Annotated in this window: 41 protein-coding genes, 3 tRNA genes and 1 riboswitch (1 of these 45 only partly in view); of the genes, 10 read left to right on the top strand and 34 right to left on the bottom strand. The window is 65.9% G+C overall.

Features of this window, described 5'->3' with window-relative positions:
- Positions 1–60: 60 nt before the first annotated feature.
- The 4 genes from CYJ22_RS02725 to CYJ22_RS02740 all read right to left on the bottom strand — a co-directional run bounded on the left by CYJ22_RS02725 (position 61) and on the right by CYJ22_RS02740 (position 9,465).
- On the bottom strand, positions 61–1,509 hold the full coding sequence (locus CYJ22_RS02725) for an LPXTG cell wall anchor domain-containing protein (RefSeq protein WP_101600881.1): 1,449 nt from the start codon (positions 1,507–1,509) through the stop codon (positions 61–63).
- A gap of 230 nt (positions 1,510–1,739) precedes the next feature.
- Positions 1,740–5,642, bottom strand: a complete 3,903-nt coding sequence (locus tag CYJ22_RS02730) for a DNA-directed RNA polymerase subunit beta' (RefSeq protein ID WP_009054724.1) — start codon at positions 5,640–5,642, stop codon at positions 1,740–1,742.
- A 15-nt stretch (positions 5,643–5,657) separates the two neighbouring features.
- On the bottom strand, positions 5,658–9,134 hold the full coding sequence (rpoB, locus tag CYJ22_RS02735; RefSeq protein ID WP_101600883.1) for a DNA-directed RNA polymerase subunit beta: 3,477 nt from the start codon (positions 9,132–9,134) through the stop codon (positions 5,658–5,660).
- Positions 9,135–9,388: 254 nt separating this feature from the next.
- Positions 9,389–9,465: transfer RNA gene (locus CYJ22_RS02740), tRNA-Ile, on the bottom strand.
- A 141-nt stretch (positions 9,466–9,606) separates the two neighbouring features.
- Between CYJ22_RS02740 and CYJ22_RS02745 the strand changes: the two genes are divergently transcribed.
- On the top strand, positions 9,607–11,349 hold the full coding sequence (locus CYJ22_RS02745; protein WP_101600885.1) for a pyruvate dehydrogenase: 1,743 nt from the start codon (positions 9,607–9,609) through the stop codon (positions 11,347–11,349).
- 260 nt (positions 11,350–11,609) lie between these two features.
- The gene (locus tag CYJ22_RS02750; protein WP_101600887.1) at positions 11,610–13,175 is read left to right on the top strand and encodes a molybdopterin-dependent oxidoreductase; all 1,566 of its coding nucleotides are present in this window, start codon (positions 11,610–11,612) and stop codon (positions 13,173–13,175) included.
- Positions 13,176–13,255: 80 nt separating this feature from the next.
- On the opposite strand, the gene CYJ22_RS02755 is transcribed toward CYJ22_RS02750, so the two are convergent.
- From CYJ22_RS02755 to CYJ22_RS02780, 6 genes are all read right to left on the bottom strand, one after another.
- Entirely contained in the window at positions 13,256–14,068 is an 813-nt protein-coding gene (locus CYJ22_RS02755) for a fructosamine kinase family protein (protein ID WP_101600889.1), read from the bottom strand.
- A 1,337-nt stretch (positions 14,069–15,405) separates the two neighbouring features.
- Positions 15,406–15,481 (bottom strand) — tRNA-Ala (locus CYJ22_RS02760).
- Positions 15,482–15,622: 141 nt separating this feature from the next.
- Positions 15,623–16,594, bottom strand: a complete 972-nt coding sequence (locus CYJ22_RS02765) for a hypothetical protein (protein WP_101600891.1) — start codon at positions 16,592–16,594, stop codon at positions 15,623–15,625.
- Between the two features lie 155 nt (positions 16,595–16,749).
- A complete protein-coding gene (locus CYJ22_RS02770; RefSeq protein WP_101600893.1) occupies positions 16,750–17,448 on the bottom strand; it encodes a GNAT family N-acetyltransferase in 699 nt (232 codons plus the stop codon).
- The gene (locus tag CYJ22_RS02775) at positions 17,445–18,671 is read right to left on the bottom strand and encodes a molybdopterin molybdotransferase MoeA (RefSeq protein WP_101600895.1); all 1,227 of its coding nucleotides are present in this window, start codon (positions 18,669–18,671) and stop codon (positions 17,445–17,447) included. Before CYJ22_RS02775 ends, CYJ22_RS02770 begins: the two co-directional genes overlap by 4 nt.
- A gap of 5 nt (positions 18,672–18,676) precedes the next feature.
- Positions 18,677–19,600: a UTP--glucose-1-phosphate uridylyltransferase gene (locus CYJ22_RS02780; protein WP_016460371.1), complete on the bottom strand. Its 924-nt coding sequence runs from the start codon at positions 19,598–19,600 to the stop codon at positions 18,677–18,679.
- 40 nt (positions 19,601–19,640) lie between these two features.
- Between CYJ22_RS02780 and CYJ22_RS02785 the strand changes: the two genes are divergently transcribed.
- Both CYJ22_RS02785 and mscL read left to right on the top strand, forming a co-directional pair.
- Entirely contained in the window at positions 19,641–20,312 is a 672-nt protein-coding gene (locus tag CYJ22_RS02785) for a 5-formyltetrahydrofolate cyclo-ligase (RefSeq protein ID WP_034496654.1), read from the top strand.
- Between the two features lie 266 nt (positions 20,313–20,578).
- Positions 20,579–20,977, top strand: coding sequence for a large conductance mechanosensitive channel protein MscL (mscL, locus tag CYJ22_RS02790; RefSeq protein WP_007588999.1), 399 nt, complete (start codon positions 20,579–20,581; stop codon positions 20,975–20,977).
- A 498-nt stretch (positions 20,978–21,475) separates the two neighbouring features.
- Here the strand turns inward: mscL and CYJ22_RS02795 are convergent, their stop codons facing one another.
- From CYJ22_RS02795 to CYJ22_RS02825, 7 genes are all read right to left on the bottom strand, one after another.
- Positions 21,476–21,697 carry a toxin gene (locus CYJ22_RS02795; RefSeq protein ID WP_070835923.1) on the bottom strand — a complete coding sequence of 74 codons (222 nt, stop codon included), beginning with the start codon at positions 21,695–21,697 and terminating at the stop codon, positions 21,476–21,478.
- On the bottom strand, positions 21,690–25,898 hold the full coding sequence (locus tag CYJ22_RS02800) for a prevent-host-death family protein (RefSeq protein WP_101600897.1): 4,209 nt from the start codon (positions 25,896–25,898) through the stop codon (positions 21,690–21,692). The genes CYJ22_RS02795 and CYJ22_RS02800 overlap by 8 nt, the downstream gene beginning before the upstream one ends.
- Positions 25,899–25,926: 28 nt before the next feature.
- Complete coding sequence (locus CYJ22_RS02805; RefSeq protein WP_101600900.1) at positions 25,927–26,841, bottom strand: DMT family transporter; 915 nt, start codon at positions 26,839–26,841, stop codon at positions 25,927–25,929.
- A 15-nt stretch (positions 26,842–26,856) separates the two neighbouring features.
- Positions 26,857–26,929 (bottom strand) — tRNA-Arg (locus CYJ22_RS02810).
- Between the two features lie 156 nt (positions 26,930–27,085).
- Entirely contained in the window at positions 27,086–28,018 is a 933-nt protein-coding gene (locus tag CYJ22_RS02815) for a universal stress protein (RefSeq protein ID WP_101600902.1), read from the bottom strand.
- Between the two features lie 133 nt (positions 28,019–28,151).
- Positions 28,152–28,904 (bottom strand): C40 family peptidase, encoded by a 753-nt coding sequence (locus tag CYJ22_RS02820; protein WP_243390440.1) that lies wholly within the window; start codon positions 28,902–28,904, stop codon positions 28,152–28,154.
- Positions 28,905–28,906: 2 nt separating this feature from the next.
- A riboswitch (cyclic di-AMP (ydaO/yuaA leader) is annotated at positions 28,907–29,032 on the bottom strand.
- 250 nt (positions 29,033–29,282) lie between these two features.
- A complete protein-coding gene (locus CYJ22_RS02825; protein WP_101601022.1) occupies positions 29,283–29,960 on the bottom strand; it encodes a metal-dependent transcriptional regulator in 678 nt (225 codons plus the stop codon).
- A 173-nt stretch (positions 29,961–30,133) separates the two neighbouring features.
- Here CYJ22_RS02825 and serC point away from each other — a divergent pair, with 173 nt between their 5' ends.
- On the top strand, positions 30,134–31,261 hold the full coding sequence (gene serC, locus CYJ22_RS02830) for a phosphoserine transaminase (RefSeq protein WP_101600904.1): 1,128 nt from the start codon (positions 30,134–30,136) through the stop codon (positions 31,259–31,261).
- Between the two features lie 19 nt (positions 31,262–31,280).
- Here serC and CYJ22_RS02835 read toward each other — a convergent pair whose 3' ends face one another.
- The 4 genes from CYJ22_RS02835 to CYJ22_RS02850 all read right to left on the bottom strand — a co-directional run bounded on the left by CYJ22_RS02835 (position 31,281) and on the right by CYJ22_RS02850 (position 35,507).
- A complete protein-coding gene (locus CYJ22_RS02835) occupies positions 31,281–32,570 on the bottom strand; it encodes an MFS transporter (RefSeq protein WP_101600906.1) in 1,290 nt (429 codons plus the stop codon).
- 145 nt (positions 32,571–32,715) lie between these two features.
- Positions 32,716–34,167 (bottom strand): NCS2 family permease, encoded by a 1,452-nt coding sequence (locus tag CYJ22_RS02840; protein ID WP_101600909.1) that lies wholly within the window; start codon positions 34,165–34,167, stop codon positions 32,716–32,718.
- A 121-nt stretch (positions 34,168–34,288) separates the two neighbouring features.
- Positions 34,289–35,137, bottom strand: a complete 849-nt coding sequence (locus tag CYJ22_RS02845; protein ID WP_101600911.1) for a DUF3027 domain-containing protein — start codon at positions 35,135–35,137, stop codon at positions 34,289–34,291.
- Positions 35,130–35,507 (bottom strand): cold-shock protein, encoded by a 378-nt coding sequence (locus tag CYJ22_RS02850; protein WP_034496650.1) that lies wholly within the window; start codon positions 35,505–35,507, stop codon positions 35,130–35,132. Before CYJ22_RS02850 ends, CYJ22_RS02845 begins: the two co-directional genes overlap by 8 nt.
- A 246-nt stretch (positions 35,508–35,753) precedes the next feature.
- Here CYJ22_RS02850 and CYJ22_RS02855 point away from each other — a divergent pair, with 246 nt between their 5' ends.
- From CYJ22_RS02855 to CYJ22_RS02865, 3 genes are all read left to right on the top strand, one after another.
- Complete coding sequence (locus CYJ22_RS02855; protein ID WP_207760496.1) at positions 35,754–37,835, top strand: TPM domain-containing protein; 2,082 nt, start codon at positions 35,754–35,756, stop codon at positions 37,833–37,835.
- 52 nt (positions 37,836–37,887) lie between these two features.
- Positions 37,888–39,762: a TPM domain-containing protein gene (locus tag CYJ22_RS02860; protein ID WP_007588998.1), complete on the top strand. Its 1,875-nt coding sequence runs from the start codon at positions 37,888–37,890 to the stop codon at positions 39,760–39,762.
- Between the two features lie 498 nt (positions 39,763–40,260).
- Positions 40,261–40,986, top strand: coding sequence for a PspA/IM30 family protein (locus CYJ22_RS02865; RefSeq protein WP_101600916.1), 726 nt, complete (start codon positions 40,261–40,263; stop codon positions 40,984–40,986).
- Positions 40,987–41,095: 109 nt separating this feature from the next.
- Here CYJ22_RS02865 and CYJ22_RS02870 read toward each other — a convergent pair whose 3' ends face one another.
- The 3 genes from CYJ22_RS02870 to CYJ22_RS02880 all read right to left on the bottom strand — a co-directional run bounded on the left by CYJ22_RS02870 (position 41,096) and on the right by CYJ22_RS02880 (position 44,249).
- Positions 41,096–41,668 carry an NYN domain-containing protein gene (locus CYJ22_RS02870; RefSeq protein WP_101600919.1) on the bottom strand — a complete coding sequence of 191 codons (573 nt, stop codon included), beginning with the start codon at positions 41,666–41,668 and terminating at the stop codon, positions 41,096–41,098.
- A 122-nt stretch (positions 41,669–41,790) separates the two neighbouring features.
- On the bottom strand, positions 41,791–43,311 hold the full coding sequence (gene glpK, locus CYJ22_RS02875; RefSeq protein WP_101600922.1) for a glycerol kinase GlpK: 1,521 nt from the start codon (positions 43,309–43,311) through the stop codon (positions 41,791–41,793).
- 152 nt (positions 43,312–43,463) lie between these two features.
- Positions 43,464–44,249, bottom strand: a complete 786-nt coding sequence (locus CYJ22_RS02880) for an MIP/aquaporin family protein (protein ID WP_007589703.1) — start codon at positions 44,247–44,249, stop codon at positions 43,464–43,466.
- 313 nt (positions 44,250–44,562) lie between these two features.
- Here CYJ22_RS02880 and CYJ22_RS02885 point away from each other — a divergent pair, with 313 nt between their 5' ends.
- Positions 44,563–45,504 (top strand): sugar-binding transcriptional regulator, encoded by a 942-nt coding sequence (locus tag CYJ22_RS02885; protein ID WP_101600925.1) that lies wholly within the window; start codon positions 44,563–44,565, stop codon positions 45,502–45,504.
- A gap of 83 nt (positions 45,505–45,587) precedes the next feature.
- Here CYJ22_RS02885 and CYJ22_RS02890 read toward each other — a convergent pair whose 3' ends face one another.
- Positions 45,588–47,207 (bottom strand): lysine--tRNA ligase, encoded by a 1,620-nt coding sequence (locus tag CYJ22_RS02890; protein WP_101600928.1) that lies wholly within the window; start codon positions 47,205–47,207, stop codon positions 45,588–45,590.
- 56 nt (positions 47,208–47,263) lie between these two features.
- The gene (locus tag CYJ22_RS02895) at positions 47,264–48,151 is read right to left on the bottom strand and encodes a carbohydrate kinase family protein (RefSeq protein WP_101600931.1); all 888 of its coding nucleotides are present in this window, start codon (positions 48,149–48,151) and stop codon (positions 47,264–47,266) included.
- Between the two features lie 76 nt (positions 48,152–48,227).
- On the opposite strand from CYJ22_RS02895, the gene CYJ22_RS02900 reads away from it, so the two are divergent.
- Positions 48,228–49,601, top strand: coding sequence for a 6-phospho-beta-glucosidase (locus CYJ22_RS02900; protein WP_207760497.1), 1,374 nt, complete (start codon positions 48,228–48,230; stop codon positions 49,599–49,601).
- 116 nt (positions 49,602–49,717) lie between these two features.
- On the opposite strand, the gene CYJ22_RS02905 is transcribed toward CYJ22_RS02900, so the two are convergent.
- From CYJ22_RS02905 to CYJ22_RS02940, 8 genes are all read right to left on the bottom strand, one after another.
- A complete protein-coding gene (locus tag CYJ22_RS02905; protein WP_101600937.1) occupies positions 49,718–50,413 on the bottom strand; it encodes a PIG-L deacetylase family protein in 696 nt (231 codons plus the stop codon).
- Positions 50,414–50,481: 68 nt separating this feature from the next.
- On the bottom strand, positions 50,482–51,804 hold the full coding sequence (locus tag CYJ22_RS02910) for an ABC transporter substrate-binding protein (protein WP_101600939.1): 1,323 nt from the start codon (positions 51,802–51,804) through the stop codon (positions 50,482–50,484).
- 30 nt (positions 51,805–51,834) lie between these two features.
- On the bottom strand, positions 51,835–52,680 hold the full coding sequence (locus CYJ22_RS02915) for a carbohydrate ABC transporter permease (RefSeq protein WP_101600942.1): 846 nt from the start codon (positions 52,678–52,680) through the stop codon (positions 51,835–51,837).
- Positions 52,667–53,545 (bottom strand): carbohydrate ABC transporter permease, encoded by an 879-nt coding sequence (locus tag CYJ22_RS02920; RefSeq protein WP_101600944.1) that lies wholly within the window; start codon positions 53,543–53,545, stop codon positions 52,667–52,669. Before CYJ22_RS02920 ends, CYJ22_RS02915 begins: the two co-directional genes overlap by 14 nt.
- A gap of 183 nt (positions 53,546–53,728) precedes the next feature.
- Positions 53,729–54,163 carry an aspartate 1-decarboxylase gene (gene panD / locus CYJ22_RS02925; protein WP_101600947.1) on the bottom strand — a complete coding sequence of 145 codons (435 nt, stop codon included), beginning with the start codon at positions 54,161–54,163 and terminating at the stop codon, positions 53,729–53,731.
- On the bottom strand, positions 54,160–55,113 hold the full coding sequence (gene panC, locus CYJ22_RS02930) for a pantoate--beta-alanine ligase (RefSeq protein ID WP_101600949.1): 954 nt from the start codon (positions 55,111–55,113) through the stop codon (positions 54,160–54,162). Before panC ends, panD begins: the two co-directional genes overlap by 4 nt.
- Positions 55,114–55,245: 132 nt before the next feature.
- Entirely contained in the window at positions 55,246–56,133 is an 888-nt protein-coding gene (locus tag CYJ22_RS02935) for a Rossmann-like and DUF2520 domain-containing protein (protein WP_101600951.1), read from the bottom strand.
- Between the two features lie 25 nt (positions 56,134–56,158).
- Positions 56,159–57,671, bottom strand: partial view of a PH domain-containing protein gene (locus tag CYJ22_RS02940; RefSeq protein WP_101600953.1) — the 3' portion only. It continues 50 nt past the right edge of the window; 1,513 of the gene's 1,563 nt are visible here — the last part of the coding sequence; its start codon lies beyond the right edge, outside the window — the gene reads right to left on this strand; its stop codon occupies positions 56,159–56,161.

Genomic DNA, 57,671 nt, shown 5'->3' on the forward strand with positions numbered 1-57,671 from the left:
GCGAGGGCCCGGCCCCCTCGCGGGGACCGGGCCCAATGACGTTGTCGACCGGATCTGCGATCAGCGTGCGCGGCGCCTCGCCACGACGAGGCCGACGCCGGCGACGCCGAGCAGGCCAACGAGCGCGATGGCAACGCCGGTGTTCGCGCCGGTGCTGGCCAGCTTGTTACCTTCAGTGCTCGTGCCACCCGCAGGTTGGGGCTGCTCGGCAGTCGGCTGCGGCTGCTCAGCGGTGGGCTGCGGCTGCTCGACAGTCGGCTGCGACTGCTCGGGAGTCGGCTGGGTCTCATCGGGCTTCGGAAGCTCGGGGAAATCGCATGTCGAAGACGCCGAGGTATCGGACTCAGCGATGGCTGCACCGCTCGTCGTCGTCCCCGAGATCTTCACGAGCGGAGTAACCTCAGCGCTGCCGGTGATAAGGAACGAGAACTTCACCGACCCGTTGGCGGGAAGCTCCAGATCCTTGAAGGTAAGAACCTTGCCCGCGACCGTCGGCTCGGGGGCACCACTGGCCGACTGGGGAACGTAGGTGGCGTCGTCCGACAGTGTCGCAATGACCGTCTGAACCGACTTGACATCACGGTTCGGGTTCGTGATCGTCACGCCGATGGTGCGCGTCGCGGTGGAGTCGGCGCCCGGCTGGGCGACGGCGCATGTCGCGGAGGACAGCGCGACCTGGCCCTTCGGCGAGAAGGAGGTGATGAGAGAGTAGTCGGCGGTCGTATTCGGCTCGAGCGTACGAGTCCAGCTCAGCGCCATGCCGTTATCCCGGTTGGAATCTGCTCCCTCAAGCATGTTGGGCAGCGGTGCACGATCCTTGAGCTTACCCCAGACCTCGTAGAAGCCACCGTAGTAGTAGCTCGAACCGGCGGTCGTCGGGACGAACTGCTCGACTCGACCACGATCCGTATGCGTGCCGGTTTCCGAATCCTTCGCTCGGCAGATGACCGTCCCCGTGTTCGCGTCGTACTCGCCGAAGCCGTAATCGTCGTCCTGGAGGTAGCAATCCGCCGCGTGGTAAAGAGTAAAGTCCCGAGCAGCATCCGAGATGTTCTTCACCGACGAGGTCGTCGCGTAGAAGTCATTGCCCGTGGAGTAGGTGTCCGTCTGCGTGATCTCGAATCCACCGCCGCGAACGACAGTCGTGAGGACCCACGGATCGGCTTGAGTGCCCGTTCCTGACTTCGTTTGCGAGACCGGCGTCCAGGCGATCGCACTCATAGACCGTGCCTGACGCGAATTTAACTCCCCCGGACCGAACAGCTCAGATCCCACAGCGAGGAACGTTCCACAGTCGGCTGGATCCGTAGTGGAGTTAGCGTTGTAGAACTCGTTATACCTATCGCCCTTGTAGTTGATCGAGCAGTTGAGCGTGTCGGAGATGGCAATCCGAACGAGCGGTCCGTCCGTATCCTCAATCGTGGGACCAGCCGCAAGGGCCGCCAACGGGTTGAGAACGAGGGTCGCGGAGCCGAGCGCAGCAATGACCAGTTTCTTGGACAGGCGCATGAGGAGACATCCTTAAGCGTTGATGGATATTGTGCAACCAATCTAGCATCCGTATGACAGCTTTCCAAATGGTTGAACTTTCATGTTTGACCGTCGCAGCTGGCACTCAATCTGCGTCACCGTTAGACATCCCCGGCGCGCTCAGGGCGAGCAAGCAGACACGACAAGGGGCCCCGGCCTTGTCACGTTCTCACGGACAAGGCCGGGGCCCCAAGCGGTCACGAACCGGATTACTCGCGGAAGTTCATGCCAAAGTCGATGGCGCCCAGTGCGTCGAGGAAGTCCTCGGACACAGAGCCGTCACCGAAGTCGGCCTCGGAGTAGTTCGAGTTCGCCATGGCTTCAGCCGTCGGCTCGACGATGACGTCGTTGTAGCGCGACAGGCCGGTGCCAGCCGGGATGAGCTTACCGAGGATGACGTTCTCCTTGAGGCCCACCAGGGAGTCCGACTTGCCGTTCATGGCGGCCTCGGTCAGGACCTTGGTGGTCTCCTGGAAGGACGCGGCCGACAGCCACGAATCCGTGGCCAGCGACGCCTTCGTGATGCCCATCAGCATCTGGCGACCGGAGGCGGGCTGGCCGCCCTCGGCTGCAACGCGACGGTTCTGCGTCAGGTACGCCATGCGGTCGACGAGCTCGCCGGGCATGAACGTCGTGTCGCCAGGCTCCAGGATGGTGACGCGGCGCAGCATCTGACGGACGATGACCTCGATGTGCTTGGCGTGAATGCCCACGCCCTGGTCGCGGTACACCTTCTGGACCTCATCCACGAGCATCTTCTGGGACACGTTGCGGCCCATGATGCGCAGGATTTCCTTGGGGTCCAGCTGGCCCTCGGTCAGCGGGGTGCCGGCCTCGATGTGCTGGCCCTCGGAGACGAGGAGCTTCTGGCGACGCGAGACCTCGATGACCAGGTCTTCCTTGCCGTCGTCACGGGTGATGACGACCTTACGCGCGCTCGGGTCTTCGTCGTCGATGTGAACGCGGCCGGCGGCCTCGTTCATCTTCGCCTCGACCTTCGGGCTGCGGGCCTCGAAGAGTTCCTGAACACGGGGTAGACCCTGCGTAATATCCGCAGCGGAGGCGGCGCCACCGGTGTGGAACGTACGCATCGTGAGCTGCGTGCCGGGCTCACCAATCGACTGGGCGGCGATAATGCCGACGGCCTCGCCGATGTCGACCTGCTTGCCGGTGGCCAGCGAGCGACCGTAGCAGGCCGCACAGGTGCCGACCTGCGACTCACAGGTGAGGACGGAACGGCAGACGATCTGCGCAACGCCGGCTGCGACGAGCTCGGCAAGCTGGTCGTCACCCAGGTCGGTGCCCGCGGGCATGACGACCTCTCCGGCCTCGTTCACCGCGTCACGGGCGAGGTTACGGGCGTAGGCGGTCGTCTCGATGGTCTCGGACGCCTCCCACTCACCGAACTCGTTCTTGTGAGCGATGTCGATCTTCAGGCCGGCGCGGGTGCCACAGTCAGCCTCGCGGACGATGACGTCCTGCGAGACGTCGACCAGACGACGGGTCAGGTAGCCCGACTCGGCGGTACGCAGAGCCGTATCGACCAGACCCTTACGGGCGCCGTGCGTGGCGATGAAGTACTCGAGAACCGTCAGGCCCTCGCGGTAGTTCGCCTTAATGGGCTGCTCGATCAGCTTCTGCTTCGGGTCGGACACGAGGCCACGCATACCGGCGATCTGCTGAACCTGCGACCAGTTACCACGAGCACCGGAGTTCACCATGCGGTACACGGTGTTGCGCTCGGAGAAGTTCGCGCGCATGTCCTCGGCGACCTCTTCGGTGCACTGCAGCCACAGCTTCACGAGCTCCTCGTAACGGGTCTCCTCGAGGATGATACCCGTCTCGAACTGCTCGACGATCTCGGCGGCCTTGGCCTCGTAGCGGGCCAGGATCTCGCGCTTACGCGGCGAGGCCTGAATGTCGGAGAACGCAATCGTGATGCCCGACCAGGTCGACCAGTGGAAGCCGGCCGACTTCAGCGCGTCGAGGCAGTCCGCCACGAGCACGTTCGGGTAACGCTGGGTCAGCGTGTTCACGATGTTACCGAGCTGCTTCTTGCCGACGACCTCGTTGACGAACGGGTAGTCGGTGGGCAGCTGCTCGTTGAAGATCGCGCGGCCGAGGCTGGTCTCGAGGATCAGCTCATCGCCGGGCTCCCAGCCCTCGGGGGCTTCCCAGCCCTCGGGCGGCACGGTGCCGTCGGCGAAGCGGATGCGCGCGGTCGCGTTCAGGTGCAGGTTGCCGGCGTCGTACGCCATCTGGGCTTCCGCCTGGCTGGAGAAGTACGGAATCACGGGGTTTCCGTCTTCGTCCTTCTCGACGGGCACCGACGGGTCGGGCGTCGAGGTCAGGTGGAACAGACCGATGATCATGTCCTGCGACGGCATGGCCACGGGGCGGCCGTCGGAGGGCTTGAGGATGTTGTTCGTCGACAGCATGAGGATGCGGGCCTCGGCCTGCGCCTCAGCGCCCAGCGGCAGGTGGACAGCCATCTGGTCGCCGTCGAAGTCGGCGTTGAAGGCGCCACAGGCGAGGGGGTGCAGCTGGATAGCCTTACCCTCAATCAGCTGGGGCTCGAACGCCTGGATGCCGAGGCGGTGCAGCGTAGGTGCACGGTTCAGCAGCACGGGGTGCTCGCGGATGACGTCGTCGAGGACGTCCCACACCTCGGGGCGCTGACGCTCGACCTTGCGCTTGGCGGCCTTGACGTTCTGCGCGTAGTTCTTCTCAACCAGGCGCTTCATGACGAAGGGCTTGAACAGCTCCAGGGCCATCTGCTTGGGCAGACCACACTGGTGCAGCTGCAGCTGCGGGCCGACGACGATAACGGAACGACCCGAGTAGTCGACGCGCTTACCGAGCAGGTTCTGACGGAAACGACCCTGCTTACCCTTGAGCATGTCCGAGATCGACTTCAGCGGACGGTTGCCCGGGCCCGCGACGGGGCGGCCACGGCGGCCGTTGTCGAAGAGGGCGTCAACGGACTCCTGAAGCATGCGCTTCTCGTTGTTGACGATGATCTCCGGGGCGCCCAGCTCGAGCAGACGCTTGAGTCGGGTGTTGCGGTTGATGACGCGACGGTACAGGTCGTTGAGGTCGGAGGTCGCGAAGCGGCCGCCGTCCAGCTGAACCATCGGGCGCAGGTCCGGCGGGATCACGGGGATCTTGGTGAGGACCATCGAGGCCGGCGAGTTGCCGGTCGCAACGAAGGCGTTGATGACCTTCAGGCGCTTGATGGCGCGGGCCTTGCGCGGGCCGGAGTCAGAGGCGATGGTCTGACGCAGCGCGGCGACCTCGGTCTCCAGGTCGAAGGTTTCCAGGCGCTTCTGGATGGCGGCAGCGCCCATGTCACCCTTGAAGTAGGTGCCGTAGCGGGCCACCATCGCACGGTAGAGGCGCTCGTCGCCCTCAAGGTCGCCGACCTTGAGGTCCTTGAAGCGCTCCCACACGGCCTCGAGGCCTTCGATGTCGCCGTCGAAGCGGCGGCGAATCTTGGCCATCTCGCGTTCACCCTGCTTGCGAGCGCGCTCGCGCTCGGCCTGCGAGGCGCCGTCCTTTTCCAGGGCGGCCATGTCGGACTCGAGCTGCTCCGCGAAGTCGTTGATCGTCGCGTCGCGGTTGTTCTCCATCTGCTTCTTCTGCACCTCGAGTTCGGCGCGCAGTTCAGCCAGATCCTCGTGGCGACCCTTTTCGTCGACCTCGGTGATCATGTAGGCAGCGAAGTAGATGACCTTCTCGAGGTCCTTGGGCGCGAGGTTGAGCACGTAGCCCAGGCGCGAGGGAACACCCTTGAAGTACCAGATGTGCGTGACAGGGGCGGCCAGGTCGATGTGGCCCATGCGCTCACGGCGGACGCGGGAGCGAGTGACCTCAACTCCACACTTCTCGCAGATGATGCCCTTGTAACGCACGCGCTTGTACTTGCCACACGCGCACTCCCAGTCGCGGGTGGGGCCGAAGATCTGCTCACCGAACAGACCGTCGCGCTCGGGCTTGAGCGTACGGTAGTTGATGGTCTCCGGCTTCTTAACCTCACCGTGGCTCCAGACGGCGATATCGTCGCCGGTGGCCAGGGTGATCTTCAGGCTGTCGAACGTTTTGGCGTCCAGCAAAGTTATCTCTCCCTATCAGATCGCATCGATGGTCGCCGCAGCGTTCGGACGAGCATCAAGGGTGATGCCCAGGTCCTCACGCGCATTGAAGTCTTCGTCCTGCTCACGCAGGTCAATGACGTTGCCGGCCGCGTCGAGAGCTTCGACGTTCAGGCACAGCGAGCGCATTTCCTGGATGAGGACTCGGAAGGACTCGGGGATGCCGGGCTCGGGGATGTCCTCGCCCTTAACGATGGCCTCGTACACCTTGACGCGGCCGGTGGTGTCGTCCGACTTGATGGTCAGCAGCTCCTGGAGGGCGTAGGCGGCGCCGTAAGCTTCCAGGGCCCACACCTCCATCTCGCCGAAGCGCTGGCCGCCGAACTGGGCCTTACCGCCCAGCGGCTGCTGCGTGATCATCGAGTACGGGCCCGTGGAGCGGGCGTGGATCTTGTCGTCGACCAGGTGGTGGAGCTTGAGCATGTAGGTGTAGCCCACCGAGATCGGGTACGGGAACGGCTCACCGGAGCGGCCGTCGAACAGGCGCGCCTTGCCCTCGTAGTTGGTGAGGACGTCGCCGTCGCGGTTCGGGTTCACGTTGCGCAGCAGGCCCGCGAGCTCGTCGGCCTCGAGGCCGTCGAACACGGGGGTAGCAACGGGCGTGCCGGGCTCGGTCTTGATGCCGTCGGCGGGCAGGTGCGCCGCCCACTCTTCGCCGGCCTCGACAGCGGCCGAGGCATCCCAGCCCTGGTGGGCGAGCCAACCGAGGTGGTACTCGAGCACCTGACCGACGTTCATTCGGCCGGGGACACCCAGCGGGTTGAGGATGATGTCGACGGGCGTGCCGTCGGCAAGGAAGGGCATGTCCTCAACCGGGAGGATCTTGGACACGACGCCCTTGTTACCGTGGCGGCCGGCCATCTTGTCGCCGATCGTGATCTTGCGTCGCTGGGCGACGTAGACGCGCACGGTCTGGCGGACGCCGGGGTTGAGGTCGTCTTCGTCGTCGTTGAATTCGCGGACGCCGATGACGATGCCCTCTTCACCGTGGGGGACGCGCAGGGAGGTGTCGCGCACCTCGCGGGCCTTCTCACCGAAGATGGCGCGCAGCAGGCGCTCTTCGGAGGTCAGCTCGGTCTCACCCTTCGGGGTGACCTTACCGACGAGGATGTCGCCGGCGGTGACCTCGGCGCCGATGCGGATGATGCCGCGCTCGTCCAGGTCAGCGAGGGATTCCTCGGAGACGTTGGGGATATCGCGGGTGATCTCTTCTTCACCGAGCTTGGTCTCGCGGGCGTCGACCTCGTACTCCTCGATGTGGATCGAGGTGAGGATGTCCTCTTCCACGACGCGACGGCTCAAGATGATGGCGTCCTCGTAGTTGAGGCCTTCCCACGACATGTAGGCGACGAGGAGGTTCTTGCCGAGCGCGACCTCACCATTGGAGGTGGCGGGGCCGTCGGCCAGGACGTCGCCGACCTCGACGCGGTCGCCCTCGTCCACGATAACGCGCTGGTTGGTGCAGTTACCGGGGTTGGAGCGCTCGAACTTCTCGAGGCGGTAGGAGTCGCGGCCGCCCTCGTCCGTGGAGACGACGATCAGGTCCGCGGAGACCTCGGAGACGACGCCGGAGTGCGCGGCGAGGATCATTTCGCCGGAGTCATGCGCGGCGCGCATCTCCATGCCGGTGCCGACCAGCGGGGCTTCCGTGGTGAGCAGCGGCACGGCCTGACGCTGCATGTTCGCGCCCATGAGGGCTCGGTTAGCGTCGTCGTGCTCGAGGAAGGGAATGAACGCCGCGGCAACGGACACCATCTGACGTGCGGAGACGTCCATGTAGTCGACGCGATCGCGGGCGATCAGGGTCGGGTCGTCGCCGGCAACACGGCACAGGACGTCGTGCTCGGCGAAGGAGCCGTCGGCCTCGAGGGGCGACGAGGCCTGGGCGATGTAGTGGCCCTTCTCGTCGTCCGCGGTGAGGTAGCGGATTTCGTCGGTGACCTTGCCGTCCTTGACGACGCGGTAGGGCGTCTCAATGAAACCGAAGGGGTTGATGCGCGCGAAGGTCGCGAGCGAGCCGATGAGGCCGATGTTCGGGCCTTCAGGGGACTCGATCGGGCACATACGACCGTAGTGCGAGGGGTGGACGTCTCGAACTTCCATGCCCGCGCGGTCACGCGACAGACCGCCGGGACCCAGGGCCGACAGACGGCGCTTGTGGGTCAGGCCGGCGAGGGGGTTGTTCTGGTCCATGAACTGCGAGAGCTGGGAGGTTCCGAAGAACTCCTTGATCGCGGCCACGACGGGGCGGATGTTGATCAGCGTCTGGGGCGTGATCGAGTCCGTCTCCTGGGTGGTCATGCGCTCGCGCACGGTGCGCTCCATGCGGGCGAGGCCGGTGCGGACCTGACCCTGGATGAGCTCGCCGACGGCGCGGATGCGACGGTTGGCGAAGTTGTCGATGTCGTCGACCTCAACGCGGACCTCGACGGCCTCGCCATTGCGGGTGCCGGCGAAGGTCTTGTCGCCCTGGTGCAGGGCGAGGAGGTACTTGACGGTCGCGACGATGTCCTCGAGGGACAGGGTCGAGGCCTTGGGGTCGGCTTCGATGGCCAGCTTCTTGTTGATCTTGTAGCGGCCGACCTTGGCGAGGTCGTAGCGACGAGAGTCGAAGTAGAAGTTGTTGAGCAGCGTCTGGGCGGCGTCGACGTTCGCGGGCTCGCCGGGGCGCAGCTTGCGGTAGATGTCGAGCAGGGCTTCTTCCTGCGTGGCGACCGTGTCCTTCTCGAGGGTCTCGAGGAGGACCGGGTAGTCGGCGAAGGTGTCGCGAATCTCGGATTCGGTCATGCCGATGGCCTTGAGGAAGTGGGTCACCGACTGCTTACGCTTGCGGTCGATGCGCACGCCGACGGCGTCGCGCTTGTCGATCTCGAACTCGAGCCATGCGCCGCGCGAGGGGATGATCTTCGCGCCGAAGGTTTCCTTGTCCGACGAGCGGTCCGAGAGCTTCTCGAAGTACACGCCGGGGGAACGCACGAGCTGGGAGACGACGACACGCTCGGTGCCGTTGATGATGAAGGTACCGCGGGGGGTCATGAGCGGGAAGTCGCCCATGAACACGGTCTGGGACTTGATTTCGCCGGTTTCGTAGTTCATGAACTCGGCGGTCACGTACATCGGTGCGGAGTACGTGTAGTCCTTCGCCTTGGCTTCCTCCATGGAGTACTTGGGGGATTCGAGGCGGTGGTCGTGGAACGACAGGCTCATGGTGCCTGCGACGTCCTCAATGGGGGAAATCTCGTGGAAGATTTCTTCGAGGCCGGAGACGTCGGGGACGTCGCCTTGGCCAGATGCCTGTGCGGCTTCGACGCGGGCCTTCCACGCGTCGTTGCCCAGCAGCCAGTCGAAGCTTTCGACCTGCAGGCCCAGCAGATTGGGGGCCTGGAGGGGTTCACGAAGCTTGGCGAACGAGATGCGGTGCTTGGGCTGTTTGGCGGTGCTGTTGGCAGCCAAAGGGGATCCTTCCCTGCATGAACGGTGCGCACGCTGCCTTATCACCCATTATCTGACGCGTCCTGGTCCGTCAAGCGCCTGTTACGACGGCTGGATACGGGTCACCTCGGGCATGATAAGGCGCAAATACTCAGGCTACCGTGAGTCGCATCGCGAGTCAAGGCAGCGTGTGATATGTGCAGGGTTTCACGGAAACGAGGCCGTGGCCAGCTTGTTCGTCAGGTGCGACGCTGGCAGTACCCGGGCTTGGGTGGTGGTGCCCCAAGTCGGGCTTGAACCGACGACCCACGGATTATGAGTCCGCTGCTCTGACCGACTGAGCTATTGGGGCGGTGCCATCCTATCGGAGGAACGCGAGCCTCTTCCACCGACACTTCGCCTTGATCTGTCGATCACGCTACAGCGACATAGGACCTTAGTCGAGCCTAAGGTGGTTTTACAAGGCCGCAGCCAATCAATTTAAGGAGATGGCATGAACGTAGCGGAACAGATCGTGAACCAGCTTGTTGATGCAGGGGTACACCGGATCTACGGCATTGTCGGCGATTCGCTGAACCCCATCGTCGACGCCGTGCGCAAAACCGGCGGCTCGAAGAAGGGCGGCATCGACTGGATCCACGTGCGCCACGAGGAGGCGGCGGCGTTCGCAGCGTCGGCCGAAGCTCAGCTGACGGGCAAGCTCGCCGTGTGCGCAGGTTCGTGCGGCCCAGGCAACCTGCACCTCATCAACGGCCTGTACGACGCGAACCGCACGGGCGCGCCCGTCCTGGCCATTGCCTCGCACATCCCGAGCGTGCAGATCGGCACGACGTACTTCCAGGAGACCCACCCGGACCGCATTTTCGAGGAATGCTCGGTCTACAACGAACTCATCTCCTCCGCGGCGCAGTCGCCGCGCACGGTGAACTCGGCGATCCGTCACGCGGTCGGCCTGGGCGGCGTCTCGGTCATCACTCTGCCCGGCGACGTCTCCGACCTCAAGGCCGTCGATCACATTCCCACCTACGCGCCCGCGCGCCCCGCGACGCTGGCTCCCAACGCCGCCGACATCGAAGAGGCCGCAGCCCTCCTGAACAAGGCCGACAAGGTCGCGATCTTCGCCGGCGCGGGCGTCGAGGGTGCCCACGACGAGGTCATCGCCCTGGCGGATGCACTCAAGGCACCGATCGGCCACTCGCTGCGCGGCAAGCACTTCATCCAGTATGACAACCCCTTCGACGTGGGTATGACGGGCCTACTGGGCTACGGTGCGGCCGCTGAGGGCATGAACGACGCCGACGTGCTGATTCTGCTGGGCACTGACTTCCCCTACGACCAGTTCCTGCCGTCCACACCGACCATTCAGGTGGACACGCACGCCGAGAAGCTGGGCCGCCGCACGGACGTTGGCCTCGCGATTCACGCACAGGTCAAGCCCTTCATCGAGGCGCTCCTCCCCCACCTGCGCACAAACCGTTCCGACTCCTTCCTGAAGTCCAAGATCAAGAAGCACTCGGAGATCATGCACGCTCCCGTGGGCGCCTACACGCGCAACGTGGAGAAGATGCGTCCGATCCACCCCGAGTACGCCGCCCACCTCCTCAACGAGACGGCCGCGAAGGATGCGATTTTCACCGCTGACACAGGCATGTGCAACGTGTGGACCGCCCGCTACATCGATCCCCTCGGCACGCGCCGCCTCATCGGTTCACTGCTGCACGGTTCGATGGCAAACGCCCTGCCGATGGCACTGGGCGCTCAGGTTGCCTACCCGGATCGTCAGGTCGTGTCTGTGTCGGGTGACGGCGGCCTCTCGATGCTGCTCGGCGAGCTCATCACCGCGAAGATGTACGACCTGCCGGTCAAGGTGGTCGTCTTCAACAATTCGACGCTGGGCATGGTGAAGTTGGAGATGCTGGTCAACGGCCTGCCTGACTTCCAGACAGATGTCCCTGATACGAATTACGCGGAGATCGCCCGCGCAATTGGTTTCCACGCGGAGCGCGTCGAGGACGCGTCACGTCTGGAGGATGCGTACCGCGAGGCGTTCGCAGCGCCCGGCCCCGCCCTCGTTGAGGTCATCACGGATCCGAACGCGCTCTCGCTTCCGCCGGCCATCACGGGTGGCCAGGTCGTCGGTTTCGCGACCGCAATGAGCAAGATTGTCCTCAACCGCGGCATCGCTGAGGCCTTCTCGATGGCCACCTCCAACATGCGCAACATCCCGCGCCTGTAGGTCATTCACATCTACGGAGACGAGGCCGGGGCCGGGTCACCGCACGACCTGGCCCCGGCCTCGTTTTTCATGACTAAAACCCGCATTTTAACAACATTCTTTTTTCTAAAAAAATGGTTTTTGCCCTCTCAAAGAGAGCTAGACAAGCTCATAACTTGTAGTCACTTGCAACACTTTACGTTTTGACAGCTATTTTTGCGCGCATTTCCCCTCTAATCTACGAAGCGTTCTATCGTTCACGCCACACAGGAGGAACCGCAATGCACGCGCTCGCAGCAATGGCTAGCGCAGCCGGTGCCGTCGACCTCGATACTTTTCCCGCTTGGCTGAGGATCACCCACTTCATCAACTTCATCATGATGGGCTTCCTCATCCGCTCCGGCTGGGAGGTCCTCGCATCGCACCCACGTCTGTACTGGAACAATCACTGCACGCCCGGATCCGAGTGGCTCAAGTTCACGAAGGACAAGGTGTCGACCGTCCCCGGCGAGTTCACGGCGCGCGACGACCAGCGCAACCTCCACCCGCTGATCTCCCTGCCTGGACGCGGACAGATCGGCCTGGGCCGCGCGTGGCATGCGCTCGTCACGGCCATCTGGCTCGTCAACGGCTTCGTCTACGTTGCCCTCCTCTTCGGGACAGGCCAGTGGCGACGCATCGTCCCCACCTCGTGGTCTATCTTCCCCGAGGCCTGGGAGAGCGCGAAAATCTACATGGGCCTGCAGATTCCCTCTATCGAGCACTTCCAGCCCTATGACGCCCTCCAGAAGCTCATGTACTTCACGGTTGTCTTCATCGTCGCGCCCCTCATGATCGCGACCGGACCCATCATGTCCCCCACGTTCGCGGGACGCTTCCCCGGGTATGTCAAGATCTTCCGCAACCGCCAGACTGCTCGTTCCATCCACTTCCTCGGCATGGCGTTCTACTGCTTCTTCGTTGTCATGCATGTCGCGCTCGTCTTCATCGTGCACCCGACGTACAACATCGCGCACATGATGCTCGGCGAAAACTACGACGACATCTCGGCAGCGCAATTCGCTCAGGCTGTCACCATGCTGATTATCGGCATCGTCGTGGCCATCGCCCTGTGGATCGGAGCCTCCTACTGGTCCCTGTCGAACCTGCGCCGCACCCAGCGCTGGATCTGGGGTGCCACGCAGCCGATTCGAGCCCTCACGCTCGACCGCCTGAAGTCGCGTCAGGTCGCGAAGAAGACCTTCACCGAGGACGACATTTCCCCGTTCCACTGGGTCAACACGCGCCCGCCGACACAGGAGCAGTCCGAGGAGTACATCGCCCTGCGCGAAGACGACTTCAAAGACTTCCGACTCGAAATCGGAGGCCTGGTCGAGGAGGAAAAGTCTTTCTCCATCGATGAGCTGAAGGCCCTGGGTAAAGTCACGAACATTACGATGCACACCTGCATGCAGGGATGGACGGGCATCGCGAAGTGGGAGGGCATCCGCCTCAAGGACCTCCTCGAGCAGGTCACGCCCACGGAAGGCGCGCACTACCTGATGGCCACCTCATTCGGACACGTCGGACACACCTACGACGGGCGCCCGACCGAGCCCTACTACGAGTGCATCGACCCGTCGATGATCGACGACGACGAGTGCATCCTCGCCTGGGGCATGAACGACGAGCCTCTGCCCGAGGTCTACGGCGGCCCTCTACGCCTGCGCGCCGATTCCCAGCACGGCTACAAGATGGTCAAGTGGGTGCGCCGCCTGGAGTGGATCCACGACTACCACGACGTGGGCGACGGCCAGGGCGGCTCACGAGAGGATTCGGGCCTGCAGCACTACGACGCTCGCGCCTGATTCCCCCGCCTTCGAGCGGTACCACGCCTCCCTCCTCGTCTCCACGCATGCGAATGCGGGCGCGAGGTGAGAGGCGCGGTCTATGCGTACCTGCGGGCGATCGCCATGGCCTCGGGCACGTAGGAGCGCCCGAAGACGGCGCAGTGGATCATGATGATGTGCATCTGGTGGAGGGCGATGCGCTCTCGCCAGCCGTCCTCCAGGGGTGAGGCCTCGTTGTAGGCGGCGAGGATCCGCTCGTAGTGCGGGCAGCCGAAGACGGCGAGGGCCGCGAGGTCCTCCTCGGCGTGGCCGCCCTGCGCGGCGGGGTCGATGAGAACGGCGCCGCCCGGGGTCCACATGACGTTGCCGCTCCACAGGTCGCCGTGGGTGCGGGCGGCGCCGATGTTGTTGTGGCGGTTTTTCGCGTCTTCTACGAGGCACGGCTGGCCGTGGTCCAGCGCCCCCGATTCGAGGCGCTCGCAGAGTTTTTCGATGCGCGCGCGTTCTGTGGCCGTGAAGGTGCGGTCGTCGGCGTAGGGGGCGATGCGCTCGCGCGCGTAGAAGGCACCCCAGGATTTACCGTGGGACGAGGCCGGGGCCGGGCTCGGGTGGGCGGGTAGCGACAGGTGGGCCTCCCCCATCCAGCCATCCCCCTCGAAGCCGGGCGGCGGCGCACCCAGGTGGCTGGCGCCGGCGGCATGCGTGTGGGCGAGGGCGCGGCCGAAGTCTTCGGCCGCCTTGGGAGTTGGGGCGACGGAGACCAAGCGGTGCTCCTCGAGCCACGTCACGCCGTAATCGAGCACGGGCACGACGGCGGCCCCGGGGTCCGAGGCCTCGGCGAGCCACGCGAGCCCAGCCACCTCGTAGGCGATTCGCCCGCGGCGGCTATCCGCTTTCCTGATGGTGTCCATCGTGTGTGGCCTCCTGTCCACGTGGAAGCTGCGGCGCTCCCCCTGTTTGTGGCGCATCAGCGCGAGACGGCTCAACGATATCAAGGGTCGTTCGGGGCAGAGGCAACTCCTCCGACACGCAGCGTCGTTGCAGGTCGGCCAGCCAACAGCGCAGGTTAACGCTCGGAATAGCGGGTTCACGCGCAAACAACGCGCCCCATCAGCAGCCGATTTGCCCAAAACGCAGACCACCTCACCTACAAGAGCCCATTTTCAACGTATTTCACCGAGGTGGTCTGCGTTTTGGGCACCAACCCTCGTGAGTCATGGCTTGCACACCATTGATCGGGGGGAATTGCATCATTAGAGATCCGACACGCCGGCGACACGCCGATAGCCGCCTTCTAATGCTGCAAAACCCCCACGGCCGACGGCGCGGCAAGCACGCGAGGACAGACCTGGGCCCATGCGGATAGGTTGGCTGGATGCCTATAACCTATCCGCGTACGCAGCAGGTTTCGCCGATCTGGAGGGCAGCGGCACACGGGACGGCCTGGCCTCAGTGCCTGTGGAGGGGTTCGGGGCCTGATGACGGTGCCGGAGGGCGCGACAAAATTCGCCCTGCACGAGCCATACGTCCCCGCTTCCGGTACAAAAATCGCCCTGCACACCCCTCCTCATTGCATGTGCGGTATAAAACTCGCCCTGCTCGCTCGAAATGGCCCGTTTTGGCGAGTTTCGTGCGTGCAGGGCGAACTTTGTACCGCTTTGGCCACCAACAACCCGAGCAGGGCGAACTTTGTACCGCATACAAGGTGGATGCGGAGCCAGTCGACACAACCGCACACCAAGTGCCGCCGGTATGGAGGGTGCCGGAGGGACCGAAGGGCCAGACCGCGGTGCCCGTGAGCGGTGGCAGGGCCAGACCGCGGTCCCGGTGGGCGGTGGCGGGGCCTGGCCGGTCTTCGAGCCGACGCGCAACACCATCAGTACACCAGGTACCGCCGGTGTGAAGGGCGCCGGAGGGTCCGGAGGGCCAGGCTGCGGTGCCCATGGGCGGCGGCTGTGCCTGGCCTGGCTTCGAGACACCAGCTGCCGCCGGTGTGGAGGGCGCCGGATAGCCTGGCCGCGGTGCCGGTGGGTGGCGGCAGGGCCAGGGCGGGCCTCGAGATCGACCACTCCGAGCCGAAGGCTCGCGTGTGGCGATCTCGCGGGCGGGCCGCCGCCCACCGGCACATACAGCGGCCGGGCCCGACGGCGCCCGGAACACCAGCGGCGCCACGAGCAACACAACAACCCGGCACCGCACCAGCGCCCAGGCATACAAAAAACCGACATCCGGATCGGATGTCGGCCTGTGGTGGAGCTAGGGGGATTCGAACCCCCGACCTTCTCATTGCGAACGAGACGCGCTACCAACTGCGCCATAGCCCCAAGGACTCGAACAGCTTAGCACCATCACAATCAGCCATGCAAGCCGACCACCGCCGCGTGCGGCATGACACGGAGCCCACGCATACGACCGGGCCGCGAGCCCGGAGGCCCGCGGCGCGGCATCAGCAGCTGAGAGGTCCCCTACTGGGCGCGTCGCGCGTCCAGGACGGCATCCAGGTCGAGGGCGACGGCCTGGTCAGCAACGACCTCGGCGGTGGAGCGGGCACCCACCTGGGCGGTCTGGGCGATCGGGCGAGCTGGGACGGCGGCGGCGATGCGCGGGATGCCGCGCAGGTCGGTGTCGGCGTGGACGATACGGCCGCGGACGCGCTCACGCGACGCGTAGGTCGGGGCGGGGACGGGGACGACGGTCCAGGCGCGGGCCGGGGTGTCGGCCACCTCGACGACCTCGGGGACGTCGACGTTGAAAACGAGGGAGGGAACGGAGCCGGTCTGGGGTTCCGTGGCCTCGGCCACCTCGGTGACCTCTTCCGAGGAGGAGGAAGACGAAGCCTGAGGCTCCGCAGGGGCAGCGGCGGTGGCGCGGCCGGCACCGCGCACGTCGCCGCGCAGCTTGGTAAGGAGCTCGAGCTCGCGCTCGGATGCTTGCTGAGAGCGGACAGCCGCGACGCGGGAGGCCGCGAGGGAAGCCACGAGGGCGGCGGCGGGAATCGCGATCCACGCCCACGCGATGGAGGTCGCGGTGATGACGATGCCGAGAGCAACGGTTGCAAGGGCGCAGATGCCGGTGACGACCATGCGGCGACGTCCGGCTGCGCTTTCGGCGGCGAGGCGGGCGGCGCGGCGGGCGCGCAGCTTTGCGATGTCGCGAACCGCTTTGTTGTTGCGTCGGTCGATAACGGGGCGGCTACGTCCCGTGGTGCCCTGGTACATGCTGCCTCCGCTCGTCAATGCTCCCCGCGCCAGGATGGTTCCGCTGGCGTGGTCGCATGTGTCTAATTCTGTCTTATTCGTGTGGATGATGCGCAGTTTCGGCGAAAAACGGTCGATTTCACGAGACTGGACAATCGCTCGACGGCGTGCGACGAGTGACGGTACGGTCGCAAAAAGCGCGACGAATACCGCGACGATGACGAGTCCACCGATCTCCACCCCCTCAACGTACGGGCGTTTGGGGTGTCGGGCTTTGCGCGTTGGACGCGTGTCGGACTCTCAAACCTTTCGGTAAAAAGAGAAGATTCCCCAGGTGTCACACGTGTAACATCTGCCCCACGCGCAACGCCCAGCAGCCATAGAAACCGACTGACTCAGTCGATCGCCGAACTCCCCCAGCGGCGTCGCACGAGGCCACCCTCAGGCAGGGACTCAGCATCAATAAAGAACGCAACATGGTCCGCCCACTGGCCGCCGATGTGCATGAAGCGGGGGCGCAGGCCCTCCTCGACGAGACCGAGGCCTCGGCACACGCCCAAAGACCGCTCGTTCTCGGGACGCACGCACACCTCGACGCGATGCAGGCCCAGCTCGCCGACGACGAGGTCGAGGACAAGAGCAGCCACGAGGGACCCCAGGCCTCGTCCAGCCCACTCTGAGACGATCCAGTAGCCGAGCATGCCCGAGGACATCGCGCCCCAGTGCACGTTCGAGATGGAGAACTGACCCACGTAGCGATCATCGATCTGCACGCCAAAAATCAGAGCGTTGCCGTTCCGCTGATCGCGGTCTGCGCGGCGCACGTACTGGGAGAACGTCGGAATATGCTCGAGGGACTCCGGGGGCAGCGTTGCCTCCCAGGGGCGCAGCCAGTGCCCGTCGGCGCGACGCACGGCGTCCAGCGCACGATGCTCTTCGCCGTGAACGGGACGCACGACGAGCTCACGCGGATTCTCGCTTCCCTCCGGTCCGGGACGCAGGAAACCCCGGCCCACCGGATCAGCCACGCGCAGCGTGACCATCTCGATGTCGCGCCCCCACACGCACGTGCGCCGGCGGAAGAAACACCTCATTCGAGGACCAGGCACTGGAGGCTATCTCCCGCACGCACGGTGGTCACGTCCTCAGGCACGACCGCGAGGGCGTTGGAGTCCGCGAGCGCGGACAGCAGCAACGAGGCCGGGGTGCCCATGACGGCAGCGTTGTAGCCGGAGCGAGGGGAGCCGGTCAGGCGCACGCGCACGAACTCGCGGCGACCACGCGGGGAGTACCAGGAGCGGTCGATGGCGGCGCGCACGACGGGACGGTTGACGGCGGTCCAGCCCTGCATGTGGCGCAGCGCGGGGCGAACGAACACCTCGAAGCACACCTGGGCGGAGACGGGGTCACCGGGCAGGCAAACGATGGGAGTGCCGGGCTGACCGTCCTCGGCGCCGACGGTGCCCACACCCATGATGTGACCGGGCCATGCGGCGACGTTGTCGAAGCGAACCGTGCCGAGAGCACCGAGAACCTCGCGCACAGTGTCGCCGCTGCCGTAGGAGATGCCGCCGGTCGTCAGGATCAGGTCCGCGCGCACCAGCTGGTCCTCGATGGTTTCGCGCAGGCGGGCGCGTTCGTCCGGGACGGCGGCGACACGGAAGGTCTGTGCGCCGGCGTCAGCAACGGCCGTCGACAGGGCGTGACCGTTCGCGTCGAAGACGGTGCCGGGGCGGGCCTCACCACCGGGCTCGACGATCTCGTCGCCGATCGAGATGATGACGACGCGCGGGCGCGGGTGGACCAGCACGCGGTCGCGGCCCACGCCGGCGAGGAGAGCCATCTGGCGGGCACCGATACGCGTGCCGGAGCGCAGCACCGTGTCACCCTGCGCAACGTCCTCCGCGCGGCGGCGAATGTTCTCGCCGTTGGCGGGGGCCGTACGCAGGGCAACCTGGGCGATGCCGTGGTCCGTGAACTCGAGGGAGACCACGGCCTCGGCGCCCGAAGGCATGGGCGCACCGGACGCGATGCGGATCGCGGTGCCGGGCACGAGGGCCGCCGGGTCGACGGCGCCGGCGCGGATCTCCTCGGTGACGGGAAGCGTCACCGGCGACTCCAGGGTGGCTCCCTCACAGTCACGGATGCGAACGGCGTATCCGTCGCACGCCGACAGGTCGGCGACCGGGAGGTTAAAGGGGGCCTGCACGTCCTCTGCGAGCACACAGCTGACCGCGTCAGCGAGCTGAACGTCGAGCGGCGGCAGCGCGTGGGCAACGGCCATGCAGTCCTGGTAGAAGTCGGCAACGCTTCGCATAGTTGTTAGTCCTCGAGCTTGGAGCGCAGGAACTCCTTGAGTTCCGCTCCAAGCGCCGGGTCCTCAAGGGCGAGCGTGACGTTAGCTTCGAGGTAGCCGAGTTTGTCCCCGGTATCGAAGCGTCGCTCGTCGATGACTACACCGTACAACCCCCCACCCTCTTCTTCGGGGAGGTCGATCATGCGCGCGTACCCATCTGTGAGCTGATACTCACCGCCGGCGCCCGGTTCGATGTTCTCGAGGGCCGTGAACACAGCCGGGTCGAGCAGGTAGCGGCCGACGACCGCGTACTCGGACTTGACCTCTTCGAGCGGGGGCTTCTCGGTGACGTCGGTGATGCGCATGAGCTGACCTTCTTCGAGGTCGACACCCTCGGGGATCGGCAGGACCTCGACGGCGGTCGAGGCGTAGGCCGTGGCCTGCTCGGGGGTGACCTTCAGCAGGGCGACGACGGTGCCGCCCAGGGCACCTCGCACCTGGATCATCTTGCGCAGCAGCTGCGAGCCGGGCTCCATGAGGTCGTCGGGCAGCAGGACCGCGCAGGGGGCGTCGCCCACGTGGGACTTGGCCTGCAGGATCGCGTGGCCGAGGCCGAGGGGGTGGCCCTGGCGCACGGAATGGACGCGCGCGTACTTCTTGTACTCGTTGACGTACTCGAGGGCCTTTTCCTTGCCGGCCTTCTCGAGGTCGGCCTCGAGGCCGGGTTCGGCGTCGAAGTAGTCTTCGATCGACTGCTTGCCGGCGCGGGTCACGAAGAGAATGTCTTCGATGCCGGCATCCGTGGCCTCGCGCACGATGTACTCGATCGAGGGCCGGTCGACGACGGGCAACATTTCCTTGGGCACGGACTTCGTGATGGGCAGGAAGCGGGTTCCGCGACCGGCCGAGGGAACGACAGCGTGCACTACTGGCTGGTTTTTATCTGACATACTTCACAGAGTAGCGAAGAAACCGCCCAAGAGGGAGACGATGGCCACAAAAACAACTCTCCGCGCGGAGGTGCGTGGCAGGCGCCGCGCCCGGCGCGCTGGCATGCCCGCACTCGAGGCCCCTGTCACCTCGGAATTCAGTCCCTCCCCTATTCCCGTGCGCGACCGCGCCGAAGCAGAGGGAATCGCTCGCCAGATCCGCGCCCTAGCCTCGTCGATGGGCGGAGTCACCCTGCCCGCGCTCTTCGCCCCCACCCCCCTCGAACCCGACATGTCCCTCGCGCTCGGATTATTCCCCCGCGCGCTCCTGCCCGTCCTCCTCGACGAGGCCGGGGCTCCCCTCGGCGAACCGCGCTGGGGATTGTGGGAGGCGGGCCGGGCGTTGGTGACGCTTGGGCGACCTCCCGCTCAGCCGGACGGCGAGGCGCGGGGCGCGGAGTCGCTCAAGGAGGCGGATCTGATTGTTATTCCGGCGCTCGCCGCATCCGCGGACGGGACTCGCCTCGGCCAGGGCGGAGGCTGGTATGACCGCGCGCTCGTGCACCGCCGCCCCGGCACCCCGGTCGTTGCGGCGATTTTTGACGACGAGGTACTGGAGGCCGGAGTAATTCCTGCGGAGCCTCACGACGTTCCCGTCGATGCGATCATCACGCCGACACGCACGATTGCAACAAACGTCCGATCGGCCTTTTTCCAGCGTTTTTCCTGCTAACCGCTACGCCAACGGCCGTTTGTCACATACCTCTCACACCGGACTTTTCGGCCTAAATCTGCACCTCGCTGACCGAATTACAAAAAGTGCGACGAACATTACTCCCTAATCACTGTTCGTAAGACGAAAGTCCCCACTAGTGTTTTCAACGGTAAACGAGCGCCGACGCGGCGCGCGCTCCCCGGCGGCACAGAGCCGCCACGCCGAGGCACTTCGGCGATTCAGACTTGCCGGCCCGGCCGGCCTCATTCAACACAGGAGAAGCCATGCTCAAGGGTTTCAAGGAATTCATCTCTCGCGGTAACGTCGTCGAGCTCGCCGTCGGTGTCATCATCGGTGCCGCCTTCAAGAACATCGTCGACGCCCTGGTCGACGGCATCATCAACCCGCTGATCGCGGCCGTCATCGGCAAGCCCGATTTCTCGGACGCCTTCATCCTCACCCTGAACGGTAGCGACGTGAAGTTCGGCCTGCTGATCACCGCCGTCATCAACTTCATCCTCATGGCCTTCGCGATCTACTTCTGCATCGTGGTGCCCATGAACGCCCTCAACGCCCGCCGCCAGAAGGCTGCGGACGAGGCTCCCGAGCCCGAGGCCTCCGACGAGGTCAAGCTCCTCACGGAGATCCGCGACGCCCTCGCCCAGGGCACGCCGCGCCACTGAGCATCTGATCCCTCCTCGTGAGGGACGCGGGGCCGATGCGATTGCATCGGCCCCGCCTTTTTGTATCACTACGTGCGAGCACCGCCCGGCCACCCCGGCTCTCTCCCTCCCTCCCCTGCTGCGCCGCGGCACCCCATCACGCACACTTCCCCTCAAATCTCGCACATAATTCACCCCGGTCACTTTTGAGCACCTCAAGAAAACGTTGCAATTGCAACGACATTATTTCAATAGCTGAAATAGCCTGCGAGGAATTACGTGCGAGATTGGTGGGAACGACGTGATCGAGCGAGGAGCCACTCCACAGGCCCCCGCACGAACATCTATCGGGCAGCGCTGCCCGGATAACGCACCTATCCGGATAGGTAAACAACATCCGGATAGGTAATGAAGATCCGGATAGCTTAATAACCTATCCAGATGTGCACAACCTATCCGGATGCGCACAACCTATCCGGATGCGCACAACCTATCCGGACACCCGCGTCTACGCCACCCCTACACACGCGCCTGCGCGTGCGGCGGCACGTTCTCGAGCAGCCGCGCATCGTTAGCGCCGTCGCCCCGGTCGGGGGCGTCAGCCATGGAGCCGGGGCGCGTATCCTCGGGGCGTACGCGATCCTCCCAGGAGGGCGGCAAGCCCTCCTCAATGAGGCGGCGGTCCACGTCGGACACGTAGCGGGCGACGCGGCGACGCTTGCGCGGCGTCGGCTCACTCATCGGAGGAATCCTCCGGCTGCGCGTCCTCGGAGGCCGAGGCCTCGTCAGATTCCTGCGCGCTCACCGTGGGCTTCGTGCGGCGCACGACGTTGCCCAGGACCGCGTCGGATTGGAAGCCGCGTCGCGTGATGCCCAGGGCCTCGCGCAGCTCTTCGGCGGTCTCCAGGTCGGTGCGCTCGACGCTGTCGGAACGCACCCAGGCGGCCATCTCGTCGAGCTGGTCGTCGGAGTAGGCGGCCAGCGGCAGGCCCTTGGCGATCGCGGGGCGAGGCCCACGGTTCTCCTCGGAGGCGCGCTCCTTGCGCTTGATGGCGAGCAGCATGCCGGTGGTGTCTTCGTCGGCCTTCTTGCGACGCTTAGACTCCTCGTCGAGGCCGTCGTCCAGCATCGGCATGCGCGGGGAGGCCGAAGCATCCGAGGCGTCATCCGCCACCTCGGCACCGTCACCTTCATCAGAGGAAGCCTCTTCCGCGCGCTCTTCCACGCGCTCGTCCGCGGCCTCGTCATCGGAGATGCGTTCGGGGACCTCGACGACGGGCTCTTCCTCGGTGGCGCGCAGCTTCTCGAGTGCGTCCAGGACGGCGTCCACGATCACGGATGCTTCCTTCTCCGGGTCGATGAACAGCGCCATCGACAGAGCCGTGTACACGGCCCAGCCCTGCTCCTCGAGCCAACGGGGACGTGCACGATCACGCACGCGCTGACTGGGCTCCGACAGGTACTCCTCGTCGTCCGTAAGCACAGCGAGGAGCAGCCGCCCCGGAGACTCCGGGTGACCGATCGCGAGCGGGATCCGCATACCGCCGGGAATACCGACGTTGGCGACGACCTCGAGCCCGCGCGAGTACAGGTGCTCGGCCAGGTCGACGAGCAGGCGGTCCGGCTCGCCGGCCAGGACCGGCCACGCGTCCATCCCCTCACCGGCGTGCCCTTCGGCAATCTCGATGAGGTCCACAAGCATGCGCGAACCCGCGTGACCGAGGCGATCTCGGTCGATCTCTTCACTGTGGAGCGCGCACACGAGCGTCAGGTCCCCGCGCACCGCGCGCAGGATCTCGGCGAGAGTATCCGCGCCGGCCTCGCTGGAGAGGACACCAAAGTCGTGGATGACGCGCCCGTGCGGGGTCTTCGCAAAGCCGACGGAGACGATCAGCGACTCGCGCGTCAGGCCGACGGCCTCGGAGGGGCCGACAACCACGAAGGGCTCGGGCGTCGCGGGGTCAAAGAACGAGGCCAGACCCGGTTCTTCGGCGCGCACGCTCTCCAGGGCGTCGCGGATACGCCCGGCGTGGCGGTCGGACAGGGCGACGACGGCGAGAGAGCGCTCGGGGGACTCCACCGCATGCTCGATGACGGCGTCGACGACGGCCCGCACTTCGGCGGCCGTCGATTCAATCGCGTGCGCACCCGGGGCGGGCATGCCCGTCGCCTCAACCCAGCGGGCCGACACCGGCGCATTCGCAGCAGTCCACGGCACGGGAATACCTGCATGCTCGTAGCCGTAGCGGGCCAGCAGCAGGGCAACCTGGTCGTTGAGGCGACGCGGGCCGGGCTCGACGTGCAGGAGCGGCAGGACGTCAGCCAGTTCTCGGGTCGCACCACCCTCAGAGGCCGCAGCCAGATCGTCGATGACCACCAGCTGGTGACCGCGCGCAATAATCGGCGCGAGCTCGGCCAGGGACAGACCGTCCGCTCCGTCGAGGACGACAAGGTCGACAGTGCGTCCCGTGGGTGCCAGGGTGGGGACCATCGAGGGAACCGTCATAAGAACGGGCAGCAGGTGTCGCACCAGCGGGTAGGTGACGAGGAGATCAAGATCGCTGGGCGTCTTCCCGTCGGCCAGGATTCCGCGCAGCTCCTCGTACTGGCTCGGACGCGCGGCAAGGGCGTTCGTGCGAATACGCCGCACGCCCGTGATGGCCTGCGGGACCAGCGACGCCACCTGCTCCTCGTCCAGCTCGCGCCCCTCGCGGGCGAGATCCTCGAGCGCGGCAGGATCGACACCGCCCAGGGCGGGCTGAGCGGCGAGCATGGCGCGCAGCAGCGAGGCCCACCACGCGAGGTCGAGCTCGGTGTCAATCGCGCTGTCATCGACGTTGCGATCGACGAGGTCCTGGGCCAGCTTGTCGAGGCCGCGGGCGGCAAGGCGCTCGCGCATCTGAAGGCGCGCGGGCACCTCCCGGGCGGCGGAGGTGTCGCCAGCCCAGCGCTCAATGAGCGTGGTCAGGCGCTGCAGGTGGGTGCCCACCAGGTCCGGCTCCTCGGCGGCGAACACGGGCGCGATCGCGTCAAGGTCGTCGCGCACCGCGTCGGTCAGGGCCGAGATTTCACCGATCTTTGCCGGGAGAATGGGCCACGACTCCTCGCCGCACACCGCACACCACGCGTCGCGGCGCTCCTGGACACGGATGAGGGCGCGGTGCAGGTCGGGAACGTGCACGCCGGGACGCACGAGGTCCTGGGCTTGCTTGACGAGGCGGTTGCGCTCCGACCGTCCCATCGAAATGTCGTGTTCCTTGCGCCACTGCTTGGGGGCGGTTGCAATGACCATGTCGGCTGCACTGCGCTCGAATACGCGCGGCTGGAAGACGTCAAGGACATCTGCGATGCCATCGAACATGGCAAGCTGGCGGTCCCACTGCGCCAGAGTTCCGGCGGGCTTAATACCGGCCTCACCGGCAACAGAAGCGATGTGGACACGCAGTTCGGGCAGGGACTTGGAGAGTCGGTCAACGCGCAGCAGCACGTCCGACGCCTGCTCGTCGGAGGTCAGGATCGCATTGCCCCACGCGGACGAGGAGGAACCCGAGAGTGTGCCGGAGGCGATGGCCTCGCGCAGGAGTGCTCGGGCACTCTCACCCTGGTCCACGGCAATGTCGTAGAGGGTCTCTTCGGAGAGGCGAACGCGCGTCGTGGGTGCGTTCTCACCGCTCGTCAAGTCCGTCAGAGCGCGCAGGGCATCGGCCGCGCAGACCCCGAAGCGGCCGTATGGCTCGTGCAGGGCGACGGCGTAGGAGGACAGCGCAGAGCGAACCTGCCGCAGGCGGGCACGCATCGTGTCCACACTCTCCTGGTCAACGACAGGGGAGGTATCATCCATGGCGCTCGACACGCGAGCCGCCAGAGTGCGCCGGGCATCGGAGTAGCCGTCGATGTTCGCGACGACGTCAGCCAGACCGAGGTCGGAGAGGCGCGTGTACGCGGCGATCGAGCGCGAGGGCGACGTCGACACATGCAGGACGGAACGGCCCGTCGCGGCCGCATCAGCGAGAATCGCCGCGACCACGGAGGCGTCGTCACTGTGGGCCGGAATGTCAACGAAGACACTATGTCCGTCGGAGGCCGCTTCGACGGCGTCCTGCTGGACGGGGATGAGGTCGCCAACACCCTTTTCCGCCCACGGGTCACGGTCGCAGGGGTTGGGCTCGTGCGCGTCGGCGCGCAGATCATTGCGAGCGTCCTGGTCGCCCGCGAGCGCGCGAATGACAGCAGAATCTTCGAGCGCGGTCACGTCTTCACGGAGGCTGGCTGCAAGCGCGGCTGCGGGGTGACAGAACAGGCCGATGACGAGCTCGTCACGGATATCGAAGCGCGGCAGCGCGGAGCATAGGTCGCGCAGAGCATTCATTGCCTGCGAGGAGGAGAAACCGTGGGTTCCACTGGCTTTGGCCAGCACAGTCTCACCGTCCACATCGACTCCGTGCTCGCGCAGGGCGTCGCTGAGTTCGGGGGCGAGAATGGCTCCTCGGCCCAGGGCGATAAGGACGTCGTCATCGCGGCGCACGAGGCGCACAGGGCGCAGCAGCGCGGGCACGGTCACCGCGTCGATTCCCGCGCCCCACGAGGCGGTCCCGATCCCCAGGTGGATGGGGCCGGTGCCGTGGGCGCTGGCGCGCTGCTCGGATCGGGCGATGATCGCTCGCGCACGCTCGAGAGCGCGACCCAGCGCGATGGGTTCGCGGATGAGGAGGCTCAGGCGGACGGGGTGTTCCGTGTAGAGCTGGGCGAGGCCTCCGGGGTGCGCGCCGGACAGGGACAGCGTCGGCAGCGACGTGGAGTCTGCGGCGATGTCCTGGTCGAGGCGTGAGCGCCACTTCTCGCGCGCAGAGCCGACGAGGGTGGTCGGGTGCGTCGAGGTGGACGAGGCCTCGGGGGCCTCGGGCTCAGGGGCGGAACGGCGCGAAAAGATACTAGGAACCACGATTTAACCCTACGGCAGCACCGCCCTCTTATGTGACGCGGCGCGCCCGGAGGAGGTCGACAACGGAAATGGTCACAACGGCGCCGACGATAAGTACCATGCCAACGATGTCGATGCCCGTGTAGGAGCTTCCCATAACAAGGGCGGAAAAGGCGGTCGCAGCGATGGGCTCGAGGCTCCCGATGAGCGACGCCTTGACTGGCCCAATGCGGTCCACGCCCCACAGGTAGGCAGTGAAGGCGACGGCGGTGCCGAGGACGACGGTGATGAACATGGCGAGCACGACGTCGGGCGTCCAGGTGATGTCAAATCGCCACACCCGACCGACCAGGCCAACGCACGCACCCGCGATCAGCAGGCCGTATGCCACGACGACGTCCGCACCGTAGGCGGCAATGAGCCGAGCGGGAAGCAGCGTGTAGGTCGCCAGCGTGAGCGCGGCGACGGCTCCCCAGGCGAGAGCGGTGGGCGTAATGACGAGGGAGTCCAGCGACCCGTGCGTGCACAGCAGGAAGGTGCCGGTCACGGCGAGGACGATGGCGATCACCTCGGAGGCACGCGGCCATCGCCTGTGGGTGAGGCACACCCAGACGACGATGAGGATGAGGCCCAGGTACTCAAGGACGGTGCCGGTGCCCGCGTTCGACGCGCGAATCACCCCCATGTAGGTGATCTGACAGGCCGCAAGCCCAAAAAACGCGTAGATCACGAGGTCTCGCCAGTTGCGCGGCGTAGACACCAATTCTCGATGACGAGCGGATACCCCGCGCGAGCGCGCGAGAACGTAAACGAGTGCGAGGATGCCCGAGACGAACATGCGGAAAAAGCTGATGAGGGTCAGCTCGATGCCGTGATGCTCCATGAGGTAGTCGGCGGAGACACCAGAGGCGCCCCAGCACAGGGCAGCCACGACGGTCACGAGATACCCGAGAGCGTTGCGCATGGCGTCCTTCTACTGTGCCCCCGAGACGATTCGAACGTCCGACACCCGCTTTAGGAGAGCGGTGCTCTATCCCCTGAGCTACGAGGGCGTGACAAGTTGTCCGGGCCCACTGTAGCAAAGTGCGCGCACCGCTGCCCCCTCACCCGCGCTGCGGACGCGGGGTTCACAGGAGGCCACCCGCACAAGCGGGACGGACGAGGCCGGGGCACCCACGCGGGAACCCCGGCCTCGTGACCATCGACGGTTAGCGGCGCTCCCACTCGGTGTGCACCGCGGTTGTTCCTTCTCCCAGGTGGGCGGAGGGAACGATCATGACGGGGCAGGTCGAGTGTCCAAGCACCGTCTGAGAGGTCGATCCAAGCAGGACACCGGCGAGGCCGCCGCGCCCACGCGTGCCGACGACGACGAGGTCGACCGCGGTCGAGAACTCGATGAGCAGCGAGGCAGCAGAGCCGTCGAGGGCGTGGCGTGCAACGTGCACGTCGGCGCCGTCAAGGGCGGCCTTGATAGCCGCGTCCATCCCCTCACGCACCTGCGCGAGAAGTGCCGAGTGATCGACACCGGTCGGCGTCCACGTCATGACGGAAGGACCGACAGCGATCGGAACCGCGGACACCGCCGTGACACGAGCGTCCCACAGGCGAGCCTCGGAGATCGCACGCTTGAGCGCGCACGAGGGCTGATCGGTGCCGTCCACGCCGACGACGATGCGCTCGACCGGCGTGAACTTCTTGCCCGAGGTGTGGCGGGGAACCACGACAACCGGGCACTTCGAGTGCGCGGGCAGAGCCGACGAGACCGTACCGAGGAGACGATCAGCGAAGCCGCCGCCCCCGCGCGATCCGACGACGATCATGTCGACCTCTGCGGAGAAGTCAATGAGTACCCCCGCCGGGTCCCCGGGTTCGGTCGAGCCGGACACGTGCGTGGCGCCGCGCTCGCGAGCCAGGGCCTTGGCTTCCTCGACGACCTGTTCGGCGCCCGCCTTCAGGGCCTCGTCATCAAGGACGGCGTATCCGCCATCGAGGGCGGCAGCTGAGTAGGAGGCCAGCGCATATGTGCACAGGCAATGGATGCGCGCTCCGGTGCGCGCGCCGCGATCAGCGGCCCATTTGACGGCGGCAAGGCTCTCCGTCGAGCCATCGACACCGACCAGAATGACTTCGGTAGAACTCATGATGTCCTCCTCGTGGTGGCAGTCACTTATATTGTGCCGCATTTTGACGACCGGCGAAAGCCCAACCCGAGCACAAACAGCGATCCCCGCAGCCCATGCGGGCTGCGGGGATCGTCAGCTGTCTAACGTAGGCTCAGTAGCGCACGTAGGTAGCGCCAGCGCGGACCGGCGAAACCTGGGAGAGACGGCCGGGCACCGTGGCCTCGACCATCTGGCCGCCGCCGATGTAGATGGCGACGTGGCCGGGGTAGGACACGATGTCGCCGGGCTGCGGGTCGGACACGATGGTGCCACCAGCGGTCTGAGCGGACGAGGAGTGCGGCAGGTTAATGCCGGCAGCCGCGTACGCATACTTGACCAGGCCGGAGCAGTCGAGGCCCGCGAGGGACTCGCCACCGTAGACGTAGGGGATACCGGTCAGGCCGAGGGCGACGGAGACAATGTCGCCGCCAGCCGCGTTCAGGCTGGCCTGACGGGCAGAGGTGTCGGAGGTGGCGTCACCGCGGGACTCCGAGCGGGAAGCGGCGGAGTCGGACTGATCTGCCGCAGCGGTGGTAGCCGGAGCCGGGGTGGGCGCGGGGGCCTCGGCGGTGACGGACGCAGTGGCATCCTCTTCAGCGGTCCACGCAATGTCCGGAACCTCAACCGTGGTCACGTCATCAACGGCAACGGTCGTGGTGTTCAGATCCGCGCTCTGCGGCTCAGACTGGGGGGTGGCCGGGGCGGCGTTCGCAACGCCGGCGGCAATCGCGGTCAGCGCAACACCGGCTGCCGACGCGAAAGCGATCGGGCGAGCTGCGGCGGAGGCGTTGAGGCCCTCGACCATGGTGTCGGTCAGCGGGCGACGTGCCAGGCGGTGACGCGGAGCAGGCTTAATAGTCTTCACTCATGTTCTCCCTGTTTCCCTGCGAGGTTAGCTGTCGGGTTCGGACGGGAGGTCCGGCTCGGCGTGCGAGCTTCACCCCAAGGCTCAAGGAGCCAGATCTGGGTTCCCCGCGTGAGACGATTTTTCCGCTCCATCCGTCGTCTCACTTCGGGTTCCGAATGGGCGGGTGGTCTGATGACCGATAGCAACTATACCCTGACCATCCGGCCAATGTCACGTTCTGATAACAGTGACCTCCCTCATCGTTACCATTCCGTGACATTTGCACCCTGGGAACCCAGGAAAACTCACCTCTCACAGGCGGTTCGCAATTCGAGACACACTCCGCAGACGACAAAAGCCGGGGCTGTTTGCCCCGGCCTCGTCGTTTCTCAGCGCTCACTCACCCCGCACGAAAAGGTGCGCGGCCAGCGCCATCGGTATCGTCAGGTATCCGCGAACCTCGCCGGCCTCGTCGAGAGAGGCGACGCGCACGACGTCACCGTGTGCCGAGAGCCCCACGCGAGCGCCCGGACGCAGGCCCAGCTCATCGAAGGAGGCGAGCAGCTCGACATTCGCCTGAATCGGCTCGCCAATGCGCGCCAGCGTGAGGGCACCCGCCTCGAGCGAACGCACCGCCAGCTCGGCGGAATACGCACCCTCCAGCGGTGGGCAGCCAGGCATGGGATTGCCGTAGGGATCCACACAGGTATTGCTGAGCAGCGCCTGCAGGCGTGCCTCGACGGCATCGCTCATCACGTGCTCCCATCGGCACGCCTCGTCATGCACCTGCGCCCACTCCATGCCGATCACGTCGAGGAGGAGGCGCTCGGCCAGGCGATGCTTGCGCAGCACCTCGGTGGCGTGTGCGCGGCCAGTGTCAGTCAGCTCGAGGCGGCGATCCCCCATGACGTGCAGCAGCCCGTCGCGCTCCATGCGTGCGACCGTCTGCGAGACCGTCGGGCCGGAGTGCCCCAGGCGGTCGACGATGCGCGCACGCAGGGGGGTGACCCCGTCCTCCTCGAGCTCGAGAATGGTCTTGAGGTACATCTCGGTGGTGTCGATCAGGTCTGCCACGTCGGCCTCCTTCATCAGGCAGGTAATAAACACAGAATAGGGTCACCTTCCTTCCCACACACGCAACGACGCGTTGATGCCGAAAAACGGGCGTGTCCGCGTGTGCGCCCTCACGATAATTCGATTAATGAACGTGATGGAAATACCCAGCCCGAGGAGACTAGGCTGTTGCCATGGTGGCTTTCCCCGACATCCCCCAGGCCCTCCTCCCCACTGACGGACGCTTCGGCTGCGGCCCCTCCAAGGTGCGCGCCGCACAGATCGAGGCGCTCTCCTCCCCACTCCTCATGGGCACCTCCCACCGCGCCGCGCCCGTGCGAGACGTAGTCGCCTCGCTGAAGGACGGACTGCGCACCCTTCTGTCGGTCCCTAGCGACTACGAGGTCGTCCTGGGTAACGGCGGCGCCTCCGCTTTCTGGGACGTGGCCTGCGCGTGTCTTATCTCTTCGCGCGCGGCGTTCGGCTCCTGGGGCGCGTTCGGCGCGAAGTTCGCCTCCGAGGCCGCCCACGCACCTCACCTCACTGCCCCCCTCATTGACGAGGCCGCACACGGCTCTCTCATCACCGTGTCCCCACGTGAGACCGACGCAGGCGTCGACGTCTACGCCTACCCCCACAACGAGACCTCCACCGGCGTCACCTCCCCCGTCTACCGGGTCGAGGCGCCCGACGCGCTCACCCTCGTGGACGGCACGTCGATCGCGGGGGCTGCACCCGTCGACCTGACCCAGGTCGACGCCTACTACTTCTCCCTCCAAAAGGCCCTCGGGTCAGACGGCGGCCTGTGGGTCGCGATCCTCTCCCCCGCCGCAGTCGAGCGCGCCCGCCGCGTCGAGGAGAGCGCCGACGGGCGATGGGTCCCGCAGTTCCTCTCCCTGTCCGCAGCCATCGACAACTCGCGCAAGGACCAGACCCTCAACACTCCGGCAATCGCAACGATCGTGATGGCGGAGCGCCAGGTCCGCTGGCTCCTCGAGCGCGGCGGGATGGACGCGGTGAGCGCCCACTGCGCCCAGGCCTCGTCCCTCATCTACGGCTGGGCCGAAGCGAACCTGGCTGCGCGCCCCTTCGTGGTCAACCCGGCGTGGCGCTCCCCCGTGACCGCCACGATCGAGATCGACGAGGCCGCGAGCGCCTCCGAGCTGGCCGCGCACCTGCGCGCGAGGGGGATCGTCGACATCGGCGCCTACCGCGGCGTGGGCGCCAATCAGCTGCGCATCGGAACGTGGCCGAGCGTGGAGGTCGAGGACGTGGAGGCGCTCCTCGCATGCATCGACTACTGCCTGGAGCGCGTGCTCTAAGCTCCTCGCCGGGCGCCGATCAGAGCGGGTCAACCGAGCGGCGCGGCGCGTCCACGGAGGAATCCGCCTCGATGCCCACCCACGGGAACGAGCGGCGGCGCACGACGCGCCCCTTCCAGTGGATCATCGCCCACACTCCGCAGATAAGCGCGATGCCGAGGGAGGCGATGCCGCCGACCAGGATCGACCAGCGCGCGCCGAACGTCGTGCCCACCCATCCGATGAGCGGCGACCCGATCGGAGTCGCTCCAAGGAACACGAGGGAGTACAGGGCCATGACGCGCCCGCGCTTGTCGGGATCGGTGCGCGTCTGCACGAGCGCGTTCGCACTCGTATTCATCGTCAGCATGCCAAAGCCCGTGGGAATCGACAGGAGGGCAAACCACCAGTACGAGGGCGATAGACCCAGCAGAATCTCGGCGGTCCCGTAGAAGGCGGCACCCATGAGAATCGTGCGCAGACGAGGAGCGCGGCGCGCAGCTCCCGTGGAACCCAGGATCGACCCCACCGCCATGAACGTGGAGAGGATGCCGAAAGAGCCGGCGGCCTTGCCGAAAACGGTCGTCGCCATGAGGGCGCTCGTCATCTGGAAGTTCATGCCCAGGGCGCTCACGACGAAGATCAACGCCATGATGATGCGAATGTCGGTGCGGCTGTGCACGTACACCACGGACTCGCGCAGCTGGCCAGGGGCACGCGGGACGAGGGTGCGCGGATACAGCTGGTCACCGCGCATGAGGGCCAGCGCGATGACGGGGGCCATGAACATGACCGCGTCGATGAGGAACACTGGGCCGATCCCCCACCAGTCGATGAAGAAGCCCGCGGAGGCCGGGCCGATCAGGCGCGCAGTATGGAAGGCGGTGGCGTTCAGGGCCACAGCGTTCGCCATCTTCTCCTGGGGAACGAGCTCGCCCACAAAGGCCTGGCGCGCTGGGGTATCGACGGCGGAGATCGTCCCCGAGATGAGCGCCAGGATGTATTGATGCCAGAGCTCGCCCGTCCCCGTCAGGACGACGATGCCGATGATGAGGGACACGAGGCCGACGCCGAGCTGCGTGCACTGCAGGAGTCGGCGCCCCGGGATGCGGTCCGCGAGGACCCCCGCCCACGCGGAGAACAGGATAATAGGGAGGAACTGGAGGGCCGTCACGAGGCCAACCTGGGAGGCGTCGTGATCGGTGAGGACCGTCAGCACGTACCAGTCCTGGGCGACGCGCTGGAGCCACACGCCCGTGGACGCAATGAGGGAGGCGACGAACCAGTACCGGTAGTTCACGTAGCGCATGGATGCAAACGTTGCCGACATGCTGTTCCTCCCTCTCTCACTCCACACATCGAACGAGGCCGGGGCTGGCGGCGCCGACCGGCCCCCATCGGTGCACCCTCCCAGGATACGACCGCCCCGCCGGAGAAAGACTCCGGCGGGGCGGGAAGGGCGCGAAGGTGACGAATCAGCCGACGCCGAGGAGGCGCTGGATCGGGCCCATCAGGAAGTAGATGACGAACAGGCCGGACACCAGCCACATGAGCGGGTGAACCTTGGCGGCCTTGCCCTTGATGAGCTGGATGACCGCGTAGGTCACGAAGCCCACGCCGATGCCGACGGACACGGAGTAACCGAAGGGCATGAAGGCGATCGTCATGAAGGCGGGGATTGCGACCTCGTCAGACTTCCAGTCGATGCCTGTCACCTGAGTCATCATGAGGTAGCCGACGAACACGAGGGCCGTGGAGGCCGCCTCGGTCGGGACCAGCTCAACGAGGGGCGCCAGGAAGGTCGACAGCAGGAACAGGATGCCGGTGACCACGGAGGCCAGACCGGTACGAGCACCCTCGGCGACGCCCGAGGCGGACTCGACGTAGGAGGTGTTCGAGGAGACACCGCCGACGCCACCGGCCACCGCGGCCAGCGAGTCGATGATCAGGATCTGACGGGTCTTGGGCGGGTTGCCATCCTTGTCGAGCAGGTTACCCTCGGCGCCGACGGCCACCATGGTGCCCATCGTGTCGAAGAAGTCCGCGAGCATGAGCGAGAAGACCAGGAGGATCACGGAGACGACGCCGAGCTTGCCGAAGCCGCCGAAGAGGTCAACCTTGCCAAGCGTGTCGAACACGGGAACCGCGATCGGGGAGCCCTTGAGCTCGGGGACGGTCTGGCCCCAGCCGGTCGGGTTGGTCTCAGAGATACGATCGATGTGGGCGAATGCCTGAACGATGACAGCGAGGATCGTGGAGGCGATGATCGAGATCAGAACCGCGCCCTTCACCTTACGCACGTAGAGGATCATCATAAGGAACAGGCCGAACACAAAGACGAGGGCCGGCCAGCCGTCGAGCGAGCCCGAGATGCCGAACTGGACGGGGGTCGCGCCGGTGCGCACGATGCCCGCGTTCACGAGACCGATGAGGGCCACGAAGAGGCCCAGGCCCACCGTGATGGCGGTCTTGAGAGCGGCGGGAACCGCACGGAAAACGGCCTCACGGAAGCCCGTGAGAACGAGCAGGAAGATGAGGATACCTTCCCAGGCGATGATACCCATGGCCTCGCCGTAGCTCAGGCCGGCGCCGAGGACGAGGGTGAAGGCGACGACCGCGTTGAGGCCAAGGCCTGCGGCGAGCGCCAGCGGGTAGTTCGCGACAACGCCCATGAGGATCGTCATGATGCCCGCGACGAGCGCGGTACCAGCGGCGATGCCCTGGGTCGTAATGGAGCCATCTTCGGGAACGGCGTTGCCCAGGATCGCCGGGTTGACGACCAGGATGTACGCCATCGCGAAGAAGGTGACAATTCCACCGCGGATTTCGTGACTAATAGTCGAGCCGCGCTTGGAGATCTGGAAGAACGAATCAAGTGACTGTGTGAAGCCGCCGTGGGATGGGGCGGTTTTTTCTTGTGTGCTCACCGGATAATCGTGCCTGTTCGGCCGCCCGCATGCAAACATAGTCGCCATATGCCCACTTGCTGAGAAAGCACCCAAGACTCAGTCTCGGATGCTTTCTGTCAGTTCGTGGCGGAACGATACGTCAGCCTGCCTGTTCGGAGCCCTCCGAGGCCTCGGCCTTGTCGACCTCATCCGTCTGGGGTTCTTCCTTCTTCGCCTCGCTCGACGCGCGCGGCATCGGCTCGGCGTCAAGCGCCCCCTCATTGACGCGCGACGGACGCACCGGCCACGCCGTGCCGTTCTTGGGCACGTCGGTCTCCGAGTGCGAGCCACACGTGTGGTCCAATGACACGACAGCACCATCGTCGGTCGCCCATTCGTTCGCACACACGCCAAACATGGTGCGCATGCCGCCGCTCATCTTCATGAGAAAACCGCACGACGAGCAGGTGTTACGCGGACGGCGACCGGACTTGGGCCCGCGGTCGGACTCGTACCAGCGCTTGGCCGCCTGATCGATACCCTCCTGCGACAACACGCGCGGGCGCCCCAGGCCGAGCTCGCGCACGACCGGCAGATCGGGGTCCTCACTCGTGTCCTCGAAGCCCTGCTCGAGGCGTTCATCGTCCGCCTTGTAGGGCAGGACATCGTCTCGAGAAATATCCGAGGGACGCAGGCGTTCTTCCCACGGCACCCACTCCGGAGCCAACAGCGCACCCTCACGGGGAGTCATGTCGACCTCACAGACGGTGGCGACCCGCCCGCGCGGCACGCGGGCAACGGTCACCGCCCAGCACCATCCCACGTAACCCGCGTCGGTCGACGCGAAGTAGTGGGTGGCCAGACGCTCCGAGACCATCTCGAAGCCGACGTGCTCGCCGACGGGGCGCGGGTATGCCACGGCCTCGGCGCCAGCGCGCGCAACGTCGACGGCGTCCTCGAGGACGGCGTCCTTTTTCACTGCCCGAACACGGGCCTGAGTCTTAGGCATCAAATTCCTCTGCGACGGCGCGCAGCACCTTCGCGATCTTGGTCGCGTTGTCCGGGTACGATCCGCGACGCAGGGCGGCGCTCGACGAGTCAAGGAGCTTGATCAGGTCCTCGACGACGGGCACCATCGCCTGCGGCTTGCGGCGCTTGGCTCGGGCAACGGAAGCTGTCTCCTTGAGGAAACGCACGCTGAGTGCCTGCGGTCCCTTCCGTCCGTCAGCAACCGAATACTCCACACGCGCACCCACTCGGGGGCTGGGGTGGTCGGCCGGAAGCGCGGACGAGTGGAGGAAGACATCGGCCCCGTCGTCTCCTGCAATGAAGCCGAAACCGCGATCAGCGTCGAAGAACCTCACTTTACCGGTGGGCATGGTCCCCTCCTTCTATCAATAGTCTGAGAGCCCAATGGACTCCCCCTATCATAGGGCGCTCTTCCGATGTGCGCGGGAGGCGAGCCGACGCCTGTAGCGAACAGCACCGCGCACCCCAAGCTCGAGTAACTTTCACGTAGACTGACCCCACGGGAACAATCACGCTACGCAGTTTTCATCACACACTCGACAGAAACGAGTGGCGTGCTGTATGTTCATCTGTTCGCCACTTCGCAGGAGGATCCAGTGTCACGATTCCGCCGCTTCAGCCTCGTCGCTGTTCTCACAGCGATGCTGCTCGCGCTTGGCCTGCCGACGTTTGCAGCGTCGCCGGTCACGGTCAGCGGCTCCGTCACCGACCCTTCGGAGTGGCTGGAGAGCTCCGACCGTGAGTCCGTCGAAGAGGCCGCCCGCAAGGCCGCCGCTTCGGGAGTCAACATTTCCTTCGTTTTCGTCGATGATCTCTCGGGCGACAGCGGCAGCCAGTGGTGCCAAAGCGCCCTGCAGAATTCTTCCCTCGGATTCTCTGACATCATCTACTTCATCGCTTACACGGAGAGGGTCGACGGTGCATGCACCAACGATCCTCAGGTGCAGTCTCGCCTCGCCACCGCTATGGCCGCAGCCGAAAAACGCTTCAATTCCAATCCTCTAGAGTCGCGCGACGCTGCGATTGGGGCGGCCACCTTCGCACAGACACTGACCGCGAATGTGGCTTCAAGCACGCCTTCCGCATCCTCCCAACCCACCAGGAGTTCCTCGTCTTCTTCGTCGACCAACAGGACGAACCTCTACATTCTGTCCTCGCTCTTCCTCGGCGGCATTGCCCTGATCGGCATCACCGTCGCCGCCTCCTCGCGCCGCAGCAAGAAGAGCGCGGCGCACGCGATGGCCATCGACACAGTCGCCGCCGAGAAGGCCGTCCAGGAAGCCAATCGCCAGCTGCTCGCCGCCGACGAGCAGGTGCGCACCGCGACCGACGAGCTGAACTTCGCACGCGCCCAGTTCGGCTTGACCTCAACGGACGAATTCGCCCGGGCGATCGAGAATGCGAAGGCAACCGTCACGCGCTGCTTCGATCTTCAGGGGCGTATGAACGACGCGACAGCCACGACCGAGCGCCTGGAGCTCGCGAAGAAGCTCATGCGTGACCTGGGCGCAAACCTGAACCCGCTCAGCCAGATCCAGGCCGCTTTCGCCACCAAGCGCGCGGAGGAGGCGACGCTGCCCGAACGCATCCGCGAGGCACGCGAGCGCCTCGCGGAGGAACTCACCGACCTCGAGCGCGCAAAGGCCGAGCTGACCACCATCGCTGGCATCTACCCCGCGCAGATGCTTGCCTCCCTCCAGGACAACCCCGAGCAGGCGGCCGCCCTGCTGACCTCGGCGCGCTCCGCCCTCGATACCGCCGACGAGGTGGTGGACACGGACCGCACCCGCGCGGCCAGCGCCCTCGACACCGCACACCGCGCCCTGACGATGGCCAACCACCAGACGGACGCGATCTTCACCGCCAAGTCCGACCTCGACGCGATCCGCGACCGCCTGGCCGCCGCCATCGGTTCGATTTCGGCGGACCTGTCGGATGTCGAGCGCCTCGACACCGATCCCGCAACCTTCAACCCTCTCGTCGCCGACGCGCGCGCCGCGATCTCCGAGGCGCAGGCTGCCCTGGCAAACAACGGCGACCCACTCGCTGCGCTCGAGCACCTGCGCAGTGCCGAGGCGACCATCGATGCCGCGCTCGCGCCCCTGCGCACCAACCAGGAGGCCCGCGACAAGGCCTTCTCCGCCGCGAAGAGCCAGATCGCCCTCGCGGAATCCGCGGTCGGTCAGGCACAGCGCTACGTCCAGGGGCGCCGAGGCGCCATCGACCTGCAGGTGCGCGGCACGCTCAACAACGCCGAGCAGGCGCTGCGCGCGGCGCACGACTCCCTCGACAAGGACCCTCAGGCAGCCGCCACTCACGCGGCCAACGCCCGCGCGTTCGCCGACCGCGTCATGGCTACTCCCATTCAGCCGGCTACCGGCAGCTGGGGAAGCGGAACGAGCAACAACGGTTCCTTCACCGGATCCTCACTCGGCGACTTCCTCCTGTGGTCCACGCTCTTCTCACAGTCTGGCCCCGGCTACCAGGGCCGACGCGACCGCGACTATGACCGCTTCGATCATTTCGATCGCGGCTCTCGCTCCTCCGGCTCCGGCTGGTCCTTCGTCTCCGGTTCAGGCTCGAACTGGGGCGGCGGCTTCGGCGGTTCCTCCGTCTCCGGTTCTGGCTCGAACTGGGGCGGCGGCTTCGGCGGTTCCTCCGTCTCTGGCAGCTTCTGACTGTGTGACCCGCAGCGAGCGTTTATTAGTTCCCGACGAACAGGAGGGTAACGTGTCACGGATCCGACGCCTCGGACTCGTCGCCGTCATGGCGGTAGCACTGCTGGTCGGCGGCGCGCCCGCGTTCGCGACCGAGCCGCTCACTACGAGCGGACACGTCACCGACCCCGACTCTTTCCTGAGTGACGAGCAACGCGCAACGATCGAATCTCCCGCGCAGGCGTTCTACACCACGTACAACACGATCATCGACGTCGTCGTGGTCCCCAACTTCTCGGGTCAGAAACCGTCCGCTTGGTGCGAGGCTACCCTCAAGCAATCGCGCACAGCCGACAAGGGCATCCTCTACGTTGTCTCCTACGAGGATGGCACGGATGCGTTCTGCACGGACGCGCAAATGGCTCGCAAGATGTCGGATTACAGCACCAGGATAACGATGGACAGCGCGCTCAGTGCCGCCCATCGCAAGTACAAAACAACGCCATTGCCCCCCGAAGAGGCAGCGGCAGGTGCCGAAGCCTTCATTCGCGACCTGCGCAGCTCATATGACTTCAGCGCGGATATAGCTGCCAGCTACCGCAAGAGCCAGGAACAAGAGAAAAAGGCGAGGGAAGAAAGAGAGAAGGAAGAAAAGAAGAGGAAGCGTGGCGCTAACATCCTCATATCTGCGGTCATTGTGATCGCCATTGTCTCCAACGTGTGGGTGTGGGTGCGGAAATTGAACGGAGACGACGAACCCACTACTGAGACCACGTATCGCACCCCAGAGGCCGAGGAATACACCCCGATCGTGGACACCGTGCGGCGCGACGCCCTGAGGGCCGCTACGGAGGCCAGGCGGCGCCTCTCGGAGGCCGAGGAGCAGGTGCGCGGCGCGGAAGAGGACTGGAACTACGCTCGCGCCCAGTTCGGTAGCGCTGCGACCGAACAGTTCGGGCGCCGCCTCGAGGCAGCAAAGGATGCGATTGCACGGGGCTTCGACACCTACGAACAGATAGAGCGCACACCAGACGCTCATGCTAAGCGACGCCTCGCCTCGACAATCACGGCGGATCTCGACAAGAACCTTCCGCCGCTCCAGGATGCTCGCCAGGAGTTCGCCGCACAGAGCGAGAAGCGGCTATCGCTCCCTGCCCAGGTCGCCGATGCCCGTGAGCGCCTCGTCGAGGAACTCGCTGACCTGGAGCGCGCGAAGGAAGAGCTGACGAGCATCGCGGGCCTCTATCCCGATTCCATGCTCGCTTCCCTCCAGGACAATCCGGAACGCGCCGCTGCGTTGCTTGAGTCCGCTCGTGCGGCGTTGGAGACGGCCAAGGCACATCTCGACACCGATCCCACCCGCACCGCCTCCGCACTGGACACCGCTCAGCGCGCGCTGTCGATGGCAAACGCACAGACGGACGCCATCTTCTCCGCCAAGACCGATCTCGATACATTCCGTGAGAAGCTCGCCGCTTCCATCGGATCGGTATCTCAAGCCCTGTCGGATGCGAAGCGCCTCGATTCCGCCGCCGCTCCCTTCGGCCCCCTTCTGGACGAGGCAGAGGCTGCCATCGCCTGCGGCCAGCGTGCGCTGGTCAGCGACGAGGATCCCCTCGGCGCGCTCGAGAACCTTCGCGATGTGGAGCTCCGGCTGGAGGCGGTGCTCGCCCCTCTGACGACTCAGGATGGCGCGCAGCGCAGGGCACGAGAGACTGCGGAGCGCGACATCCGCAATGCCGATGCTGCCCTGACCCGGGCTCGCGAGCACTTGAACAGGTACGAAGGGTCGGCTCTGTTCGACGTCAACAAGCTGATGCGCGAAGCCGAGCAAGCAGTGACCGCGGCACGCGAAGCCCTCGACGAAGATCCCCTGCAGGCAAGCGCAGCAGCTTCGCGGGCCACGACGCTCACCCAGCGCGCGCTTGCAGCACCGGGATGGCGATAGAGGAGGTTGACGAGGTTTCATCACCGCGCGACGCTGACAATCATGACCACGTCGCCCATGACCCCCACCGGGCATCGGCTCACGCCCGGCTGATTTCCACCCGCACCCAACCATCACGTAGACTGGTCCCACACCAAGACAATGTGACTCAAAATACATTAGATCGAGGGTACAACGCCTCGCAATGATGTATCTTGATCTGTTCGCCACTAACCGAGGAGGATCACATGCCACGGATTCGAGACTCTCGAACACGTGCGTGCTCTGGCAGCCAGGCCAGACACCACGCTCGGTCCGCCTCGCTCCTCGTGGCACCACCCGGGAAACACGCACTCAGCGTGATGACAATCCACTCCCCCGCATACACTGATCCGACAACCGGTTCGGGCGACTCGTAGCCCACCCACCAATCGCGCGAGGCCTCATCTCGCTCACAACCCGCGCGCACGCGCACCAACCAAAACCGCGCAGATGCGCACCACCTCAAAGGAGAACATCATGGCCGAAAAGCAGACGATCATGGGCCGCATCGCCCAGCTCGCCAAGGCGAACATCAACGCGCTCCTCGACAAGGCCGAGGACCCGGAGAAGATGATCGATCAGCTGATCCGTGACTACACCAACTCGATCGTCGAGGCCGAGAACGCGATCGCTCAGACCCTGGGCAACCTGCGCATGGCCGAGAAGGACTACGAGGAGGACGTCAAGGCCGCTGCCGACTGGGGCCAGAAGGCTGCCGCCGCCTCCGCCAAGGCCGAGTCCCTGCGCGCCGCCGGCGACGAGGCAGGTGCCACGAAGTGGGACGACCTGGCCAAGGTCGCCCTCGGCAAGCAGATTCAGTTCGAGAACGAGATCAAGGCCGAGGAGCCCACGCTCCAGGCCCAGCGTGACGTGGCCGATCGCCTCAAGCGTGGCCTCGCACAGATGAAGGACAAGCTCGCTGAGCTCAAGACCCGCCGCGACCAGCTGATCGCCCGCGAGAAGACCGCCAAGGCCCAGGCCCAGGTCACGGACGCCCTCTCCTCCATCAACATCCTGGATCCCACGAGCGAGCTCGGCCGCTTCGAGGACCGCGTGCGCCGCCAGGAGGCCCTCGCTCAGGGCAAGATCGAGCTGGCCGCCTCCTCCCTGGATTCCCAGTTCGCGGAGCTCGAGACCGACTCCTCGCAGATCGAGATCGAGGCTCGCCTGGCCGCCCTCAAGGGCAACAACACCCAGGCGTGAGCGCCGCGGCGTACGCCGCACCCATACATAGGCCGGGCGGCCCCTTGCGGGGCCGCCCGGTTCGTCATGTCGGCAGCAACACGTCCGCTCGCGGACGCGGGGCCAGGGTTTACAGGAAGGCCATCGGGTCGAAGTCGTCGATGTCGATGATGTGGAGCCTGGGCAGGCGAACCTGGAAGGCGTGCACGTCGTATTCGAGGTCGATGATTTCCAAGCCTCGTTCCTCCAGCTCGTGGAGCTGGGAGGAGAGGAATTCCTTGAAGCACATGACCGCGACGCGGCGGCCCTGGTCGAGGAGGGTCTCGATCTGGGGCAGGAAGTCGGCGTCATGGCTGGCCAGGATGACGTCACCCTTGCCAAGATCAGCGATCGCATCCATCGTGCGCTGCAGACCCACATCGACGACCTTCATGTCGGCGGGTCCTGACAGGGGGATGACCGAGTAGTCCATGGCCGTGAGCGCCTGAACGAAGCCCATCGGCAGGAAGCCGGACGAACCGTTGAGGAAGAACAGGCCCTTGGCCTTCTGACCCCAGCGGCCGTGCGCGCTCTCGAGGACACGATCCCAGCGGGGGCGCTCCTCGGGATTCGGGCGACGATCAAGGACAGAAAGGCCCAGCGTCGCGTCAATATTCTCGCCATCTACGACGAGGTATGTCGTTTGATTATTAGGATTTTCCATGGAATTAGAGTAACCGACGATTGTCTCTACCTATGCGGCCTTGAGTCCTATGTACAACCAGATAGAGCGAGGCCGGGACTGCTCAGCGCAGCCCCGGCCTCGTCAATTTCAAGGGGTGACAATCACTTCACGTCGTCGTCAACCCAGTCGAGCGTCCGCGTCACGGCCTTCTTCCACAGGCGGTAGGTGCGGTCGCGCTCGGCCGGCTCCATGGAGGGCGTCCAGCGCTTGCCTTCCTGCCAGTTGGCTACGACATCGTCGGTGCCCGACCAGTAGCCCACGGCCATACCGGCGGCGTAGGCGGCACCCAGGGCGGTCGTCTCGATAACCTTCGGGCGAACGACGTCGACGCCGCACAGGTCGGCCTGGAACTGCATGACCAGGTCGTCGTGCGTCATGCCGCCGTCAACCTTGAGCTCCTTGAGCGGCACACCAGCGTCGGCGTTCATCGCGTCGAGGACCTCGGCGCTCTGGAACGCGGTCGACTCCTCGACGGCGCGGGCGATGTGGCCCTTGTTGACGTAACGGGTCAGGCCCACGATCGCGCCGCGGGCGTCCGAACGCCAGTAGGGGGCGAACAGGCCGGAGAAGGCGGGGACGAAGTAGACGCCGCCGTTGTCCTCAACCGTGCTGGCCAGCTCACCGATGTCCGACGACTTGACGATCATGCCCAGGTTGTCGCGCAGCCACTGGACCAGCGAACCGGCGACGGCGATCGAACCCTCGAGGGCGTAGACGGCCGGCTGGTCGCCGATCTTGTAGGCCACCGTGGTGAGCAGGCCATTGTCGGAGAAGACGGGCTCGGTGCCGGTGTTCATGAGCATGAAGCAGCCGGTGCCGTAGGTGTTCTTCGCCATGCCCTTCTCGAAACAGGCCTGGCCGAAGGTGGCCGCCTGCTGATCGCCGAGAATACCGGCGATCGGGGTGTCGATGAGCAGACCGTTCTTGCGGCCGTAGCCGTAGATCTCGGAGGAGGACTTGATCTCGGGGAGCATCGACATGGGGATGCCGAAGATCTCGCAGACGTCCTCACGCCACTGCAGCGTGCGGATATCCATGAGCATGGTGCGCGAGGCGTTGGTGACGTCGGTGCAGTGAACGCCGCCGTTGATGCCGCCCGTCAGGTTCCACAGGACCCAGCAGTCGGTGTTGCCGAAGAGCAGGTCGCCAGCCTCGGCGCGCTCACGGGCACCCTCGACATTGTCGAGGATCCACTTGATCTTGGAGCCGGAGAAGTAGGGGGACAGACCGAGGCCACAGATCTGGCGGAAGCGGTCTGGGCCTTCGTCACCCTCGAGTTCCTTCACGATGTCGGAGGTGCGCATGTCCTGCCAGACGATCGCGTTGTAGACGGGCTCGCCGGTGTTCTTATCCCACACGACGGTGGTCTCACGCTGGTTGGTGATACCGACGGCGGCAAGGTTGTGGCGGTTGATCTCCGCCTTCTGCAGAGCCTCGGCGACGACGGTGCGAGTGGTCTCCCAGATTTCTATGGGGTTGTGCTCGACCCAGCCCGGGTTCGGGAAGATCTGGGTGAATTCCTTCTGTCCGACGGAGACGATCTCGCCGGAGTGGTTGAAGATGATCGCACGGGTCGAGGTGGTGCCCTGATCGATGGCGAGAACGAACTTTTCGGTGGTCATGAGTGTCCTTTCGGAGGCGTTATCACGTCGTTGTGTGTGCCGCGTCGATCCACCTGCGCGGCGGGCGGGACTTCGCAGTCCCACAAAATGTCACCCCGGCGGCGGGGTATGACGCGGGCGAGGCCGCGGTGGCCTCGCCCGCGCACTCACTCTCAGGCGAGGGTGAGGAAGTAGAGAACGGTGCCGACGATGGCGCCGACGATCGGGCCGACGACGGGGACCCAGGAGTAGCCCCAGTCGGAGCCGCCCTTGCCCTTGATTGGCAGGATCGCGTGGGCGATACGGGGGGCGAGGTCACGGGCCGGGTTGATGGCGTATCCGGTGGGGCCACCGAGCGAGTTACCGATGACGACGATGATGAGCGCGACGCCGAGCGGACCGACCGCAGTCTCGGTGTGACCGGATACGAAGACCCACAGGACGAGCACGGCAGTGCCGATGGCCTCAGTGAGGCAGTTCCAACCGTAGGAGCGGATCTCGGGGCCGGTGGAGAAGACGCCGAGCTTGAGGGCGGGGTCGCAGTCCTCGTCGAAGTGCTTCTTGAAGGTCAGCCAGCACAGAACGGCGCCGACGAAGGCACCGAGGAACTGAGCAACGATGTAGACGAGGATGTTGGTCGCGTTGACCGCGACGCCGGGGGCGAGCTCAACAGAGGAGTCGAAGGCGTGGCCGACAGCCTTGGCGATCGTCACCGCGGGGTTCAGGTGACCGCCGGAGCGGAACGCGACGTAGACGCCGGCGAAGACCGCGAGGCCCCATCCCCAGTTGATGACCAGCCAGCCGCCACCCTTGCCCTTGGACTTGGGCAGCAGGTTCGTGGCGACGACGCCGCCACCGAGGAGCAGCAGCACGGCCGTGCCGAGGAATTCGGACCAGAACAGCTGGGCCGTGGTGAAAGCAGCCGTGTCAGCGGCTGCCGGGAGCAGTGTTGTGAGCATGTTTCCCTATCTTTCTCCAGCGCGTCGTCGCGCCGGTCACCGGTGGCTTCCCACCGCGAATAATGTGCCATCGAACACTATCAACTGAGATAGCGATCCGTGGGTCACACCAAGTATGTCACCTGTTGCACGTTAGCCCAAACTGAGTGCACATTCGTGCACACCCAGGTGTGTGACCCTGACCATCTGACGAAGCCTAATCTACTCACCCGGGCACAGAAGTCAATGTTCAAACACACACATCTGCACGCTTGTGCATGGCACACTAGAAAACGTGACAATACGTGACGAACAGGCGCATGAGGCCGCCTCGATGTACTACCTCCAGGGGCAGACGATGGAGACAATCGCCCGCCACCTGCAGATATCACGCTCCTCGGTCTCACGGCTTCTCGCCCACGCGCGGGAGGTCGGCCTGGTGCGCATCTCGGTGTCCGCCTCCCCCGGGCTCAAAGGCACCCTCGCTGGCCAGATCGCCGACCTGTTCGGCGTCCAGGTCTCCGTCGTTCCCGTTCACGACGTCCACACCGAGGTCAATCGCCTGCACAACGTTGCCCTCGTCGCTGCCGAACACCTCGTCGACATGCTCTTCCCCGGCGTCACTCTCGGCATTGCCTGGGGAAACACGACCGCGGAGGTCACGCGAGCGATGCCGCACGTGACGTTCCCCGGCTCCACCGTCGTCCAGCTCAACGGCGCAGCCACAGCCACCGAGTCAGGCATGCCCTACGCCGAGGCCATCATCGCCCGCGCTGCCAAGGCCATCGGCGGGCGCATCGTCAACTTCCCTGTCCCCGCCTTCTTCGATTACGCGGACACCAAGGAGGCGCTCTGGCGCGAACGCTCCGTCCAGTCGGTCCTCAACACGATCGACAGCGCAGACGTCGCCCTCTTCGGCGTGGGATCGATGTCCGCACGTCTGCCCTCCCACGTCTACTCGGGGGGCTTCCTCGACCCCAACGAGATCGCGGCGGCACAGAACGACGGGGTCGTCGGCGACGTGTGCACCGTCCTCATCCGCGAGGACGGCTCCACGAACATGCACCTCAACGAGCGCGCCTCGGGCCCGAGCCCGGCCACGCTCAAGAAGATCCCACGGCGCCTGTGCGTCGTCTCCGGCGCATCGAAGGCGTTGCCGCTCCTCGGGGCCCTGCGCGCCGGGGTCGCCACCGACCTCGTCCTCGACGACGGGGCCGCGCACGAACTCCTCGACCTCGTTCACACGCGCATGTCGCCCCGACGCTCCTATATCTAACCCACGCAGGGTACGGAAATACAACGAAGGGCCCCAGCCTCGTCCATGAAGGAAACGAGGCCGGGGCCCTCTCGACATGTCGATCAGCCCAGGCGCTTGACCAGCGGGAACGGAATCGTCTCGCGGATGCCCTGGCCGGTGAGGACCATGAGCAGGCGGTCGATGCCCATGCCCATACCGCCGCACGGCGGGAAGCCCTGCTCCATGGCAATGAGGAAGTCCTCGTCCATAACCATGGCCTCGGGGTCGCCGTTGGCAGCCGCGAGGGCCTGCGCCTCGAAGCGCTCGCGCTGGACGACCGGGTCGGCCAGCTCGGAGTATGCGGTGCCCGTCTCGAAGCCGCGCACATACAGGTCCCACTTTTCGGTGAGGCCGGGGCGCGAACGGTGGTAGCGGGTCAGCGGAGAGGTGTCCTCCGGGAAGTCGTAGACGAAGGTCGGCGCCCACAGCTTGGAGGCGACGAGCTCCTCGAAGATGTCTTCGACGATCTTGCCGGACACGGCGTAGTCGTCGACCTCCAGGCCGATGCGCTCCGCGTACTTGACGAGGGTCTCGCGCGGCGTCTCCACCGTGACCTCTTCGCCCAGGGCCTCGGAGGTGGAGCCGTACAGGTCGATGCGATCCCACTCGCCCGACAGGTCGTACTCGGTGCCGTCGGCCAGGCGCACGATTTCCTCGCCCTCGGACAGATCGAAGGCGTCGCGCGCGGCCTGCTGGATGAGGTCGCGGGTCAGCTCAGCCATGCCGTTGTAGTCCGAGTAGGCCTCGTAGGCCTCCAGGGAGGTGAACTCGGGGCTGTGCGAGGAATCCATGCCCTCGTTGCGGAAGTTGCGGTTCATCTCGAAGACGCGATCCACGCCGCCGACGACCGCGCGCTTGAGGTAGATCTCCGTCGCGATGCGCAGGTAGAGATCGGTGTCGAGCGCGTTCATGTGCGTCGTGAAGGGGCGGGCAGCCGCGCCGCCGTGGATCATCTGCAGCATCGGTGTCTCGAGCTCGATGTAGTCGCGGCGGAAGAAGTTCTCGCGGATCGAGCGGTTGACGGCTGCGCGGATGCGGACCATGTCGCGCGCGGCGGGGCGCGTGATCAGGTCGAGCTCGCGGCGGCGGATGCGCTGGTCCTCGGACAGGGTGATCTCTTCGCCGTCCTCGGTGGTCCAGGTCTTGGGCAGGGGGCGGATCGCCTTGGAGGCGATGGCCCAGGAGGCGTCGGGAGCGGGCAGCGCGGTGGGCGCGGCGTCGTAGGCGGCCTGCGCCTCGGGCGTGACCTCGGCGGGGGTCGCGAAGATCGACAGCTCGCCACGGCGCGAGGAGATCACGCGGCCGTGGACGAAGAGGTGATCGCCCAGGTCGACGTCGTTCTTGTAGGCGGCCAGGGACTCGGCGCCGACGGAGGCGGCCGAGAGCATGACCTGGATCTTGTTGCCCTCACCGTCCATGAGGGTCGCGAAGCAGAGCTTGCCGCCGTTGCGCGCGAGGATAACGCGGCCCGCCAGGCCCACGTAGTCCTCGGTTTCTTCGCCGGCCTCAAGGTGGGCGTACTTCTCACGCACCGCCTTGATGGTGGTCGTGATCGGCAGGCGCACGGGGTAGGCGGGGATGCCGGCCTCCATGAGGCGCGCGCGCTTGGCCGCGCGAACCTTGACCTGCTCGGGGGTGTCGTCTGCGGGTGCTTGCGTGGGCGTGGAAGAAGAATCGGTCATGCGCCTATCGTACCGGGATTTGGCCCCGTGACGAGGCAGGGGCCCGGTTGGGCTCCTCACGCACCCGGGAGGTCGGCCGCGTAGGGTGCCGACGAGGATCCGCCGATCCCCTGCGTGGAGTGTGCGGCAGCCGCACAGGCGAGGGCGAGCGCCTCGGGCCACGACATGCGGCGCGCTTGGCGCGCCCAGGCCAGCGCAGCCGAAAAGACGTCCCCCGCACCCGTCGTATCCACCGCGTTCACCGCGGGCGCTGGCACGCGCAGGATCCGTCCATCGACGCATGCAACCACGCCGTTCTTGCCGCAGGTGACCACGCAATCACAGCCAAACGACGCGAACCACCGCGCGGCGTCCTCCACGCTGTCGGTGCGCGCGTAGGCGAGCGCCTCCTCCTCGTTGGGCGTGCACACGTCAGCCACGCGCAAGGCCTCCAGGCCCACCGGATCCCAGGCCCCGGCCTCGTCCCAGGCCGTGTCCGCCAGCACCCAGGTCCCGCGCTCGCGCCAGGAGGACACGACCTCACTGTTCGCGCTGATTCCCCGCACGTCCGCGAGCAGGCACGCCGGCGCGTCGCCTCCCAAGCGGGGCAGCGCGGTCGTCCCGCGCGTGGTCATTGCCCGATCGCCGTCGAAAAAGAGGGAGACAGTGACGTTTTGATCGCCCACGCGCTCACACGAGGAGGTGTCCACGCCCTCGCACGCGAGCATCTCGTCCACGAACTGACCCATCTGATCGACGCCCACTCGAGAGTGCAGGCGCACGGGCGCGCCCAGACGAGCAAGCGCAATCGCCTGATTCGCCGCGCCGCCCGCGCACATGAGAGCTCCCTCCACCCAGGCCTCGCGGCCGGGAACCGGAGGCCCGTCGAGGGGCCCCATGACGACGTCAAGGAACGTCGGACCGTACACCGCGAACTGAGATGCGGCGGGTACTTGAGATGCCACGGGTCCTCCTAGACGTGAGCGCGACTACAATATGTCACTGAGCCACCACTATACGTATCCAGAGAGGATGCCCGCCATGCAGCTCACCATCGTCGGAGGAGGGGGCTTCCGGGTCCCCGCGATGATCGACGTCTTGGCCCGCTCACGGGCGGGGCAGGGAGCCTACGCATCCCTCGACGTCGACCGCGTCGTCCTGTACGACACCGACGTACGCAGGCTCGACGCGATGATGGCCGTACTGTCCTCGCTGAATTTCCCGCACTCCCCCACCGTCCGCGCGACGACGGACATCAACGAGGCGCTTCCCGGAGCCGACTTCGTCTTCTCCGCGATGCGCGTGGGCGGCACCTGCGGACGGGTCCTCGACGAACACTGCGGCCTCGACAACGGCTTGTTGGGGCAGGAGACCGTTGGCGTGGGCGGCTACTGCTACGCGTTCCGCTCGCTCGGACCGGCACTCGAGCTGGCCCGGGCCGCGGCACGCCTGTGCCCGAACGCCTGGCTCATCAACTTCACGAACCCGGCCGGGATCATCACCCAAGCGATGCGTTCCGTGCTCGGTGAGCGCGTCATCGGCATCTGCGACACCCCCATCGGGCTCGTCAACCGGACGCTGAACGCCCTGGGCGTTCCCGAGGAGGAGCGCACCGACGTGTCCTTCGACTACGTGGGCCTCAACCACCTCGGCTGGCTGCGCTCGCTCTCAGTCGACGGCCGCGACATCCTCCCGCGCCTCTTCGCCGACGACTTGGCCTTGGCCTCCATGGAAGAATCGCGCGCCATCGGGACGGACTGGATTCGCGCGCTGGGCGCCCTGCCCAACGAATACCTCTTCTACTACTACTGCCACCGCGAAGCCATGGCCCGCATCCACCAGGACCAAACACGCGGCGAGTACCTGCGCGATCAGCAGGAAGCCTTCTACAACGCCGTCCTCGCGGGCCCCGAGCAGGCGGGACGGACGTGGATCGATGCGCTCGCCGACCGGGAGGCGACCTACATGGCCGAGGCCCGCGACGTCGACGAGCGTTCCGGCAGGCGCGCCGAAGACATCGCGGGCGGCGGCTACCAGAAGGTGGCCCTCGACCTCATGAACGCGCTCGCTACGAATACTCCTGCGCGCATGATCCTCAACGTCGGTAACGGCGACGGCGGATTCTCCTCGATTCCGACGCTGCGCGACACGGACGTCGTCGAGGTTCCCTGCGACGTCGACGCCTCCGGCGTGCATCCAATTCCGGTTGCGCCCTTGAGCGGCGCGGCCCTCGGCCTCGTCCAATCCGTGAAGGCCTGTGAGAACCTCGTCATCGACGCCGCCCGCGAGCGCGACCGCAACCTCGCGTGGCAAGCGCTGGCGCTGCACCCCCTGGTCGACTCGGTCAACGTCGCGCGCGACGTGCTCGACCAGGCGATCCGCACAAACCCGCTGGTCGCGGCAGCCTTCGACTGAGGGGCGCCCGTCCCGCGCTGCGCGCCGTCTTCCCGGCGCCCGTCAACGCACTGTGCCCCTGCCTCGTACGGACGAGGCGGGGGCACAGTCTGGCAAACAGGCCGACTACCGGGTCATCACCCGCGGGTGTCCCAGCGGAAGAATTCTTCTCCCCCTGCGTAGCCGTGGGGGTGCCCCACGTCGCGGGTACCCTGTCGGATCCATGACTCCATCCGGTCGAGGTCGTCGAATTGGGTGGCGTGCTCGCGAACCGCCCTGACTTTGGCCTCGACGTCTGCCTGGTCCAGCTCGACAACATGGTTCGTCGACGGGCCACCTTGGAACCACACCTCTTCGACGACGTGGGGGTCCAGGCCCTCGTCGAGCAGCTCGGGGAACGCGAAGGGGTTACGCGCGGCCGGGTAGACGGCGTCCGTGACCGCGGCGCCCACGGCCCGGTGGTCCGGGTGATTGGCGTAGATGGACGACCAGTTGTATTCGGGTGAGAGGGTGAGGATCAGGTTCGGCTTCACGCGCCGAATGAGGGCGACGATATCGCGCACGAGGCCGTGGGATGGGATCACCATGCCGTCGGGGTAGCCGTCGAAGAAGACGAGTTCCGTCACGCCCAGTTGCTCGCACGCGCGGCGCTGTTCATCGCGACGAAACTCCCCCATCTGCTGATGCAGATCCTGGTCGGAACCTCCCGCATCACCGTCTGTGACGACTGCGACGACGACCCTCGATCCTTCGCGCACGAAGCGAGCGAGTGTCCCGCCCGCATCCACGTCCGCATCATCGGGGTGAGCGTAAATGCCCAGCACGGTATCCATTCGCGTTCTCCTTAGTGAGGCGCCGGCGAGAACCTGTCCCGCCGGCACCTATCGCAAATCTGTGACGACTACTGATCAATCGCCGCGTTGGCGGCGTCCTGAGCAGCCTGGACGCCCTCATGCACGCCGGTGCGTCCCAGGAAAACCTCCTTGAGCACGCCGTTGTACGCGTCCATTGCCGCGCCCAGCTTCGCACCGAAGGGAGCCATGATCGTGCCCGAAGGAGTCTTCGCCATCACCGAAGTGTCGACGCCCTTGTCCGACCAGTACGCGGTCCACGTCGCCTGGGCCTGCTCGTTCGCAGGGAAGCCGGCGCCCGTCTTGCCCAGTGCGGCACCGCCGTCCTTACCAGCCAGCCACGCCAGCAGCTTGTGCTGAGCCTCGGGGTTCGCACTCGCCGTCGAACCGGCGGCGACGACGGAGTTACCGACCGTCACGGCACCGGCGGGACCCTTCGGCTGGGGAGCCAGGCCCCACTCGAAGGACGCGCCCTCGGCCACGTTCGCCAGGTTGTAGGAACCGGACTGGAACAGAGCGATCTTGCCCTGCAGGAACTGGTCGCGGCTGAAGTCGCCGTTGTCGTTCGTGTCGGCCGCCGAGGGGGCCACGTGCTCCTTGTTGATCAGGTCCACCAGGTAGCCGACCGCGGCGTCGCCCTCGGGGCTCGCAAACGTAAAGTGCCCACTCTCGTCCTGCAGGGTGGCGCCGGCCGAGCCCAGGTACGGAATGAACATCGCCTGGCCATCCAGCGCGGCGTTGTATCCGTACTGGACGATGTGGTCCGCGTCGAAGGCGGGGTCAGCCGCGTTGCGGCCCGACGAGTCCAGCGTCAGCTTGCGGGTGATCTCCCGCAGAGAGTCGGTGGAGGCGCTCGGGTCCCACGACAGGTTCTGCAGGTCCTCGATGCTCACACCGGCCGCGTCCAGCAGCGACTTGTTGTAGTACACCGCGATCGACGGGTCAGTGAGGACCGGGACGCCGTAGAGCTTTCCATCAACCGTGTACTGATCGATGGCGCCCTGAAGCCAGCCGTCGCGCTCGGAGGCGGGGAACTCCTCGTCAATGTTGACGATCTTGCCGCCGCGGGCGTACTCGGTGTAGTTGTTCGTGTTGGACCAGAAGACATCCGGTCCGGTGCCCGCGGCGAGCTCAGAACGCAGGCCCGTGAAGTAGTCCGACCACGGGACGACCTCGACGTTGACCGTGATCCCCGTTTCCTCGGTGAACGCGGGGAGCGCCGCCTCGTATGCCTGGGCAGCCTGATCATCCCACAGACGCAGGGTCAGGGACGTGCCCGCCTCGCTCGACGCGCTGCCACCCTGCGAGCAGGCGGCCATCAGCATCGACGCGGCACCAATCAGAGCGGTAGCGGTAATAAAACGCCTTTTCATGAAGACCTCCAGTTGTGATGGGTTGTGTTGTTACTTGATGCCCGTCAGGGCAATCGATTCAACGATGTGTCGTTGAAAGACGATGAACAGAGCGATCAGGGGAACGAGCGCGATGGTCGTCGCTGCCATGACGTACGTCCAATTCGCGTTGTACTGGCTCTGCAGCGCGGCCGTCGCAACCGTGAGGACGCGTGGCCTGGTCGCGGCGATGATCCGCGGCCACATGAATGAGTTCCACTGGCTCACAACCGTGATGAGCACGAGTGTCGAAATGATCGGCTTCGACACGGGAACGACGATGGAGAAGAGGATGCGCATCTGCCCGGCGCCGTCCATGGTCGCCGCGTCGATGATTTCCTGGGGAATCTGACGGAACGACTGACGCAGCAGGAATACCGCGTAGGGCGAGGCGAACACGAAGGGCAGGACGATGCCCCAGAAGGTGTTGTTAAGCCCCATCTTCGCCATCATGAGGTAGAGCGGGATGACGAGGACCGACGCCGGAATCATCATGGTGCCCAGGAAGAGCCAGAAGATGACTTCGCGTCCGGGGAACTCGATGCGGGCGAACGCGTAGGCGGCCAGAACGGAGGACACCAGCTGCCCGACGACCATCACCACGACCACGAGGAGCGTCGTGATAATCGCGTCACCGAAGTTGACTCGTCCCGTCAGGATCGCCTGGAACGAGGCCAGGGAGGGCGGCGAGGGGAGCGCGAAGGGTGAGTGCGAGGCGAAGTCCTGCGGCGATTTAAAGGCCGTGACAAAGCTGAAGAGGAGCGGGACGACCATGATGAACGCGGCCAGCGACAGCCCCGCGTAGATCCCCAGGGTCGACCACCAGGGCCGACGCGAGTGCGACTTAGACGAGCTCATACGTGGTCCTCTTCCGGAAGTACAGGTTCTGGGCCAGCGTCAATCCCATGAGGAGCAGCATCATCACGCACGCCATGACTGCGGCGCGGCCGACGTTTCCGGTCTCGAAGGCCTCCTTGTAGATCAGGTAGGCGAGGACCTCGGTGGAGCCGGATGGGCCTCCCTTGGTCAGGGCGTAGATCTGGTCGAAAACGTTGAAGACCGAGATCACGGAGGTGACCGAGACGAAGAAGAAGGTCGGGCGCAGGAGGGGCATCTTGATGTGCCAGAACACCTGCGCAGAGGAGGCCCCATCCACGGTCGCGGCCTCGGTGAGCTCGCGCGGGATCGCGAGCAATCCGGCGATGAAGAAGAGCGCCGTGTACCCCACGTTCGACCAGACGACGACGAAAGCCGCCGCTGGTAGGGCCCAGGTGGGCGATACGAGAATTTCTAGTCGCGTGCCCGCCAGCGCGGAAAGAAGACCACCGGTGGGGGCGAAGATCCACGACCACACAACGCCGAGGGCCAGCGGAGGCGCGATCCACGGGATGACGATGAGCGTGCGATAGACGACGGTCCCTCGCACGCCCTTCGTCAGCAGGTTCGCAAGGAGGAGGCCCAGGATGATCTGGATGGGGACGACGAGGAGGACGAAGAGAATCGTCGTGCGCAGGGACGACAGGAAGGCCGGGTCGCTCAGCACGTTCGTGACGTTGGCCAGGCCCACGTATCGCGTATCTCCGATGAGGTCCCACCGGTACAGGCTCACCCACATGATGACGCCGATGGGCACAACCATGAAGATGAGGACGCCGATGAGGGCGGGCGACAGGAACGCGTATCCGACGAGTGCGTGGCGCGCCCTCAACGCTCGCTTGCTCATGCCCCACCATCCTTTCGTACGGTTCTTCGAGGATAGGTGTGACGGGCGCATCAGCGCCGGGCGACGACAAGGTATGGACAATTGTGAACAACGCAGGCCGTCACGCGAGCAAAGGTGCACGAAACGAAGCGAAAACGAGGGAGCGCCCACTCGAGTGAGTGGACGCTCCCGTCGGCACGTCAATCAGACGCCGGAGCTCTTGAGCCCCAACTCGCGGGCACGGGGCGAGTCCTCGGGGACGCTTCCCGCGTGGTCGCCAGCGCTCACGATTTTGTTGGACTCGTCAACGAAGACGACGGAGGGCTTCATCGTACGTACCAGGGATTCGGGCACCTGGGCGTAGGCCATGATAATGACGAGGTCACCGACGGTCACCTTGTGGGCGGCCGCGCCGTTGAGCTGAATCGTGCCGCTGCCTCGCTCGCCCGCGATCGTGTAGGTCGAGAGTCGCTCGCCGTTGTTGACGTCGACGATGTCGACCTTCTGCCCGGGAACGATGTTCGCGGCGTCCAGCAGGTCCTCGTCCACCGTGATCGAGCCGACGTAGTGCAGGTCGGCGCCGGTGACGACGGCTCGATGAATCTTGCCGATCGCCATCTCGCGGGTCATTTCCATCATGCGAGGTCCCCCGCGCGCTCAGCAAAGCGAGCGTCAGGACCGGAGGCGTCGCGCAGCGGCACCTCCATGTTGTCGATGAGGCGCGTCGTGCCCACCTTGGCGGCGATGAGGATGCGTCCCTCGCGCGAGCCGTCAGACAGGATCGTGGGCGCGGCCGCGCCTTCGCCGACGGGCACGGACTCGGTGCCAGCGAGGATCTCGAAAGTCCCCGCGTCCACGAGCGCAATGTAGTCCAGGTCGATGCCACCCTCGGCGTCGATCACCGAGCGGCACTCGGCGACGATCTGCGCGGGCGTGGCCCCGGCCTCGGCGACCTCGGCGCCGCGACGAAGCGCACGCGAGAGGGCACGGGCCCGGATGCGCTCATCGTCGCTCAGGTACTGGTTGCGGCTGGACAGGGCGACCCCGTCCTCGGCGCGCACGATCGGCACGGGGTGAACACGCACGGGGATGTCCAGCTGGGCGAAGACGGTGCGCAGGACTGCCAGCTGCTGGGCGTCCTTCTGTCCGTACAGGGCCACGTCGGGGCGCACGAGGTTGACGACCTTGGTGCACACGAGTGCGACGCCCGCGAAGTGCGTGGGGCGCGTCTTGCCCTCGAGAACGCGCGCGATGGGGCCCGGGTCGATTGTCACGGTCGCGGGCGTGGGGTACACGTCCTGGGGCGCGGGCGCCCACACGAGGTCCGCCCCCACCGTCTCGAGCGCGTCCATGTCCGCGTCCAGGGTGCGCGGGTAGGCATCGAAGTCCTCGCCGGGCGCGAACTGCGTCGGGTTGACGAAGATCGTGACGATCACGTGATCGGCCAGTTCGCGGGCTTCGCGCACGAGCTGCAGGTGCCCGGAGTGGAGGGCACCCATGGTCATCACGAGGGCCTTCGTGCCGGGCAGGCGCGACAGGGCGTCTGCCAGCTCGGCGCGCGTGTGGGTGAGGACAGGGCGATGGGTCATGTTTCTATTCTTGCAACTTCGGCCCGCCAGCGCGTAATAGAGTCGCTTTCCTCACGCCTCGTGTTTTTGCGACGAGGCCGGGGTTGCGCTCGTTCTCTCTCCCGCGTTTTGGGCTCGTTGGGTGTGTGGGTATCAGGCGCCCGGGTCGAGGAGGGCGGCCTCGACGCTGGTGGCGGCCCGTTCATCGAGGAGACGAGCGTCGCGCAGCAGACGGGTGAGGGCGCGGGTCATGTCCGCGTAGGTGTCGCGTTCCCCCGAGAGACCTTCCCTGGCCCCGAGGCTGCGGGCGTGCGCGGTGATCGTTCCTGCGTCCCCGCGGGCGGCGGGCCCGGAGATACCCGCAACCCCCTCGGTGAGGGCTCGGTCAAGCGCGGCCTCGAGAAGCGGGCGCACGTACAGAGCGGGGTTCTCGATGCCGGCCTCGGCAAGGATTCGGGTCGTCTGCACGGTGATGCCGGCGATGAAGTTGGCGCCGTGGGCGAGGCCCGCGTGGTAGAGGGGGCGGTCTTCTTCGGCGACGACGACGGGCTCACCGCCCATTTCGACGACGAGGGCCTGAGCGATCGGCAGGAAGGGAGCGGCGGCGGTCACCGCGAAGGGCGTGCCCACGAGGCGCGCCACGTCAACGCTGGTGCCGGTGAACGTCATCGCCGGGTGGATGGCGAGCGGGATCGCCCCCGCTCCCGCGGCGGCACCGAGCAGCCCCACGCCGGAAGCACCCGACAGGTGAATGACGATGTGCCCACTCTGCCAGGCGCCCAGGTCGGCCAGGCCGCTCACGAGGGGGCCGATCTGGTCGTCAGGAACGGCCACGATGACCACCTCGGAGCGTCGCACGACCTCCTCGGGTGTGGTGATCGGCACGCCGGGGAGCATCGCGTCGGCGCGCTCGCGCGATGCCTCCGACGACGCGGAGACGGCGACGATCTGGTGCCCGACCGCGCGCAGCGCGGAGCCGATGACGGGCCCGACGTGGCCCATGCCGATGATGCCGATACCGAGGCGTCCGGGGGTACTCATGCCTCCATTGTCACCGATCAGCGCTCTACTTGTCGCCCTCCGCACGCTGCGAGGTCGCCTCGACGATCTCGGTGACGCGAGAGAGCCAGCGCTCGGGTGCCTCGGCCTCGCGACGGACCTTCGAGGCCTGGGACAGCTGCGCCCACAGCTCCACGGAACGGCCCGCCTCGACGTGCTCGGCCATGGACGCCACCGGTCCGGGGACCAGCGCGGCGCGCACCGAGGCGACGTGGCGCCAGCGCTGAATGGGTCCCTGATGCAGGGACACCGACTGGATGCGCGTCAGCGGAATGATCGAGAAACGCAGGTTGAAGAAGCCGTCGCGGATCACAAACACGGCATCGGTCAGGCCGAAGGCTCGGCGCTTGTACACGAGAGGATCCAGAATCCTGGCGCTGCGCGGAATCGGTGTCATCCAGCGGTCCTCGCCCGTACCCACGCGAAGGGACTCGAGGAAGCCGTCGGGATCATCGACCCCCAGGTCGGGAATCGCCATCGCAATCGCCTGGATGACCTCCACGCGGCTACCGACGGGAAGCAGCACGTCGGAGGCCACGTCGACCTGCATGCCCTTATTCTTCTCGTCCGTCGTGTGCGCCGCGTTGCCGGCCTGCGTGATCTCCACGCGATACCAGCCAAACAGTCGCCAGATCAGCGGCTGCGTCACCTCGATGGCGTGAATGCGCCCCGGAGGGATCGTCACGTGACGGCGAGCCGTCAGGCCTCGGTTGATGCGCACGCCGTCGGCCGCGATCGCCGCGGTAAAGCCAAACTCTCGATCGAAACGCGCCCAGACGCCCGCCAGGAGGCTGAACGCGCCCGCCAGGATGCCCAGGAAACTCATGATCGACGTCACCCCGACGACACCCACAAGGAAGCCGTTAAGACCCAGGAGGAAGACGCCGAAGAACAGGGCAATCACGTTGTCGATGGTCGCCAGCATCGAGACCAGAAGCTTGCCAAAGCCGACCTTGAAGACGGGGCGCGCGGGCGCCTCGAGCGGGGAGGCACCCGTGCGGGTCCCCAGCGTCGCAGCCACAGAATCAGCGGAAGGATCCACGACCTCGTCGATCGCGCCCGAAGCGAGCGCGAGAAGGAGCGCGCGCAGCTCCTCGAGGCGACGAGAATTGAGCAGACCGAGCTTGATGCTCGAATCCCCACCGCCAGCAACCTCAATGTCCAGATAGCCCAGACCCAGGATCCGCCCCACGAGCGAGTAGGACACGTTAATCGTCTGGATGCGCGACAGCCGCGCGTGACGCTGAGTGCGCTGGAGGATACCTGCGCGATACCAAATCGCCGTGTTACTCACCGCGTAGCGGGTCTTCGTCCACGACAGGTAGCAGTACGCGCCCGCGATGGCGAGAACAACGCCCGCAATCATCACAAGACCGAGGAAGATGCCGGTGGTTGCGAGCCACGCGGGCGTCTCACCGTTGAGCATGCGTTCAATCGCGGACGCATTGCTCAGGGACACCGCACCGACGATACCCGTGACGCTTCCCGCGACGCGGGGGAAGTAGGTGAGCGGGTGAAGC

It is taken from the genome of Schaalia odontolytica, from assembly GCF_002847525.1.
Lineage (GTDB): Bacteria > Actinomycetota > Actinomycetes > Actinomycetales > Actinomycetaceae > Pauljensenia > Pauljensenia odontolytica_B.

Excerpts from the sequence above, each read along its gene's own strand:
- CYJ22_RS02725 (WP_101600881.1), bottom strand. The coding sequence starts at position 1,509 with ATGCGCCTGTCCAAGAAACTGGTCATTGCTGCGCTCGGCTCCGCGACC.
- CYJ22_RS02745 (WP_101600885.1), top strand. The coding sequence starts at position 9,607 with ATGAACGTAGCGGAACAGATCGTGAACCAGCTTGTTGATGCAGGGGTA.
- CYJ22_RS02750 (WP_101600887.1), top strand. The coding sequence starts at position 11,610 with ATGCACGCGCTCGCAGCAATGGCTAGCGCAGCCGGTGCCGTCGACCTC.
- CYJ22_RS02755 (WP_101600889.1), bottom strand. The coding sequence starts at position 14,068 with ATGGACACCATCAGGAAAGCGGATAGCCGCCGCGGGCGAATCGCCTAC.
- CYJ22_RS02770 (WP_101600893.1), bottom strand. The coding sequence starts at position 17,448 with ATGAGGTGTTTCTTCCGCCGGCGCACGTGCGTGTGGGGGCGCGACATC.
- CYJ22_RS02775 (WP_101600895.1), bottom strand. The coding sequence starts at position 18,671 with ATGCGAAGCGTTGCCGACTTCTACCAGGACTGCATGGCCGTTGCCCAC.
- CYJ22_RS02780 (WP_016460371.1), bottom strand. The coding sequence starts at position 19,600 with ATGTCAGATAAAAACCAGCCAGTAGTGCACGCTGTCGTTCCCTCGGCC.
- CYJ22_RS02785 (WP_034496654.1), top strand. The coding sequence starts at position 19,641 with ATGGCCACAAAAACAACTCTCCGCGCGGAGGTGCGTGGCAGGCGCCGC.
- mscL (WP_007588999.1), top strand. The coding sequence starts at position 20,579 with ATGCTCAAGGGTTTCAAGGAATTCATCTCTCGCGGTAACGTCGTCGAG.
- CYJ22_RS02795 (WP_070835923.1), bottom strand. The coding sequence starts at position 21,697 with ATGAGTGAGCCGACGCCGCGCAAGCGTCGCCGCGTCGCCCGCTACGTG.
- CYJ22_RS02805 (WP_101600900.1), bottom strand. The coding sequence starts at position 26,841 with ATGCGCAACGCTCTCGGGTATCTCGTGACCGTCGTGGCTGCCCTGTGC.
- CYJ22_RS02815 (WP_101600902.1), bottom strand. The coding sequence starts at position 28,018 with ATGAGTTCTACCGAAGTCATTCTGGTCGGTGTCGATGGCTCGACGGAG.
- serC (WP_101600904.1), top strand. The coding sequence starts at position 30,134 with ATGGTGGCTTTCCCCGACATCCCCCAGGCCCTCCTCCCCACTGACGGA.
- CYJ22_RS02835 (WP_101600906.1), bottom strand. The coding sequence starts at position 32,570 with ATGTCGGCAACGTTTGCATCCATGCGCTACGTGAACTACCGGTACTGG.
- CYJ22_RS02845 (WP_101600911.1), bottom strand. The coding sequence starts at position 35,137 with ATGCCTAAGACTCAGGCCCGTGTTCGGGCAGTGAAAAAGGACGCCGTC.
- CYJ22_RS02850 (WP_034496650.1), bottom strand. The coding sequence starts at position 35,507 with ATGCCCACCGGTAAAGTGAGGTTCTTCGACGCTGATCGCGGTTTCGGC.
- CYJ22_RS02865 (WP_101600916.1), top strand. The coding sequence starts at position 40,261 with ATGGCCGAAAAGCAGACGATCATGGGCCGCATCGCCCAGCTCGCCAAG.
- CYJ22_RS02870 (WP_101600919.1), bottom strand. The coding sequence starts at position 41,668 with ATGGAAAATCCTAATAATCAAACGACATACCTCGTCGTAGATGGCGAG.
- glpK (WP_101600922.1), bottom strand. The coding sequence starts at position 43,311 with ATGACCACCGAAAAGTTCGTTCTCGCCATCGATCAGGGCACCACCTCG.
- CYJ22_RS02880 (WP_007589703.1), bottom strand. The coding sequence starts at position 44,249 with ATGCTCACAACACTGCTCCCGGCAGCCGCTGACACGGCTGCTTTCACC.
- CYJ22_RS02885 (WP_101600925.1), top strand. The coding sequence starts at position 44,563 with ATGTACTACCTCCAGGGGCAGACGATGGAGACAATCGCCCGCCACCTG.
- CYJ22_RS02890 (WP_101600928.1), bottom strand. The coding sequence starts at position 47,207 with ATGACCGATTCTTCTTCCACGCCCACGCAAGCACCCGCAGACGACACC.
- CYJ22_RS02900 (WP_207760497.1), top strand. The coding sequence starts at position 48,228 with ATGCAGCTCACCATCGTCGGAGGAGGGGGCTTCCGGGTCCCCGCGATG.
- CYJ22_RS02905 (WP_101600937.1), bottom strand. The coding sequence starts at position 50,413 with ATGGATACCGTGCTGGGCATTTACGCTCACCCCGATGATGCGGACGTG.
- CYJ22_RS02910 (WP_101600939.1), bottom strand. The coding sequence starts at position 51,804 with ATGAAAAGGCGTTTTATTACCGCTACCGCTCTGATTGGTGCCGCGTCG.
- CYJ22_RS02915 (WP_101600942.1), bottom strand. The coding sequence starts at position 52,680 with ATGAGCTCGTCTAAGTCGCACTCGCGTCGGCCCTGGTGGTCGACCCTG.
- CYJ22_RS02920 (WP_101600944.1), bottom strand. The coding sequence starts at position 53,545 with ATGAGCAAGCGAGCGTTGAGGGCGCGCCACGCACTCGTCGGATACGCG.
- panD (WP_101600947.1), bottom strand. The coding sequence starts at position 54,163 with ATGATGGAAATGACCCGCGAGATGGCGATCGGCAAGATTCATCGAGCC.
- panC (WP_101600949.1), bottom strand. The coding sequence starts at position 55,113 with ATGACCCATCGCCCTGTCCTCACCCACACGCGCGCCGAGCTGGCAGAC.
- CYJ22_RS02935 (WP_101600951.1), bottom strand. The coding sequence starts at position 56,133 with ATGAGTACCCCCGGACGCCTCGGTATCGGCATCATCGGCATGGGCCAC.